Genomic DNA, 54,848 nt, shown 5'->3' with positions numbered 1-54,848 from the left:
GGTCGCCGGCAATGCCGCCGCCAGCGCCGCTGTCGGTGCCGCCGGGCGCTGGCGCAGCGCCATGCCGGCGCGCGCCGAGCGCGACATGGAAGCCGAGGCCGCTCCGCCGCCCCGCCCGCCCCGTCCCGGCCTGTTTCGCCGCGGCATGAGCGCCCTCCTCGGCCGTCGCAGTGGCGAGAGCGAGGTAACGCTCGGCGAGATGCTGCGCAATGCCGATGCCGCCGCCCACGCCGTCCCCCCCTCCGCACAGGAGCCGCCGGCGCCACCGCCCATGCAGCGTAGCGCCGCACCGGACGTGACACAGCCGCCCGCCCGGCGCGAGAGCCTCGCCCCCGAGCCGCCGCCGACCGCACGCCCCCGCGTGACCGTGCCGGTGCCGCAGAAGAGCCGCGCGCCGCAGCCGGCCCTCGACCTCGGCGACCAGGGTTTTCGGCTGCCGCCGATCGATCTGCTGGTCGAGGCACCGCCGCGCCGCGCGACGGGTCCCTCGGAGGAAAGCCTCCAGGCCAATGCGCGGCTGCTGGAAAGCGTGCTCGACGATTACGGCGTGCGCGGCCGCATCGCGGAAATCCGCCCCGGCCCGGTGGTCACGCTCTATGAGCTGGAACCCGCGCCCGGCACCAAATCCGCCCGCGTCATTGGACTCGCCGACGACATCGCGCGCTCCATGTGCGTCGTCGCCGTGCGCATCGCCGTGGTCCCCGGGCGCAACGTCATCGGCATCGAGATGCCCAACGCCAAGCGCGAGATGGTCTACCTGTCGGAGATGTTCCTCGCCGAGGATTGGATGCGCGGGCCGGGCAAGCTGAACCTCGCGCTCGGCAAGGATATCGGCGGCGGGCCGGTGGTCGCCGACCTCGCGCGCATGCCGCATCTGCTGATCGCGGGCACCACTGGCTCGGGCAAGTCGGTCGCGGTGAACACCATGATCCTGAGCCTGCTCTACCGCCTGACGCCGGAAGAGTGCCGGTTCATCATGATCGACCCCAAGATGCTGGAGCTCAGCGTCTACGACCGCATCCCGCATCTGCTCGCGCCCGTCGTCACCGAGCCGGCCAAGGCGATCGGCGCGCTCAAATGGACGGTGCGCGAGATGGAACGCCGCTACCGGCTGATGAGCCAGCTCGGCGTGCGCAACATCGGAGGCTTCAACGAGAAGGTCGTCGCCGCGCGCGCCAAGGGCGACCAGCTCACCCGCCGCGTCCAGGTCGGCTTCGACCCCGAGACCGGCAAGCCCGTCTTCGAGGACCAGCCCCTGGCCCTGGAACCCCTGCCCATGATCGTCGTCATCATCGACGAGGTCGCCGACCTGATGATGGTCGCCGGCAAGGAGATCGAGGCCGCCGTCCAGCGCCTGGCTCAGATGGCGCGAGCCGCCGGCATCCACGTCGTCATGGCCACCCAACGCCCCTCCGTCGACGTCATCACCGGCACCATCAAGGCGAACTTCCCCACCCGCATCAGCTTCCAGGTCACGTCGAAAATCGACAGCCGCACCATCCTGGGCGAGCAAGGTGCGGAACAACTGCTCGGCCAGGGCGACATGCTGCACATGCAGGGCGGCGGCCGCGTCACCCGCGTCCATGGCCCCTTCGTCTCTGACAACGAAGTCGAACGCGTCGTCGCTTACCTGCGCGAACAGGGAGAGCCCACCTACGTCGACGAAGTCACCGAGGTCGACGAGGACGAAGCCGAAGGCTTGGAATCCGGCATTCTCGGCGGCAACACCGACGCCGAAGCCTCGCTCTACGACCGCGCCGTCATGATCGTCTCCCGCGAAGGCAAGGCCAGCACCTCCTTCCTCCAACGCCACCTGGCCATCGGCTACAACAAGGCCGCGAAACTCATCGAACAGATGGAAAAGCAAGGCGTGGTGAGCGCCGCCAACCACGTGGGCAAACGCGACGTGCTCGTCCGGCGTAGCGAGGAAGACTGACGAGGGAGGAAGCAAGCTTGGAGGCTCTGCCTCCAAACCTCCGCCGGGGATCGCGCCGATCCCCGGGCCCCTGCGTGTGTTGGCCCTGCGTTTGGAAGCAATTGGCGCGCGATTGCGGAATGGCTTCGCGCCTTGCTGACGGCATTTTGGATGAAACCGCTCGGACCGGGGGCAGAACGCCATGATTCTGCGACTCGCGCTGATCGCATTGGTCTTAGTGATATCAGCTTGTAGCCGCAGAGATGCAATTTTTATGCAGAATGATAACAGTGGTCAGCAAGCTCATTGCTTCAGCCCGACTTATTTTATTATGCCTGGATTGCTGCACGTAGAAGCAATGGACCGTTGCACAAGGGCGTGCTTGGAGCGGGGATTTCGAGTCGTGCCACTGCCATCTGGATCGTATTTAAATGTACGATACCCTAAAAATGGCGAAGACGTATCAATACCTGACGCCTGCTTAAGATATCAGAAGGATGTATAGTTGCTACGGTGAGCCGTCCCTCCCCAGCTAAGGAACCAGCAGATGGAGGTCCAGGATCGACACGATCCTGGCGGGGTCCAGGGGCAGAGCCCCTGGCCTTGCTTCGCCTACCGCGCCACTCTCCGCCCTGCCAGGCGGCGCAGGTCGGCCAGCAGCCGCAGGTCGGTGATGACTTTGGCGGCTGCGACCAGCACCAGCGCGCAGAGTGCTGCTTTCGATCCCAGGCCCATCGTTCCGTCGATGAGCAGGGCGTGGACGACGCTGCCGACCACGATCGTCGCGGCCAGGACGACGTGGCACAGCCGCCAGAGGATCAGCCGGATGCGGCTGCGGAATGCGGCGAGGAGGGCGGTGGCGAAGACGGCCCACATCGCGACGACGCCCCAGGCGGAGAAGTCGGTGGCGGAGTCGAACAGCAGAGCGTCGAGGACGTCGGGCGGGCTCGTGATCCACAATGCGCCGACGTGGACGAGGACGGCCGCGACGATCGCGCCGCCGACCCAGGCGTGCAGTCGCCGCCCGAGCCGCAGGCGCAGGCCCGGAAGGTAGGATCCGGAGAGCAGGGGCTGGAGGAGGAGCAGGGCGAGTGCGACCACGCCTGCGAAGCCCGCGGCGATATAGACGGCGTTGCGCCAGGCGAGCAGCGGGCTGCCCGCGGCGATCGCGATCGGGATGATCATCGCGGCGGCCAGGGCTGCCCAGACCAGCAGCGGCCGCAGGCGGGTCACGCCCGGCGCAGCACGAAATCCGCGCTCAGGCTGGTCTCGCGCGCGCTGCGCATCACCGGGCGCAGGAAGACGGTCTCGAAGCCGTTGCTATCGTGTGCCGCGTCGTAGGCGAGGTGGGCGTGGGCCTGGCCGAAGGCGGGGATGATCTGCGGCATCTCGATCCGGAACGCGCCGTTCGCGTCGGTGAGGATGGCGCCGTGGCTGCGTTCGTCGCGCTCATGGCCTTCGGTGGTGTGCGCCCAGACCTGGATGCGGGCGCGGGGGACCGGGGCGCCGTCGCCGGCGCGGCGGACGGTGCCGGTCAGCCAGAAGCCGCCGCCGCCGATGCGGGTCACGACCGGCGCGCCGGGGAGATAGTTGTTGTCGCCGCCGCGCATGGTGGGCGTGGGGGCGAGCGACTGCGCCCGCAGCGGTGCGAGCAGGCCGGATGCGCCCATCGCCAGGGCGGCGCCGGCGCCGGCGATGAGGAGGGTGCGGCGGGTCTGAGGCGCTTGGGTCATGGTGATCTCTCCTGTCAGGCGCGGTCGCGGGTGAGTGCGCGACGGTGCCGCGCCCGTCGCCGAGATGTGGGGCGAGGAGGCCGCCGGTAAACCTCCGCGCGGCGCTTTTCGCCGGTCACGCAAATGCCAGTCGCGCTCTGCCGCGCGCGCGGCGCCTAGGGCGCGAACTTCATCTGCGGCGGCAGAACCCGCAGCGCGTAGCCGGATTTGAAGTTGAAGTTCAGCACCTTCATGTAGCTGCGCATCAGCGTGTCGAAGGACCATTTCAGCTCCTCCGGGTCGGCGAAGTGCAACTGCCCGACATTGGGGTCGAAGAACTCGCAGGGGCTGTCGGTCGCCTTGGAGGTGACGTTGAGACCCAGCGCGTGGCTGCCCTGATCGCAGGCGATGCCGATGTAGTAGAAGCCGCCGCCGAGTACCGCGACCTCGTGGATGAAGGTGCGGCCGTCGCCGCCGGACCAGCGCACGGGCTCGAGCGAGGCGTCGATGCTCATCTTCACGTCGCCGAGCACCGCGTTGAGCGCGCCCTTGAGCTGCATCACGTCGAGGCCTTCGATGCCGCCCAGTCCACCGAAGATGCCCCGGCCGACCACGGCGACGGCCGAGCTGTCGCTCAGCGCCTTCGCGTGGCCGCCGAGGTATTTGGCGTAGGTGGCCGCGGCGGCCTTGGAGAGTGCCACCGCTTCGGGGCTGGTCTGCTTCGCCGGCCAGTTCCTGCCGCCGGGGCGCAGCGCGAGCCAGTGCACGGTGAGCCCGGCGCAGTAGCCGCCCGGGTAGGTCGCGGCCTCGGCCGTGCTGGACTGGTCGAATTCGGCGATGGCGCGGTTGGTGCGCCGGAAACTCGGCAGGTAGTCGTCCTGAAGCTTGCTCATCGGTCCCTCCGTGACGCGCTTGACGATGTGCGATCGGAAAAAATCCGGCCGCGCCGCGGTCGGATGTCCTGATGGGCAGTGCGGGACCCCGGGAGGTCCCGTGGCAGGTGTCGCCGGAGGCGATGCCCCGGCGAGTATGTTCAGGCTATTGCGGGAAGGCCAGGTTGGTGATGTCGCACAGGTTCAGGTTGCGCCGTTCCATCGCCTGGTTGTTGTCCAGCACGATGCGCACATCGTAGATGCAGGGGCCTTCGGGCAGCCGGATGGGGTAGTTGCGCCCGATGGCGACGGTGTCGGCGCCGAGCCGGTCCTCGCCCCAGTTGGTCTCGGTCGAGAGCGACGCATAGGCCTCGCGGATGATGCGGCCGGTGTTGTTCACGAGGTTGAAGGAGGGGTTGCCCTGGGCGCTGCCGCCGGGCGCAGCGACGGCCGGGCCGGGCGGGCGCGCGGCGCCGGGGCCGGCGGGCGCGGCCTGGGTCGACTGGCCGCGGAATTCCACGTCGGTCAGGCTGCAGGTGTTGAGGTTGCGGCGCTCCTCGGCGCGGCGGTCCTGGTAGACCACGCGGATGTCGTTCACGCATTGCCCGGCGGGCAGGCGGATGGCGTAGCTCTGCCCGTTGGGCACCACGTCGCGGCCGAGGCGATCGACGCCCCAGTTGGTGTCGGTGGAGGGCGAGACATAGGCCTCGAGGATGGTCTGGCCGCTGCGGTTGACCAGGTTGAAGGAGGGGTCGGTCGATTGTGCCTGGCCGGTGCCGGCGAAGGGCGGGCCGGCGAGGCCCATGGCAAGTGCGGCGAGGAACAGGACGCGGCGCAGGGTCATGTCGGGATCTCTCCTCCGGAAGGGCGGCGCGGAGCCTAGCGTGGGCGCAACGAAGACGCCACCGGCGGTGTCGCGATACACTGGATCATCATGGCGCGAGGGACGGCGCCTCGTCAGGCGAAGGGGGCGAGGCGCGCCTCGAGCTGGCCCAGCGCATTGGCCAGTGCGGCGGTCATCGCGGCCGCCCCGGCTTCGGGCGTCGCGGCGGCGAGCGGGGCCTCGGCCTCGATCGCGAACTGGGTCAGCAGGCGGGTGCCCGCGCCGCCATCGGAGAGCAGCACGCCGGCGATGCCGGCCCGGGCGCGGCCGAGGCTGGGTTCGGCGCGCAGCTGGTTCAGCTCGGCCTCCAGGATCAGGTCGGCGGTGGCGCGCGTGCCGGGGGTGAGGATGGCCGAGAACAGCCGCGCCTCGGTGAGCCAGCGGCGCAGCGCCTCCTCGGCCAGGTCCGAGGGCGGCGCGGTCCATTCATTGTAGTAGTCGCTGGTCTCGTTGCCCTCGGCGGTCAGGCTGCGCAACCCGCGGGCGTCGAGCCCCGGCGCCCAGCGCATCAGGCGCACGAGCAGGCTGCGCCGCGCGGCACCGCGCCTGCCGCCAGGTGGCCGCGCGGGGGCGAGCGGGTAGCGTCGCTGGTCGACGGCGGGGCGGTCGGGCAGCACCGAGCAGGCGGCGAGCAGGGCTCCGGCCAGGGGCAGGAGAGCAAGGCTGCGGCGGATCATCGGCGCTCCGGCGGCCCGCCGAAGATCGCCTGGGCCGGGGAACGGCGCAGCGATTCGGTGGTTTCCCGCAGATTGGCGGTGGTGGCGCGGAGGTCGCGCAGGATCGGCGAGAGGTCGGCCTGGGTGTCGCCGCTGACGTTGCGCGCGGTGCGCGCGGTCGCCTCCAGCGTCTGGATCAGCGCGGGCAGGCGCTGCAGCGAGGCGCGCAGGTCGGCGGCGGCCTGGCTCGCGCTGGTCAGCGTGGCGCGCAGCTCGGGCGATTGCGCGATGCCCTGCAGCGCGCTCGCGGTCTCGCGCAGGGTGCGCAGAGTGGCGGAGCCCTCGCGCACCAGCTGGGCGACGTCGCCTTCACCGAGCTGGGTGCGCAGGTCGGTCACCAGCAGGGTCGCGCCATTGATCAGGCCCTCGATATCCAGCCGTCCGAGGCGTTCGACCAGCGCCTCCGCCGCGCTGGTCACCGCGACGATGGTCGACGGCGTGGAGGGGATGAAGCTGTAGCGCGGCGTCCAGGGCAGTTCGGGGACCGGCTGGCCGCGCGCGGAATCGATGAAGTCGAGCTCGAGGTAGCTCAGGCCGGTCAGCCCCTGCGAGGCGATGCGGGTGCGCAGGCCCATATCCATCGCCACCGCGTATTCCGGCACCGGGCCGACCTTTGTCATGTCCACCGCGTAGCGGACGACGACGAGCTGGTAGGCGCCGGTATAGGCGGTGGCCTGGCCCTGGCCGTATTCGGCGGCGGCGAGGCCGATCTCGGTGATGCGCCCGATCGCGACGCCGCGGTAGCGCACGCCCGAGCCGACCTCGAGGCCCTGGACGGATTCGCGTAGGTAGGTCTCGAAGATCACACCCTGGTCGCGGAAGCGCCCGGCGGTGAGGAACAGCACGAAGCCCACCGTGAGCGCGCCGCCGGCCACGATCAGGGTGCCGACGCGGAGATAGAGCCGGGAGGGACGCGCCATCAGGCGCCGACCTTGGTGTCGGCCGGCCTGGCCTCCGGCGCGTCGGAGGGTGCCTCGCGGTTGAAGAAGGCGCGCACGGTGGGGTTCTCCGAATGGTCGCGCAGTTCCTTGGGGTCGCCCTCGGCGATCATCCCGCGCGCGGCTTTGTCGAGCATGATGCAGCGGTCGCCGATCGCGAGGATCGACTGCAGCTCATGCGTGACGACGACGAAGGTCGTCCCCGTGCCACGCGCGATGTCGGTGATCAGCTTGTCGAGCCCGGCCGAGGTCACCGGGTCCAGGCCCGCGGAGGGTTCGTCGAGGAACAGGATCGGCGGGTCGAGCGCCATGGCGCGCGCGATCCCCGCCCGCTTGGCCATGCCGCCCGAAATCTCCGAAGGCAGCTTGCCCTGAGCGTCGCCGAGGCCCACCAGCCCGAGCTTGGCACGCGCCACCGCCTGGCGGGCCGGCCGCGACAGGCGCGTGTGTTCCTCGAGGGGCAATTCGACATTCTCCGCCAGCGTCATGGACCCGAACAGCGCACCGGACTGCCACATGACCCCAAGCCGGCGCAACAACGCGCGCCGATCTTCCCCGGTTGCATTCACGAGTTGTTCGCCCAGCAGCGTGATGGTGCCCTGGCTGGGCTCGATCAGCCCGATCATCGCCTTGAGCAGCGAGGACTTGCCGCAGCCCGACCCGCCGAGGATGACGAAGACCTCGCCGCGCCGCACCTCGAAGGAGACGTGGCGGAACAGCGGCGGCCCGCCGAAGCCGACGGTGAGGTCGTCGACCGTGATCACGGTCTCGGCGGTCATGAGGAATGACCGCTGCGTTGTTCGGCGAACTGGAGCGCGGGTCGGCTTCGCGGCGTGCGAGGGCGCGCCGGAGGCTGGACGTCCGCCCATCCGGGCTCGCGGCGCGCCGTCACAGGCCGAGCCGGTAGAACAGGATGGCGAAGACGCCGTCGAGGATGATGATGGCGACGATGCCGCCCACCACGGCGCCGGTGGCGGCGTCACCCACCGCGCGCGGCCCGCGTGCTGCGGAGAGGCCGGCCCGGCAGCCGATCAGGCCGATGGCCGCGCCGAAAACGGCGGCCTTGAACAGCCCGCCGAGCAGGTCCTTCAGCGACAGCCACTGCTTGAGCTGGGAGGTGACGGCGACGAAGGGAAAGCCGAGCGCGGCCATCACCCCGGTCATCCCGATCAGCCCGGTGAGGTCCATCACCAGCGCGAGGACCGGCATCGCCAGGCACGCGGCCATGATGCGCGGCAGCACCAGCATCGCGATGGCGTCCACGCCCATGATGCGCAGCGCGTCCACCTCCTCGTTCACCACCATGGTGCCGAGTTCGGCGGCGTAGGCGGAGCCGGTCCGGCCGGACATGATGATGGCCGCCATCAGCGGGCCGAGTTCGCGCAGCAGCGAGATGCCGACCAGGTTGGGCACGAAGATCTCCGCCCCGAACCGCTTGAGCGGGATGGAGGATTGGAAGGCCAGGATCACGCCGATCAGCGTGCCGAGCAGGATGGTGAGCGGGAAGGCGCGCAGCCCGGCCTCGTCGAGGTGGCGCATGAGTTCGGCGGGCCGGATGCCGCCGCGCTGGAAGGGGGCGCGCAGCGTGGTCATGGTGACCTCGCCGATATAGGCCAGCGTTCCGGCGAAGGTCCGCGCCTTGCGGATGGCGCCGGCGCCGAGCGCCTGGATGGCGGGGAGTTCCTTCTCCGGCTTCACGGGCGGTGCCGATTCCAAGGCGCGGCGGTTGCGTTCCAGCACCTCGGCGATGTTGGGGGGCGCGCCGTCGAGCGGCTTGTCGAGCCCGAGCAGCATCACCGCCCCGATCGAGTCGAGTTCGGTGACCTTGTCGAGGGTGATGGTCTTGGCCTTGGCGGCGCCGGTGGTGGCCTCGCTCCAGAGCCGTTCGGCGGCGCGGGCATCGATGGCGCCCGTGAAGCGCAGCGTCTCTCCATCCAGGCTCAGTGCAGCTGTCGAGTTGTCCATCGTACCCTTGAATGACCCGGCGCTGCCTGCCTTGCCAGCACCAAAAAGGCAAAAATAAAAGAAGAGGGTGCGGGAGAATTCCTTCTCCCGGCTCTTATACTCATTTGGCCAGCGCGTGGATGAGTATGGCCGCCGCCGTCGACACGTTCAGGCTCTCGACCGCCCCAGACCCTTTTAAGGAGACGCGCCCGGTGCAGGCGGCGAGCGTGGCCTCCGGTATGCCATGTTCCTCGTTGCCCAACACCAGCGCAACCGGCCGGTTGCCTCCGGACTCGCCGGGTGCCGTCCCGCCGCTGGGCACCGCCGCCAGGATCGGCATGTGGGCGGCGAGCGCGCGGAGCAGCCCGGGCAGGTCCGGCACCTTGAACACCTCGAGCGATTCGAGCGCGCCTTCGGAGGTGCGCCAGGCGGAATCGGCGATGGTGGCCTGGCGCGGATCGGCCGAGAGCAGCATGGCCCGGCACCCCAGGAAGGCCGCGGTGCGGGCGATGGCGCCCAGGTTGTGCGGGTTGCCGATGCCGTCGAGGATGGGCAGCACCGGCGCCTCGAACAGGATCTTGGGGAAGGGCAGGTTGTTCAGCAGCGGGAGCGGCCGCGGGTGGACGACGGCGACGAGGCCGCCATGGTGGGGCGTGCCGGCGATGCGCTCCAGCTCCTCAGGCGGCACCTCGCGGTAGGGCTTCTTCGCACGGGCGAGGATGGCGCAGAGCCGCCCGGCTTCGGGGCGGCGCTGGGGCGTGTAGAACAGCCGCAGGACGGCGGCCGGGCGCGCGCGGAAGGTGGCGGCGACGGCGGCGGTGCCGCAGATGCGGTCGGGGTCGTGGGGCTTCATGGGGCAGGAGGAGGCATGGCCGGGGGTGGCGCGCAAGTGCTCTACCAGGATGACGCGGTGATCGTGCTCGACAAGCCGGCCGGGGTGGCGGTCAGCCGGGGCCGCGCGGGCCTGCCATCGGTCGAGGATTGGCTGGAGGGCTTGCGGCAGGGCAAGCGGCATCTGCCGCAGCCGGCGCATCGGCTGGATGCGGAGACGGCGGGGTGCCTGGCGCTGGGGCGGACGAGGCCGGCGATGGCCGCACTCGGCGCGCTGTTCGCGGATCGGGCCGTGGAGAAGACCTACTGGGCGGTGGTGGTGGGCGGCCCCGCCGAGGATGCCGGGGTGGTCGAGGCGCCGCTGCTGAAGGTGAGCAGCAAGGCGGCGGGGTGGCGGATGGTGGTGGACCCCAAGGGCCAGCCGGCGCTGACGCGGTGGCGGGTGCTGGGCCGCGGGGACGGCCTGGCCTGGCTGGAGCTGGCGCCGGAGACCGGGCGGACGCACCAGCTGCGGGTGCATTGCGCGGCACGCGGCTGGCCGATCCTGGGGGATGCGATGTACGGGGCGGCGGCCGAGGGCGGGCTGCACCTGCTGGCGCGGCGGCTGGCCTTCACGCTGGGGGTTCGGGTGGCGGTGGAGGCCTCCGTGCCGGTCGCGATGCAGGCGGCGCTGCGCCGTTGCGGGTGGTGAGCAAAGCGTCATCGCACCGTGCTTGACGTTCACGTCCCGTAAAGCACAGGATTCGCACATGAAGATTCGCGCCCTCGCTTGACAGCGTTCTTGACCCTGGCCCGGGGTCTGCGCATCTGCCCCGCTTCCGCCCACGCCCCCTCCGGCGCGGGCCGAGCGGAGCCTGCCCCCGAATGACAGCCAAAACCCCCAAGCGCCTGCTGATCCGCACCTGGGGCTGCCAGATGAACGTGTACGACAGCAACCGCATGGCGGATGTGCTGGCCCCGCTCGGCTACGCGCCGACGGAGGTGGCCGACGAGGCCGACATGGTCATCCTCAACACCTGCCACATCCGCGAGAAGGCCGCCGACAAGGTATTCTCGGACCTGGGGCGGCTGCGCGGGGTCAAGGAAGCGCGCGCCGAACGGGGCGACAGGATGATCATCGCGGTCGCGGGGTGCGTGGCGCAGGCGGAGGGCGCGGAGATCAGCCGCCGCGCGCCCTATGTCGATATCGTGCTCGGCCCGCAGACCTATCACCGCCTGCCGGAGATGGTGGCGCGCGCGAGCCGGGCGGCGGGCGCGCAGATCGAGACCGACTTCCCGGCCGAGGCGAAGTTCGACCATCTGCCGCATGCGGCGGGGACGTCCGAGCCGGTGGGCTTCCTCACCGTGCAGGAAGGCTGCGACAAATTCTGCTCCTTCTGCGTGGTGCCCTACACGCGCGGTGCGGAGTTTTCGCGACCGCTGGACCAGGTGGTGGCGGAGGCGCGCAGCATGGTGGTGCGCGGGGCGCGGGAGATCGTGCTGCTCGGGCAGAACGTGAACGCCTACCACGGCGCTCCGGGCGGCCTCGCGGCGTTGCTGCATGCGGTGGCCGCGATCCCCGGCGTGGCGCGGCTGCGCTACACCACCAGCCACCCGCGCGACATGGATGATGCTTTGATCGCCGCGCACCGCGAGCTGCCGACGCTGCTGCCGCTGCTGCATTTGCCGGTGCAGTCGGGGTCCGACCGCATGCTGGCCGCGATGAACCGCGGCCACACCGCCGCTGACTTCCGCCGCGTCGTGGACCGGCTGCGCACGGCGCGGCCGGAGATCGCCTTCTCCTCGGATTTCATCGCCGGCCATCCAGGCGAGAGCGATGCGGATCATGCGGCGACGCTGCGGCTGATCCGCGACGTCGGCTTCTCGCAATCCTTCAGCTTCATGTATTCGCCGCGCCCGGGCACGCCCGCCGCCGGCGCCGGCTCGCAGGTGCCCGAGGACGTCAAGCAGGCCCGCCTGGCCGAGATCCAGGACCTGCTGCGCATCCAGGCCGAGGCGTTCAACATCTCCCGCGAAGGGATGGTGATGGATGTGCTGGTCACCGGCCCCGCCAAGCGCCCCGGGCAGATGGCCGGGCGCTCGCCCTGGCTGCAGCCGGTGCATTTCGATGCCCCGGACACCCTTGCCGGGCAGGTCGCGCGCGTGCGTGTGACCGCCGGGCGCAAGAACTCCCTCGCCGCCGCGTTGTTGAGCGAGGAGAGCGCCGCCACATGGCATGGCGGCGAGGTTGGTGCCTTCACCCCTGCCCAGGAGAACCAGGCCGCTTGACCCAGACCCACGCGATTGCCCTCCGCCACGGCGAAGCCCGCGGCATCCGTCCCGTCCCCCCCTCCGAGCAGCGATCGGTCACGCTGCAATTCGACGACAACGCGCTCCTCGCCGTGCTGATCGGCGAACACGACCGCAACATCGCCCGCGTGCAGCAGGTGCTCGGCGTCAAGCTGACGGCACGCGGCAACCGCATCGCGATCGCGGGCAATTCGGAACGGACGGAGATGGCGGAAGCGGCGCTGATGGCGCTGTGGAAGCGGCTGGAGCGTGGGCAGCATGTGGGCACCGCCGAAGTCGAGGCCGCACTCCGCCTCGCCGAGGGCGGCGCCGAGCAGGGCGAGCCGCGGCTGCCGCTGCGCGACCTCCCCGCGATCCGCACGCGCAAGGGCGCCATCGCGCCCCGGTCGGCCGCGCAATCCGCCTATATCGAGATGCTCGAACGCCACGAGATGTGCTTCGGCGTCGGCCCCGCCGGCACCGGCAAGACCTACCTCGCGGTGGCACAGGGCGTGGCGCTGCTGCAGGCCGGGCGCGTCGATCGCATCATCCTCTCCCGCCCTGCGGTGGAGGCCGGCGAGCGGCTGGGCTTCCTGCCCGGCGACATGAAGGAGAAGGTCGATCCCTATCTCCGCCCGCTCTACGACGCGCTGCACGACATGCTGCCGGTCGACCAGGTCGCCAAGCGCATCGCCTCGGGCGAGATCGAGATCGCGCCGCTCGCCTTCATGCGCGGCCGCACGCTCGCCCACTCCTACTGCATCCTCGACGAAGCGCAGAACACCACCGGGGCCCAGATAAAGATGTTCCTCACCCGCATGGGCGAGGGCAGCAGGATGGTCATCACCGGCGACCCGACGCAGGTGGACCTGCCGAGCCACACCCCCTCCGGCCTGGTCGAGGCGCTGCGCATCCTCGATGGCGTTCCGGGCATCGGCGTCGCGCGCTTTTCGGAAAAGGATGTGGTAAGGCACCCCCTGGTTGCCCGGATTGTCGCCGCCTATGATCGTTCCGACGATTCCTCGGGGCGCGACAAGAAGCGCCGGGGAAAGAAGGAGAGTGATGGAACCGGAAAGTAGCCGACCTGGCCGAGGACGCAGTACGCGTCCGGTGGCCGGGGTCCGGCAGGCGGCCTCGCCCAGCGAGGTCGCGGTGATGATCGAAGCCCCCGGATGGCACGCGGCCGTGCCCCGGGTGGAACGCGTCGCGCGCCGCGCCGCCCAGGCAGCGCTGGCCGAGGCCGGGCGTACCGGCGCGATGACCGTGCTGCTGTCCGATGACCGTGCGCTCAAGCGCCTCAATGGCGGCTTCCGCGGCAAGGTGAAGCCCACCAACGTGCTGTCCTTTCCGGCCGAGCACCCCGCCACGCTGGGCGGCATGGCACTCGCCCTCGGCGTGGTGCGGCGCGAGGCGCGGATCGCCGGCAGGCGCGCGCACCTGCACCTGGCGCACCTGGTCGCCCATGGCGCGCTGCACCTGGTAGGGCACGACCACATCGACGCCGGCGATGCGCGCCGCATGGAGCGCGCAGAAGCGCGCGTGATGCGCCGCCTCGGCCTGCCCAACCCGTGGCGAGGTGTATTGTGAAGCCCCCACCCGCACAGCGGAGGGGCGGATCATGAGCTCGTCCGACGAGAATGCCCGCAACGGCCTGTTCTGGCGGCTGCAGGGGCTGATGCGGAAGCGAGAGGCGGAAAGCGTGCGCGACCGCGTCGAGGAACTCATCGAAAGCCGCGAACACGCCCATCGCGACGGCGAGGACCAGCCCCCCGACACCGGCCTCGACCCGCACGAGCGCGCGCTGCTGCGCAACGTCCTCACGCTCCGCGGCAAGAACGCCTACGACGTGATGGTGCCGCGCGCCGACATCATGGCGATGCCCATCGACCTCACGCTCGACCAGGCCATCACCTTCATCCAGCATGACGGGCACAGCCGCTACCCGGTCTATCGCGACAACCTCGACGACATCCTGGGCATGGTGCACATCAAGGACGTCTTCGCCGCGGTCGGGCGCGACGGGCCGTTCAGCCTGCAGGCCATGCTGCGCCGGCCGCTTCTCGTCGTCCCGACCGTCCCCGTGCTCGACCTGCTGCTGCAGATGCGCCAGGCCCGCGTCCACCTCGCCCTCGTCGTCGACGAATACGGCGGCATCGACGGCCTGGTCACCATCGAGGACCTGGTCGAAACCATCACCGGCGACATCGCCGACGAACACGACGAGATCGCCGCGCCCCAGATCATCGAACGCCCCGACGGCACGATTGAGATGGACGCGCGCACACCGGTCGAGGATTTCGAGGAGAAGTTCGGCCCGGTGCTGACCGATGAGGAACGCGGCGCGGATATCGACACCGTGGCGGGGCTGGTGACCACGCTGGCGGGGCGCGTGCCGGCGAAGGGGGAGCTGGTCTCCCACCCCTCGGGGCTGGAGTTCCGCGTGCTGGAGGCGGATGTAAGGCGGGTGCGACGGGTGCGGGTGAAGCGACCGGGGATGCAGGCGCAGGCGGCGGAGTAGAAAGGCTGGGGAAAGGAATTTCCCCAGACCCCATTCTTTTATTCTTATCTATTGGTGCGTGATGTGGTGGCAGCGCCGAGCTTCGGCGACCGGCGCGGCGTGAACGCAGGCATTATTGCCTGCGGCGCTTACTGCGCCGCGAGGCCGGCCCTGCTACTCCAGCGTCAGCCGCGACTCCCGCACCACCCGCCCCAGCACCGCCGCCTCCCGCGCCACCCGCGCGGCGCGCTGCGCGGCACTCATCGGCGCCAACACCTCCACCCCGTTCTGCGCCAGGATCGCCTGGGCGCCAGGGTCGCGCAGCCCGGCGGTGCATTCGATGGCGATGCGCTCGACGATCGCGTCGGGCGTGCCGGCCGGCGCCCAGACCGCATAGGTCACGCCCATCTCGAAATCCGGCAGCCCCGCCGCCTCCGCCACCGTGGGCACGTCGGGCAGGATGGAGGAGCGCTCCGCCCCCGTGACCGCGAGCGGCACCACCAGCCCGCCGCGCAGCGCCGAAGCCGCCGTGTTGATGCCCGAGAAATTCATCGGAATCGCCCCCGAGATCGTATCCGCCAACGCCGGCCCACCGCCCCGATACGGCACGTGCACGATGTCGAGGCCCAGCCGCTGCTTGAACAACTCCCCGGCCAGGTGCCCCGCGCTGGCATTGCCGAAGGAGGCGTAGTTGAACCGGCCTGGCTGGGCGCGGATACGCGCGATCAGCTCCGGCAGCGTGCGGATGCCAAGCCCCGGATTGACGATGATCGCGAGCGCCGAATACCCCAGGATGGAAGCCGCGATGAAGTCGCGCTCCGTGTCATAGGGCAGCCGTGGATACACCACGGGATTGACCACGTGCGAGGTCACCGAATGGAACATCAGCGTGTAGCCGTCAGGGCGGGATTTCGCGACGACCTCGGCGCCGATGACGCCGTTGGAGCCGCCGCGATTCTCGACCACCACGGGGCGGCTGAGAGCGTGGGCGAGACGCTCGGAGACGATGCGGCCGACGATGTCGTTGCCGCCTCCGGGGGGCCAGGGAATGATCATGCGCACGGGGCGGTCGGGCCAGGTGTCCGCATGCGCTGCGGTGGCCAGGAACGGGGTGGCGAGGAGTGCCCTGCGGTGCATCTTTTCCTCCGAGGAAGACTGGGGGAAAAGAATTTCCCCCAGACCCCCATTCTTTTATTTTTATCTATTGGTGCTGGCTGGGGGGCAGCGCTCGTTCGGTTTATTCGCGCTGGCTGTGCAGCCAGCACCAGGTAATCAAAAAAGAAAGAATGGGGCGAAAACGTATACGTTTTCGGGGGGAAATTCATTTCCCCCATGCTTTCTTACTCCGCCGCCATCTGCCCATACCTGGCAGGCACCTCAAGATTGAACAGCCGCGCCGCATTGTACCCCAGGATATTCCGTCGACCCGTATCGCTCAGGAAGGGCAGGTCGAAGATCGTGGACGGCACGTCAAAATCCCAATGCGGCCAGTCGGACGCATAGAGCAGCTGCGTCTCGGCGTTGATCGCCTCGAAGGTGCCTTCCAGCAGCTTCATGTTCTGCGCCTCCATCGGCTGCGAGGTGTAGAACATCTCGCGCATGTATTCGCTGGGCAGGCGCTTGAGCAGCGGCGCTTCGGAGCGGCGCATCAGGTATTCGTGGTCCAGGCGCTGCATCAGGAAGGGCACCCAGGCGAGGCCGCTTTCGATCCAGATGGTCTTCAGCTTCGGGAAGCGCTCGGGCAGCCCGTTGATGACCCAGTTGGTCAGGTGCACAAGGTTCGACAGCACGAAGGACAGCGCGTGCATCGAGATGAAGCGGTTGAGCTGCTTGGTGTATTCGTTGTGCCAGTTGTGGTGGGCGTGGAAGCCGATCGGCATGCCCGCTTCTTCGAGCATGGCGTAGGTGCGCATGTACTCGTTGGCGTGGACGGCCTGGTAGCGCGTGGAGGTGACGAGGAAGCCCACCACGCCGGGCGCGCCGATGAAGCGCTTGACCATGGCCTCGGCCGCGTCGGGGACGTTGAAGGGGAGGTAGAGCATCGCCTTCATGCGCGGCTCGTGGGGCAGGACTTCCTCGACGATCCAGCGGTTGTAGGCGGTGGCGAGTTCCACCTCCATTTCGCGCACCGGATGCATGCCCAGGAACAGCAGCCCGTTGGGGAAGAACACCTGGTAGTCGAGCGACAGCGCATCCATCGCGCGGCGGGCGAGGGAGACTGGTTTCGGCAAGCCGTCGGGCGCGGGTTCCTTGAGGCCGGAGCCGTGCGGGATTCGGCCATGCGCGCTCTGCCATTGCAGGCCGGGGATGTCGTTGAGGAAGGCGCCCTGGCCGGTGCCGCCGCCGAAGGTGAAGGCGGCTTCGCGCGTCGCGTCGTTCTCGATGTATTTCAGCACCTCGGGCCAGTTGCCGCTCTCGCCGATATGGCTGTCGACATCGACGATGAAGGTGCGGTCGAAGCCGCGCCGCGCGGCCTGCGCCTTTCCATGCGCGAGGATGTCGAGCGAGTTGGTGCGCGGGCCGATCTCGGGCAGTTCGGGCGGGGGCGTGCGGGCGTCCATCGCGGAGGGGTCCTTTACGGAATGCCGGTGTCGTCGGCGCTGTAGCGCGGACGATCGGCCCACATGGAGAGGTCGAACAGGTTGAGGTTCACGGCGCGCAGAAGTTCGGTGACGGTGACGGCGACGTCGGTGGGGGTGACGGCATTCCGCGTGGTGATGGGCAGGAAGTGGCGCTGCTGCTGCTCCACCTTCCAGGCGTAGAGGCGCAGGCCAGCGGTGAGCAGCGCCTGGATCGTCTCGTCGGAGACGGCGTCGGGCGGGCCGGCGAGCGCGGCCTGCGCGAAGGCGGCGAGGTCCTCAGCCACGGATGCCCACGAAGACTTCGCCGTTGCGCACGCTGACGGGGTGTGGGGCCAGGCGGATGGAGGACAGCCCCTCATGCGCGCCGGTGTGGATGTCGAACTCGTAGCCGTGCCAGGGGCAGACGACGACGAGCGAGCCGGCCTTGTAGTGGATGCCCAGGCTCTTGCGCTCCCCGTCGAGGCGTTCCTCGACGCCGGGCATGATGCGGCCCTGGCAGACCGGGCCGCCCTGGTGCGGGCACTCGTTGCGCCAGGCCAGCAGGCCGCCATCGACGCGGAAGACCCCGATCTCGACACCCTCGGCGACGACGACCTTGCGGCCGCCTTCGGGGATTTCGGCATCGAGGCCGACGAACACATCCTTCACGCAGTATCCTCCGCAGCGCCGCGTCTTCGGCGCGGCGGGCGAAGCCTGCGTCGGTCGCGGCGGCTTGGCAAGAAGGCGGCAGGGCCGGATTTGTCTTTGTCGCGCCGCGACGCCGGTGCAGCATCGCCACGCCGCGCGCCGGCCTGCGCGCGGCAAGCCCATCCGGAGACGCGCCCATGACCCTCTCCCCGCGGCTGTTCTCCACGTCGCTGACCCAGGGCGCCAGCCAGACGCTGGCCTCGCGCCCGCTGACGCAGACCGCGACCGTCGCGGCGCCGATCCTGGTTGTCGGGCCGCAGGAGGAGCCATTCGCGGGCACCCGGCAGGCCGTCATCCTCCTCACGCCCGGAGCGCGCGCGGCGCTGCGCAGCCAGGCTTCGGCCGGTGCCGCGCAGGGCGTCACGCGGCCTGTCCTCGACGGCGCCGTCGCCTTCGCCACCCGACTCGTGTCGGGATCGGCGCAGTTGGCCGACCCGGCGAGCAAGTACGCCGTCGCCTATGCGCTGCTCTACGGCCTCGGCGCCCGCGCACGGGGCGACACCATGATGGAGATGAGCGAGGTCTCGATGATCCAGCTGCAAAGCCTGATGAGCCAACGCGCCGGCGTGATCGCGATGGTGAACGGCCTCATGAGCGCGCTGTCCGAGAGCATCCGCAAAGTGGCTGGCAATATCCGCTGAGCTCTGCGGCAATCGCTGGCCGCGGCTGGGTCAGGGGCGCCAGCGGCTCAGCAGCAGGGCGTTGCCGAGCACGGTGACCGAGGACAGCGCCATCGCCCCGCCGGCCACGACCGGCGAGAGAAAGCCGAACGCCGCGAGTGGAATCCCCAGCGCGTTGAAGGCGAAGGCCCAGCCCAGGTTCTGACGGATTTTTGCCAGTGTGCGCCGGGTGATGGCGAGCGTGGCCGGCACCAGCGCGGGGTCGCCGCGCAGCAGGGTGACGCCGGCGGCCGCGATGGCGATGTCGGTCCCCGTGCCCATCGCGATGCCGAGGTCGGCGGCGGCCAGCGCGGGGGCGTCGTTGACGCCGTCGCCCACCATGGCGACGTGCGCGCCGGTGGCGCGCCAGGCCGCGATGGCCTCGGATTTCTGCGCCGGCAGCAGCTCGGCGGCGACCTCGGCGATGCCGAGCGGCGCGGCCGCGGCGCGCGCGGCGGCGTCGCGGTCGCCGCTGAGCATGGCGACGCGCACGCCCATGGAACGCAGCGCCGCGATGGCGCCGGCCGAACCCGGCTTCACCGCATCCTCGAAGGCAAAGAGGGCCAGCGCTCGGTCGCCCTCGATCAGCCAGGCCAGCGTCCGGCCCTGGGCTTCCTCGGCATCGGCGAGGGCCGCAAGCGGGCCCGCGGAGGCACCGGCTTCCGTCAGGAGCCGCGGGCTGCCCAAGGCCAGGCGCCGGCCCTCGACCACGCCCTCCACCCCGCGCCCCGGCAGCGCGCGGAAATCGGTGACGGGCGGCGGCGCGGCGCCGAGCGCGGCGAGCAGGGCGTGCGCCAGGGGATGCTCGCTGCCGGCATTCAACGCCGCCGCCAGGCGCAGCCCGTCCGCATCGCCATGGCGGGCGGCGAGGCGCGGACGGCCTTCGGTCAGCGTGCCGGTCTTGTCGAAGGCAACGAGCGTGATCCCCCCCGCGCGCTCGATCGCCTCCGCGTCGCGGATCAGGATGCCCGCCCGCGCCGCCGCGCCGGTGCCGGCCATGATCGCGGCGGGTGTCGCGAGCCCCAGCGCGCAGGGGCAGGCGATGACCAGCACGGCGACCGCGTGCAGCACCGCGGTCCCGGCCGCCGCGCCGGCCAGCAGCCAGCCAAGCAGCGTGAGGGCCGCGATGCCCAGCACCGCGGGCACGAAGACCGCGCTCACCCGGTCCACCAGCTTCTGCACCGGGGCGCGGCTCGCCTGCGCGGCTTCGACCAGGGACGCCACGCGGGCGAGCATGGTGGTGGCGCCGATCGCGGTGACGCTCACCAGCAGCCGGCCATCCAGCACGATGGCACCCTGGTGCACGGCCTCGCCCACCGCCCGCGCGACGGGGCGGCTTTCGCCGGTCAGCGCGCTCTCGTCGATATTGGCCAAGCCCTCGGCGATGGCGCCGTCGGCGGCGATGCGCTCGCCGGGGCGCACCGCCAGCACGTCGCCGGGCTGCAGCATCTCGGTTGCGAGCTCGCGCTCGGTCCCGTCTGCGATCACCCGCGCGGTGGCGGGCCGCAGCGCGAGCAGCGCCGCGATGGCCGAGCCCGTGGCGCGCTTGGCCCGGCCCTCCAGCCACTTGCCGACCAGGACGAACAGGATGACGCGGCCGAGGCCTCGAAATACAGCCCATGCGCGTGCCCCGCGCCGTCGCGCAGCAGCGTCCAGACCGAGAGCGCATAGGCGGCGCCGGTGCCGAGTGCGACCAGCACGTCCATGTTCGCGGCACCCGCGCGCACCGCGCGCCAGCCGGCGCTGTAGAAGCGCGCGCCGAGGATGAACTGCACGGGCGTGGCCAGCGCGAATTGCAGCCAGGGGTGCGGCATCCAGTCGCGGCCCAGCGCCATGCCTGCCATCCCGAGCAGCAGCGGCGCGGTGAGCAGCGCGGCCAGCAGCGGCGCGACCCAGCCGCGATCCGCCGGCGCGGCATGATCCTCCTGCGTCACCCCATAGCCGGCGCGCAGCACCGCCGCCTCCAGCGCCCCCGCCGTGGTGCCGGCGAGCATGCGCACCGCGGCGACCCCGCTCGCCGGGTTCACGCTCGCGCTCATCACGCCGGGCACGGATTCGAGCGCCGCAGCCACCCGCGTGGCGCAGGCCGCGCAGCTCATGCCGCTGATCGCAAGCCGGGCATCGATGCTGGCGACGTCATAGCCGGCGCCACGCACCGCCGCGATCAGCGCCGGCAGCGGCGCGCTGCCGGTCACCTCGGCACGCTCGGAGGCGAGGTTCACGCTCGCCGCGGTGACGCCCGGCACCGAGCCGAGCGCCCGGCTCGCGCCACGCGCGCAACCGGCGCAGGTCATGCCCGTGATCGGAAGCGTGACGCGGTTTGGCGGGGTCTGGGTGTCCGGCATGCGATGCATATGGTCAGGGCAGGGTCCGATTGCAGCGAAGATGCGATTGACGCAGCCGCCCCGCGCCATGACATGCTGCGCGCCATGCCCCGTCCCCTGCGCCTCGCCCTCGCTGCCCTGGCCGCCCTGCCGCTGCTCGCCCAGGCGCCGGCCCCATCCCCGACGCTCGCGCAACCGGCCTCGCCCGAGGCGTTCCGCATCGTGAACGGCACCGGCGCCGACGCGGTGGCGCTGCACGCGGTGCGCAGCGGGCGGCCGGACTGGGGCTCCAACCTGCTCAGCCGCGGGCTGCTCGCCCCCGATGCCAGGTTCGCGCTGCGCCCGGCGCCGAGCGCCGGCTGCCGCTTCGACCTGCGCCTGGTGCTGGAGGATGGGCGCGAGGCAGTGCTGCGCGAGCAGGATATCTGCGCCAACCGCGAGGTGCGGCTGGCGAACGCGGCCGTCGTCACGCCGCGCCCGGACGCTCCGCCGCGCACCCCGCAGCCACCCCCACCCGCGGCCGGCGGCGGGCCGCAGCCCAATACCGGCGCGCGCGTCGCATCCGGCACCGGCTTCGTCGTGGCGCGCGACGTGGTGCTCACCAACCAGCACGTGGTGGAGGGCTGCAACCGCATCCTGGTGCGCACCGCCGATGGCCGCACGCTGGCCGCCACGCCGCCGGCGCGCGTCGACCAGCGCCGCGACCTCGCACTGCTCACCGTGCCGGGCGACCCAGGGCCGCCGCTCACCTTTCGCACCAACGAGGTGCGCCGCGGCGAGGCCGTGGTGACCTACGGGTTTCCGCTCTCGGGCGTGCTCTCCTCCGGTCCGACCCTCACCACCGGGGAGGTGAGCGCGCTGGCGGGCATGCAGGACAACCCGGTGCAGTTCCAGATCAGCGCGCCGGTGCAGCCGGGCAATTCGGGCGGTCCGCTGCTCGACCGGCAGGGCCATGTGGTGGGCATCGTCGTGTCCAAGCTCAACGCGCAGCGCATCGCGGCACGCACCGGCGACATCCCGCAGAACGTGAATTTCGCGGTCAAGGGCACCGAGGCGATGGATTTCCTCCGCCGTGCCGGGCTCACGCCGCTCGCCGCCGAAAGCCTCGGCGTCGACCGCAGCGCCGCCGAAGTGGGCGAAACCGCGCATCGGAGCACGCTTTTCATCCGCTGCGAGCGCTGACCGCCCGACACGCCACCCCAATGCGGCCCCAAGGCGTGCCCATGGCGCGCCCGCGCATCCTCGCGTTAGAACGAGGCAACCCTCGGGAGAGACTTCATGCCTTTGCGAATCCTGCTGCTCGGCTTTCTGGCGGGCGCGATATCGGTGCCGATCTTCCATCAGCTCACCGTGCTCGCGCTCTCCACCGCCGGGCTGGTGCCGAGCCGACCCTGGTCCTTCGCTCCCGTGCCGCCCTACGGCGTGCCCACCATCCTGAACCAGGCCTTCTGGGGCGGCATGTGGGGCATCCTGTTCGGCGCCATCATGCTGGCGCGGCCGCGGCTGTCCGCCATCATCGTGGGCATCCTGGTGGGGATGCTGGGGGCGGCCATGGTGAACCTCACCCTGCTGCCGTATCTGCGCGGCCAGCCGATGCCGGTGGGCGACATCAACCGTTGGTGGCGGCCGATGCTGATCAACGGCGTCTGGGGCCTGGGCATGGGCATCATCTTCACCGCACTCCGCGGCCGGGCCGTGGCACGCTAGCCATGACCGACGCGCTGCTCGTCCGCCCCGACCCCACCGACCCGCGCCTCACCCGCCGCGTCACGGGCCTCGACCAGGATGGCCAGCGCATCGAGACCAGCGTGACGGTCGAACGGCCGCTCACGCTCTACCTCAACGGCCAGGAGATCGTCACGATGATGACGATCCTGGACCGCCCCGAAGACCTGGCGATCGGCTACCTGCTCAACCAGGGCATGCTGAAGACCACCGACACCATCACCGCCATCGACTACGACGACGACCTGCAGGTCGTCGTGGTCCGCACCGAAGGCGCGACCAACTTCGAAACCAAGCTGAAGAAGAAAACCCTCACCTCCGGCTGCGCCCAGGGCACCGCCTTCGGCGACCTCATGGAAGGCTTCGCCGCTGTGAAGCTCGCCCCCGAGGCACGCCTGCGCACCTCCTGGCTCTACGGCCTGCTCAAGGCCATCAACACCCTGCCCACCCTCTACCTCGAGGCCGGCGCCATCCATGGCTGCGCGCTGTGCGCCCAGGACCAGCCCATCGCCTACATGGAAGACGTCGGGCGGCACAACGCCGTCGACAAGATCGCCGGCTGGATGTGGCGCGAACAGATCCCGACCCAGGACAAGATCTTCTACACCACGGGCCGGCTGACCTCCGAAATGGTCATCAAGACCGTGCGCATGAACATACCCATCCTGATCTCGCGATCAGGCTTCACAGCCTGGGGCGTGGAACTCGCGCGCGAAGCCAACCTGACACTCATCGGCCGCTGTAAAGGGCGCCGCTTCATCGCCCTGGCCGGCGAATCCCGCATCATCCTCGACGCCGACCCCAACGCCGGCGACGCTGAGCACCCCCGTCACTGGCGCAAGAACACGCGCGATGAATGACAGCAAGCAAGGCCAGGGGCTCTGCCCCTGGACCCCGCCAGGAGCATGCATGCCCCTGGACCCGGATTATTTGGTACCGGGTCTGGGGAGGTTCGGTGCTGGGTCGGTTGGCGGTAACGCCTGTCATCGGGAGAGGGTGGCCGGAGGTGTGCTCCCAACCGATGAGCGCTCACCGGCCACCCTCTCCCGATGACAGGCCCTGCTAAAAGTCCAGAGCCCACCCTTCCAAGCTCAGGACCAAATAAAGCGGGTCCAGGGGCCTCCAGGCTCCTGGCGGGGGTCGAGGGGGCGGAGCCCCCCGCCTTGCTTGGCGTCATCCTCGCGGGTGGTCTGGCGCGCCGGATGGGCGGGGGGGACAAGCCGCTGCGGGTGTTGGGCGGGCGGCCGATGCTGGCGCATGTGATCGAGCGGTTGGGGCCGCAGGTGGGGCGCATGGTGATCAATGCGAATGGGGATGGGGGGCGGTTCGCCGCGTTTGGTCTTGAGGTGGTCGGGGATGATGTGCCGGGCCATCCGGGGCCGTTGGCGGGGATTCTGGCGGGGTTGGCGTGGGCGGGGCGTGAGGGGTTTGCGGGGGTGGTGACGGTGCCGGGGGATTCTCCGTTTTTGCCGTTGGATCTGGTGGGGCGCCTGGTGGTGGCCGGGCAGTTGGCGTGTGCGCGCTCGGGCGGGTTTGCGCATCCGCCGGTGGGGGTATGGCCGGTGGCGTTGGAGGGGGATTTGCGGGCGGCGGTGCTGGCGGGAGAGCGGAAGATCGACCGCTGGACGGCGCGGCATGGGGTTGTGGAGGTGGAGTGGGACGTCGCGGGCGGTGATCCGTTCTTCAACGCGAATACGCCCGAGGAACTGGCGGAGGCGGAAAGCCTCTTGTTGCGGCGGCCGGGGACGATCATATCGCCGTGAACAATGGAGCATGCGCGATGAGGGCCGTTCTGACCGGGGTGGTGGTGGCCGTGGTGCTGGGGCTGGGTGCTGCCTTCGTGATGGACACCCAGATGCAGCGCACGGCGCAGGTGGCGTTTCAGACCGGGGGCGTGCGCCTCTAGCCTCGCGGCGTCCGCAAGCCTTCGCGAGGCGCGCAACAAAGCGTTGCGGCCTTTGCGCGGGGCCGTCCGCGGCACCATCTGGATGGCATGTCTGTCGGCTTGGCGCCCGGTGTGCGGGCGGCGTGGTCGCCGGCGGCGGAAGGTGGTGCCATGACGAACTTCGGCAGGTTGAGCGTGGTTCTTCTCCCGGTGGCGCTGGGCGCCTGCGCCGTGGTGCGGCCCGAAGGCCCGAGCGTGCTGGCGCTGCCGGCGCAGGGCCGTGACCTCGCGACGTTCAACGCGCAGGAAGTGAATTGCCGCGGCTACGCGGATGCGCAGATCGGCCCGGCCGACGCGGCGCGCGGCACGGATGCGGCGGTGGGCACGGCGGTGGTCGGCACAGCGATCGGCGCCGCCGCCGGCGCGCTGATCGGCTCGGCGAGCGGCAATGTCGGCGCGGGCGCGGCGATCGGCGCGGGCACGGGTCTCGCGGCCGGTTCCGTGGTCGGCGCGAGTGGCGCCCAGGCCTCCTCGTCGGAGCTGCAGGGGCGCTATGACGCGGCCTACATCCAGTGCATCACGAGCTCGGGCAACCAGGTGGCTTTTCCGCAGGGCCCTGCCTACCCGTATGCGTATCCGTACAGCTACCCCTATGCGGTCGGGCCGTATGCGTATTACGGCGCGATCGCGCCCTACCCTTTCTATTTCCGATTCGGCGGACCGCGGTATTACGGCCCGCGCTACGGCTACGGGCGGGGTGGCTATGGCTATGCCCGCGGCGGTTACGGCTATGCCCGCGGCGGCTACGGGCACTACCGCGGCGGCGGCGGCCGGCGGCGCTGAGCTAGCCGAACAACGCCGCGAAGGGCAGCACGCGCAGGCGGTCACCGGGCGTGACCTCCGTCACCGGCTCGGGCAATTCGGCGAAGGCGTCGGACCGGGTGAGGGATGAGAGCAGGCCGGCGCCCTCGCGCGGGAATTTCCGCGCAACAGGCAGGCCGTCCTCGGTGTCGGCCAGGGTGACGCGGACGTATTCGCGGCGTCCGGCCTTTTTGCGGTAGCTGAAATCGGCGGTGGCGGCGAAGCGCGGCAGCGGGCGCGGCGTCGCCCCCGCGAGGCGCAGGATCATCGGCCGCGCCAGGTGCAGGAAGGTGATGACGGCGGCCACCGGGTTGCCGGGCAGCCCGATGATGGGCGTGCCGGCGATGACGCCCATGGCGGCGGGGCGACCGGGCTTTATGGCCAGGCGCCAGAGCACCAGCGCGCCGGTGGCCTCGATCGCGGCGCGCACATGGTCTTCCTCGCCCGTCGAGACGCCGCCGGTGGTGAGAAGCAGGTCGTGCGTGGCGGCGGCGTCGCGCAGTGCGCGGCCGGTGGTGGCGGCGTCGTCGGGCAGGATGCCGAGGTCGGTCGCCGCGACCGGCAGCGTCGCGAGCAGCGCGAGCAAGGTGAAGCGGTTGGAGTCGTAGGTCTGCGCGGCGCGGAGCGGCGTGCCGGGCTGGGCGAGCTCGTCCCCGGTGGAAAAGACGCCGATGCGCGGCCGCGGCGCCACGCCGAGATGGGTGAGGCCGAGCGCGGCCGCGAGGCCGATGGCCGGCGCGTCCAGGCGCCGGCCGGCGGGCAGGGCCACGCTGCCTTGCGCGACGTCCTCGCCGGCGGGCCGTGCATTGGCGCCGGGCTTCAGCCCGGTGGGGATCAGGACGGCGCCGGCGGTGATCTCCGCGTCTTCCTGCATGATGACGGTGTCGCTGGCTTCGGGCATCGGCGCGCCGGTGAAGATGCGCGCGGCGGTGCCGGGCGCGAGGGGCACGGCCTTGCCGCCGGCGGCGACGCGGCCGGCGACGAGGAGCGGGGTTGCGGTGCCGGGCACCAGGTCCGCGTGGCGGAAGGCGTAGCCGTCCACGGCGCTGTTGTGGAAGGGCGGCAACGGCAGGGGTGCGACCAGCTCCTGCGCCAGGATGCGGCCGAGGGCGGCTTCGAGTGGCGCCTGTTCCTCGCCCGGCAGGGCCGGGATGCGGCTGGCGATGAGGGCCTCGGCCTCGTCGATGCCCATCAGCGTGCCGCCAAAGGCGAAGCAGTCATCGGTGAGTTGCGCCATCAGGCGGGTGGCTCCGCGAAGCGGAGGCAAAGATCGGCGATCCCGTCGATGTCGTCGAGCGTGGTGTGCGGCAGGTCGTAGGGCGGCGGGGTGTCAGAGGCGACGGCGCGGATGCCGGGGGTCTCGGGGTGCATCCAGGGTTTGGCGTTGCCGGCGCGGTGGATTTCGATCTTCGGGTGCGGCTCGCGCTTGAAGCCTTCGATGACCACGAGGTCCACGGGTTCGAGGTGGCCGAGCAGGGTGGCAAGGCTGGGCTCGGCCGCGCCGCGCAGCTCGGTCATCAGGGCCCACCGATTTTCCGAGGCGACGAGCACCTGGCGCGCCCCCGCCTCGCGGTGGGTGTGGCTGTCCTTCCCCGGCGTGTCGATGTCGAAGCGGTGATGCGCGTGCTTGAGCGTGGAGACGGAGGTTCCGCGCGCGATGAGGTTCGGGATCACCCGGGCGAGGAGTGTCGTCTTCCCGGCCCCGCTCCATCCTGCCAGCCCGATGATGCGCATCATGTCGGCGCTGCCCGTGTGTTTGGCCCCAAGTCGCCAAAAACGAAAGAATGGGGTCCGGGGAAATTCCTTTCCCCGGCCTTCTTCAAACGTGCTTCGCCCCTGCCGGCGTCTTGCCCATCTCTTCCTCGACCCAGAGCGAGTGGTGTTCCTTGGCCCACTTCACATCCACCTGCCCGCTGCTCATCGCGTCGATCGCGCCTTCCATGCCGAGGCTGCCGATGTAGATGTGCGCCAGCATCGCCGCGATCATCAGCACCGCGAGCAGCGAGTGCACGATGTGCGACAGCTGCATCCCGGCGATGTCGGTGGCGGCAAACGGGAAGATCAGAAAGTAGCCCGAGGCCGCGACGGCGCCGCCGCCGAGGATGGTGATCCAGAACACCACTTTCTGCCCGGCGTTGAAGCGTTCGGCGGCCGGGTGTCCCTTGCCGATGAAGCCGCCGCCCATCTTGAACCAGGTGATGTCGCGCCGGTTGGGGATGTTGTCGCGCACCCAGAGCAGGAACATCACCACCAGCCCCAAGGCAAAGGGGAAGGAGAGGAAGTTGTGCGCGTATTTCCCCCACTGGCTGACGGCGGTGAAGGCTTCCGGCCCGACCATGGGCAGCAGCAGGTGCCGCCCGAAGGTGAGGTTCAGCCCCGAGAGCCCGAGGATGATGAAGCAGCTCGCGACCATCCAGTGATTGGCGCGCTCGAGGATGTTGAAGCGCTGGATGGTCTGCCCGGACGGCCCGCCCTCGATGCGGATGCGGCCGCGGCTGAAGAAGAAGATCGCGAGCAGGGCGAGCATGCCGACCACGGCGACGCCGCCGACCCAGGCCAGCGTGCGGTTGTGGAAGGCGCGCCATTCGCGGCCGGCGGGTTGGATCAGCGTCGCGGCCTGCTGGTTCGGGATGGTGATGCGGCCTTCGATGCGGCCGCCCTGCAGGGTGCGCTGGAGCTCCAGCTCCTCCGCGGAGGATTGATCGCGGTCGCTGAGCGGCGCGGGTGCCGTCTGCGCCTGGGCGGTGAGGCCGGCGCAGGCGAGCAGCAGGGCGAGGAGAAGCGCGCGCATCAGACGGCCACCGTTTCGCGATAGGCGGTGCGCCAGCCCCAGGCGCCGGCGCCGTAGCCGCGGCGCTGGACGCGCTCGCGGTAGATCTGGGCGATCATGTCGCCATCGCCGGCGAGCAGTGCCTTGGTGGAGCACATCTCGGCGCAGAGCGGCAGCTTGCCCTCGGCGATGCGGTTCGCGCCGTACTGGGTGTATTCGGCCGGGGAATTGTCGGCCTGCGGGCCGCCGGCGCAGTAGGTGCATTTGTCCATCTTGCCGCGCGAGCCGAAGTTCCCGACGCGGGGGTATTGCGGCGCGCCGAAGGGGCAGGCGTAGAAGCAATACCCGCAGCCGATGCACAGGTCCTTGTCGTGCAGCACGATCGCATCGGCCGTCGTGTAGAAGCAGGACACGGGGCAGACCGCGGCGCAGGGCGCGTCGGTGCAGTGCATGCAGGCCATGGAGATGGAGCGCTCGCCGGGGCGGCCGTCATTGAGCGTGACGACGCGGCGGCGGTTGATGCCCCAGGGCACCTCGTGCTCGTTCTTGCAGGCGGTGACGCAGGCGTTGCACTCGATGCAGCGATCGCTGTCGAGGAGGAATTTCATGCGGGCCATGATGATGTTCCTCCTTACGCCGCGGCGATCTGGCAGAGCGTGACCTTGGTTTCCTGCATGAAGGTCACCGGGTCGTAGCCGTAGGTCGTCACCGTGTTCACGCTCTCGCCGAGCACGATGGGGTCGGTGCCGGGCGGGTATTTGGAGCGCCGGTCCTCGCCGCCGATCCAGCCGGCGAAGTGGAAGGGCATCCAGGCGACGCCGGCGCCGACGCGCTCGGTCACCAGGGCCTTCACGCGAACCTTGGAGTCGCTCTCCGGCCCGCGCACCCAGACCCAGCCGCCGTCGCGGATGTTGCGCGCGGCGGCGTCGGCCGGGTTGATCTCGACGAACATGTCCTGCTGCAGCTCCGCGAGCCACTTGTTCGACCGTGTCTCCTCGCCGCCGCCCTCGTACTCGACCAGGCGGCCGGAGGTGAGGATGATCGGGAAGTTGGGTGCCACCTGGTGCGAGCGCGCCTGCACCGATTGGCCGAGATGCGGCAGGCGGAAGGCGCGGCGATCGGGCAGCGTCGGGTATTGCGCGATCAGGTCGGTGCGGGGCGTGTAGATCGGCTCGCGGTGGACGGGGATCGGGTCGGGCAGGTTCCAGGCATCCGCCCGCGCCTTGGCGTTGCCGTAGGGCACGCAGCCATGCTCCATCGCCACGCGCTGGATGCCGCAGGAGATGTCGGTGGCCCAGGAGGCGAGGTCGATGTTGTTGGGGAAGTGGCGCTGGATGGAGGCCTTCTCGGCCGCCGTCAGCTCATCGAACCAGCCCAGGCGCTTCAGCACGGCCACGGTGAATTCCGGATAGCCGTCCTGGATCTCGGAGCCGGCGCTGTAGGAGCCCTCGGCGAGCAAGGTCTTGCCCTCACGCTCCACGCCGAAGCGGGCGCGGAACACGCCGCCGCCCTGCTTCACGTGCAGCGACGTGTTGTACAGGATGTGCGAACCGGGGTGGCGCATCTCGGGCGTGCCGAAGCACGGCCAGGGCAGGCCGTAGAAATCGCCGGCGATCTCGGCCGGCGCGCCGGGCTTGGCGCGCAGCGTCACCAGGTCGAACTGGTCCTGGTGTTGCATGTGAAGCTTCAGGCGCTCGGGCGAGATGCCGGAATAGCCGATGGACAGCGCGCCCCGGTTGATCTCGCGCAGGATGGATTCCGCGGTCGGCGCGTTGTCGCGGACCTCGAACCCCTTGAACATCTCGCCCTGGAAGCGGACGGTCATGTTGCGGCGTTGGGCGGCGGCGTCGAGCGCGCCGGCGAGGCGATAGACGATCTCGTAGTCGTTCTTCGATTCGAAGATCGGGTTGACGACCTTGCTTCCCCATTGCGCGGAACGGTTGGAGGAGTTGCGCGAGCCGTCGCATTCGAACTGGGTGCAGGCGGGCAGCATGTAGGTGCCGTCGCGCCGGTCGGACTGCATGGCAAACGAGGTCGGGTGCGGGTCGACGATGACCAGCAGGTCCAGCGCCTCGAGGCCCTTCTTGGCCTCGGGCATGCGGGTGACGGTGTTGCCGCCATGGCCGAAGACGAGCATCGCCTTGAGGTTGTCGCGCTGCTGCACCTGGTCGCGCGGCAGGGTCACGGCGTCGAAGTAGCGGGTGGTGGGGATGCCGGGCATCTCCATCATCGCCTTGCTGTCGAAGCGCGCGATCATGGATTCGTAGGAGACGTCCCACACGCGGCACCAGTGGCGCCAGGCGGCTTCGTCGAGGCCGTAATAGGCCGGCAGCGTCGTGACATCGAGGCCGAAATCGGTCGCCCCCTGCACGTTGCAGTGGCCGCGGAAGATGTTCGCACCGGTGCCGGCCTTGCCGACATTGCCGGTGGCCAGCAGCAGGATGGAATAGGCGCGCACGTTCGCCGTGCCGACGGTCTTCTGCGTGGCACCCATGCACCAGATCAGGGTGGACGGCTTCTGCGTGGCGAAGATCTCGGCGACCTTGCGCATCTGCGCGGCCGGCACGCCGGTGACGCGCTCGCATTCGGCCGGGTTCCACTTGGCGACCTCGGCGCGCACCTTCTCCATGCCGAAGACGCGCTGGGCGATGAAATCCTTGTCCTCCCAGCCGTTTTCAAAGATGTGCCAGAGCAGGCCCCAGATGATGGGGATGTCGGTGCCCGGGCGGATGCGCATGTATTCGGTCGCGTGCGCCGCGGTGCGGGTGAAGCGCGGATCGATGACGATCAGGTTCGCCCGGTTCATCTCCTTGCCCGACAGGATGTGCTGCAGCGAGACCGGATGCGCCTCGGCCGGGTTGCCGCCCATAATGATCATGGTCTTGGCGTTGCGGATGTCGTTGTAGCTGTTCGTCATCGCGCCATAGCCCCAGGTGTTGGCGACACCCGCGACGGTGGTGGAGTGGCAGATGCGCGCCTGGTGGTCGACGCTGTTGGTGCCCCAGAAGGCCGCGAACTTGCGGAACAGATACGCACCCTCGTTGGAGAATTTGGCGGACCCGAGCAGGAAGACGGAATCCGGGCCCGAGGCCTGGCGGATCGCCATCATCTTCTCGGCGATCTCACCCAGGGCCGCGTCCCACGTCATGCGCTGCCACTGGCCGCCCACGAGCTTCATCGGATATTTCAGCCGGCGGTCGCCATGGGCGATCTCGCGCACCGAGGCGCCCTTGGCGCAGTGCGTGCCGCGGTTGATCGGCGATTCCCAGGACGGCTCCTGGCCGACCCAGACGCCGTTCTGCACCTCGGCGGTGACGGTGCAGCCGACCGAGCAGTGGGTGCAGATGTTCTTCACCCGCGTGATGGGCTGGGAATGATCGGCGGTGCCGGTGGCGGCCCCCGTCCGCTCGGCGCGGCCGGCGCTGACCACGCCGAGGCCGGCGAGCCCCACGCCGGTGAGGCCGGCATTGCGGAGGAAGGCGCGGCGGTCGAGCCCGCCGGCGGAGAGGCCCTGGTAGGCGGAGGCGAGGCGTTGTTTTGCGGCGCGGCCGTCGGAGCGCTTGATCAGCATGGGGTGCGGCTCACTGTTCGTAGCGGTTGGTGCGGTAGAAGGCCGCGACATGCGGCGTCTCGCGGTAGCGGGTCTTCACGCGGTCGGCCGCGTTTTCCTTGCGCGCCTCGCCGGCCGGCACGGAATCGGCGCGCTGGGCGAGGGCCGGCGTCGCGGCCGCGGCGGCCGCGCCGATGCCCAAGGTGCGGAGAAAGCCGCGGCGTTTGGCGGTGGTGTCCTGGTCGCTCATGGCTGGCTCCTCAGTTCGGTAGCGCGGCGGCGGCCGCTTCGATGTCGATCGCGGTACGCGCCAGGGCGCCGACCGCACGGTAGAAATTCGCACCCTCGGCAGCTTCGAGGTCGGCGGCGAGGCGGCCGGCCCAGGGCTTCAGGTGGCGCGCGAAGAATTCGGCAGGGTCGCCCGCGGTGGTTCCGTCGATCAGCCCGGCATAGACCTCGCAGATGAACGCGATGTGGTCCTCCGGCTCGGGAACGCCAGGGGCGCGGCGGATGCCCAGGGCCGCGAGCGTGCCGCGCAGCTCGGCCAGCGGGCGCTCGTGGAGGAAGCCGGTGAGATAGTAGCTGGCGTAGGGAAGGATCTCGCCGCGCCCGACGCCGATGAACAGCGTGAAGAACTCGCGCTCGATCGCATCGGGGGTGGCGCGTTGCGCGGCGCTGGCGAGGAGGCCACAGGCGCGGCCGAGCGGGGAGGCGTCGCCGGTGAGGCGGGAGAGCCCGTCGAGCAGCGCGGCGTCCGGCGCGGCGGACAGCAATCGTCCGATAAGCGCGAAGAGGCGCGCGCGCTCTGCATCCAGGCGATCGAGAGTATCTGCTTCGCTCACCGAATATCCCAGCCGTGGGCAGGGTAAGATCCCCGCACCCTTGATGTCCGCACGCTCAAATCGCGCCCGAATTCGGGCTTGCTATTCGCATCTTCCCGATGCCCGCTCAAGGGAATGATGGCGTGCGCGGCTTGTTGAGAGACGTTCTCAAATGGGCGTCGCGGCGCCGTGGCGGTGCGGGCGCGGCGAGGCCTCCGGTGCCGAGGCTTCGGCCGGTGCGACGGGCTCGGGCGTCGCGAAGGACAGGCGCACGGGTTCGGGCGGCGGCGCCTCCGCGGCGGGGTCCTCCGCCATCTGCGCGATCTCCGGTTCCGGCGCCGGCTCCTCCGGGTCTGGCGGATCGCCGATGGCCTGGGCGAGCAGCCTCCGAACATCCCCGAACATCTCCATCGACGACCCCGGCACGCCGTCGACCGCATTGTAGTCCCAGGCGTAGTCGGCGGGCCCGACATAGTCGCGGATGCCGATGTCGAGCGACCACATTCTTCGAAGTGCCGCGCGCTTGAGCAGCGCCGGCACGTTGCGCGCGAGGAAGGGGAGGAAGTCGCTCTCCGCCGTCAGGGTTTCGATCGGGGGCAGGGAGGCGGGGTCGAAGGGCGCCTCCTCGGGGACTGCGGGCGGCACGGGATCGGGCGCGACGACGAGGGGGGCTTCCGCCTCCGGCTCCGGCGGCGCCTCGCCGCGCAGCGTGGCGCGCTTGCGCTGCGACCAGCGGCTGAGGAAGCCCTCCTCACTCATCGTCGTCGTCCCGGGGGCGGTGGGCCAGGCTCTCGGTGTCCTGGCGGTCGCGGCGGCGCTTGTGGAAAGCGCGCTCGACATGGTGCTCGGCGATGAAGTCGGCGATGCGGGCGTGCAACTCGGCCGGCAGCGGCAGCGCCTCGACCAGATCGTTGCCGCTGTCGGTGTAGAGATGCGCCTCGCCGGCATCCGCGGTCACCGCGTGCAGCGCGAGGCCGGGCGCGGCGTCGGATGTGCGCAGGATCACCCACAGGCGCGGCGCCTCGGCATCGAGGTTGTGCTTGTAGTTCAGCGTGTCGGTGGGAAACAGCGAGACATCGGCGACGCCGGCGTGGAACAGGGCGCGGGTGCCGTCATCGTGCAACTGGGTCCAGGGCGGCAGGTCGAGCGTGTCCACCTGCACGCCGGTCGGGCGCCAGACATGCTCCTGCCATTGCGTCACGCCGCGCCGGCGCTCGACCAGGACGGAGACGGGAATGGACACGGTGCCGGGGATGAGCAGGCTCATGCGGCGTCTTCCTTGGCGATGAGCGGCAGGCCGGTGACCAGGTTCTGCGGCTTGGTGCGCAGCACATTGGCGGCATCCATCGCGAAGGCGAGGGTGACCTTCTGCCCGGCCACGCGCGGCAGCACGCGGGAACGGTCGGAAAATTCCATCGCGCCGAGCCACAGGATGCGGGCGAGCCGCGCCTGCTTCACCGGCTTGCCGCGATAGAGGTCGTTGGCGATCGCGGTGGCCTCCGCATCCAGCCCGATATGCCAGGTCCAGTCGCGGATGGTGGGGATGGGGGTGATGGTCACCGCCTCGGAAAACACATGCGCGATGAAGATCTCCAGCGCGCGGGCCAGGCCGTGCTGGCCGGGGCGGTTCTCGGCGATGTCGAGGGCGAAGTCGTGTGCGTCGGAGCGTTCGGCGTAGGCCGCTGCATTTTCCTCCGACAGAACGTCGAGCTCGACCTCGCGCGGCGTGCCGCCGGCCTCCACGATCAGGCGGCCGAGCGCGCCGAAGCCGGCATCGGCGCTGCGCGCGGCGACGGTTTCCTCATCGGCGAGCAGCATCGCGCCGGCGGTGATGGCGACGCGCTGGGGGCGGAAGAACAGCTCCGCCGCGCGGATGGTGAAGGCGTCGGTGGTGTTGTCCAGTGCGGCGCGGGTGACGAGCTGCGTGAGCATCTGAAGGAAGATGGGCGGGATGCCGGCGACACCCTCGCGGTACAGCGCGATCCAGGCGGCCTCCAGCGTCGGGTGCGCCGCGACGCGGTCGCGGAAGGCGAGGAAGTGGCGCCAGTTTTCCTGGGCGTCGGGGTCCGCAAGGCGCGAGGGGTCGGCGGCGCGCAGTGGTTCCTCGCGCAATATCGCGTAGAGCGCCCGCTCGGCGGGGCAGGCTTCGTCGGGCGGCACCAGCTCGGGGCGGGCGAGGAAAGCGCGCCAGAGGTCGGGTGTGGCGATGATCCGGCCATCGGGCGCCTGGTCGCAGAGGTGGTGGCCGCAGGCGAGCCAGAAATCGATCATGGCCGTTCGCCCAGGCGGGTGAGGTCAGGACGTTCCGGCGCGTCCTCGCCCTCGACGGTGACGATGTTGAAGACGGGGAGCGCGCCGAAATCGCGATGCTCGCGGGCGCGGAGATGGAGCGTGCGGAAGCGCTCGCGCAGAGCGCCATCCTCGAGCGTGCGTTCGAGCGCGAGGACGGTGCCGACGGGGTGGTCGCAGAGCGAGGCGGCGAAGGCGAGTTCTTCCGCGGCCGCGGCTTCGGCCTCGGCGCGGGAGGGCGCGCCGTAGGTGGTTTCCAGATGCGTCGCGAGGGCCGCCAGGGCGGTGGTGCGGTCGGCGGGTGTTGCCTCGGCGACCTCGACGAGCGTGGACCAGCCGAAGCTCGTGAGGCCCAGAAACCCCGCGCGGAAGGCTTGGCGGCGCTTGCCGGCGAGCGTGTCCTCGGTGTCGTCGGCGAAGGCGAAGCCGCCGGGGATCGCCCATTCGCCGGGCTCGGCGGCGGGCGCGTACATCAGCGCGTCCGAGGCATCGAGCCGGAGGGTGCGGGGCAGCTTCATGCGAGCGCGTGGCGCTGGCGCGCGCCGTCGCGGTCCAGGATCAGGTCCCCGGTCACCGGGTCCAACCCGCGCCGCGCGCTGCCCTGCCAGGGCGCTGTCTCCAGCCGGGCGAAGTATTTTTCCGGCAGTCGCGTGGGCCGTTCCTCCCACTCGTTCATGTTGGCGAGCAGATGCCGCGCCCAGGCGCCGACGATGGCCTCTGCGGTGATGTCGTCCAGCCCCTCGGTCGCGAGCGAGGTGTGGTTGGGCGTGAGGCCGGGCTCCTGGTGTGCGGGGGCCGACAGGCGGAGGGAAAAGCCCACGACCAGCCAGGCCGGCACCTCCGCATCCGTGGCGTCCGGCGGCGTCGCGAGCGTCACCTGCCCGATCTCCCCGCCATTGAGCAGCAGCGTCGCGGGCCAGCGCAGCGTCACCGGCAGTTCGGGTGCGGCGAGTGCGGTCAGGGCATCGGCCAACGCGTTTGCCGCCACGAGGAAGGCGGGGCGGCTTGCGGCCAGGATGCGCTCCGGCTCCAGCACGATGGCGGCCTCCACGCGGTGCAGCGCGCTCGACCAGACCAGCGTGCCGGCGCCCTTTTCGGGGGCCAGGGCGATGGCGCGGCGCAGCGCATCCTTGCCCTCCCGCAGGTGCAGGATCGGGGTGAAGACGGGCGGAAGCGGTTCGAGGCGGCTGGTTCGCATGGGTCAGGGCGCATATATGGCGCCGGGACGATGAGGGAAAGCGGCATGGCCGATCGCGTGGTGTTCGTGTGCAGTTGCGAGGAGACGATGCCGATCGATGCGGCGGCGATCGCGCGCGGCTGCGGCGGGCGCGTGCGCGAGGCCGAGCAACTGTGCGCGGCGCAGCTGGACCGTTTCAAGGCGGCGCTGGGCGAGGGCGTGCCGGTGACGGTGGGCTGCACCGCCATGGCGCCTGTCTTCGCCGAAGCCGCGGAGGATGCCGGCGCCGAGGTGCCACTGACCTTCGTCGATATCCGCGAGCTCGCCGGCTGGTCGCGCGAGGCGAAGCGCACGGGACCCAAGATGGCGGGGATGCTCGCCGCCGCGGCGGAACCGATGCCCCCGGTCGCACTCGTGCCGATGAAGAGCGCGGGTGTCGCGCTGGTGCTGGGGCGGGATGTGGTGGCGATCGATGCGGCGGCCGTGCTGGCCGAAAAGCTGGACGTGACGGTGTTGCTCGACGGGCGCGAGGCGGTGGAGCCGCGCACGGGCGTGGCGTTTCCCGTCCTGGCCGGGCGGGTGCGCGCCGCCACCGGCTGGCTCGGCGCCTTCGAGCTGATGGTGGATGGCTATGCGCGGCCACGCCCCTCCTCGCGCACCGCCTATGAATGGGGACCGCCGCGCGACGGCGCGAAAAGCACCTGCGACGTGGTTGTGGATCTGCGTGGTGGCCCCGCGCTGTTCCATGAGACGCGGCAGGGCTATCTCCGGGCCGATCCGGCCGATGCCGCCGCCGTCGAGCGCGTGGTGCGCCAGGCCGGCGAGCTGGTGGGGGAATTCGACCAGCCGCGCTTCGTGGCCTTCGAGGCCGGGCTTTGCGCGCATGGGCGCAACCGCAAGACCGGCTGCACGCGCTGCCTCGATCTGTGCCCGACCGGCGCGATCACGCCGGGCAAGGACAGCGTGATCCTGAGTGCGGAGATCTGCGCCGGCTGCGGCGCCTGTGCCGCCGTGTGCCCGACCGGAGCGGCGCAATACGCGCTACCCCCGGCCGAGGCGATGGCGCGGCGCGTGCGTACGATGCTGCTGGGCTATGCCGAGGCCGGCGGGCGCGACGCGGTGGTGCTGTTCCATGATGCCGAGCACGGGCTGCCGCTGCTGACAGCGCTCGGCCGGTTCGGTGACGGGCTGCCGGCCAATGTGCTGCCGGTAAAGGTGAATGCGGTGTCCTCGCTCGACCTCGGGCTGCTGGTCGCACCGCTCGCCTGGGGTGCCGGGGCGGTGCGCGTGCTGATGCCGGCACGCCGGGCGGAGGGCGCCGAGGGCTTGCTGCGTAATTTCGGCTATGCGGCGGAGATCTGCGCCGGCCTTGGCCTGGGCGCAGATCGCGTGGCCGGGATCGAGCGCGACGATCCCTTCGCGCTGGGCGCCGACCTTTATGGCGCGACGCTGCTGCGCTGCGTGGCGAACCCCTCCCGCTTCCTCGCCCTCGGCGCACCGCGCGAGTTGCTGGCCGCGGCGCTGTCGGAGCTGCACCGCGCGGTGGCAAGTGATGTGTCCGTGGTGCCGCTCGGCACGCTGGCGCCGCTGGGGGCCGCGGTGGTGGATGCGGCGGGGTGCACGCTGTGCCTGGCCTGCACCAGCGCCTGCCCGGTCGGCGCCTTCACGGCGAACCCCGCGACCCCGGAGCTGCGCTTTCAGGAAGATGCCTGCGTGCAATGCGGGCTGTGCGTCGCGACCTGTCCGGAGAAGGTGATCTCGCTCGCGCCGCGGGTGAATTTCGCGCCCGAGGCGAAGACGCCGGTGGTGGTGAAGGCAGAGGCACCGGCGGTGTGCACGCGTTGTGCCAAGCCCTTCGGCACGGCGTCCTCCATCGCGCGGGTGAAGCAGAAGCTCGCGGGTCATTGGATGTTCGCCGACCCCGCGCGGCTCGCGGTGCTGGAGCTGTGCGAGGAATGCCGCATGGTGACCGCGAGCGAGGGTGGCATCGACCCCTATGCCGGACCGACGCGCCCGGTCACCAAGACCACCGAGGACTGGATGCGCGAGGCGGAGCGCGCGAAGCGGCGCGAGGAGGAGTAGCCTTCCCCGCGCCTCGGCGGCGGCGCAGAATGGCGCCAACGAACAGGGAGTTTTCGCCATGGCCGAGATGAACACGCGCGTGCTGCTGAAGCGCCGCCCGGTGGGCGCACCGGTGCCCGAGGATTTCGAGATCGCGACCGCGCCGCTGCCGGTGCCCGAGGACGGCCAGGTGCTGGTCCGCCACCGCTTCGTCTCGCTCGACCCCTACATGCGCGGGCGCATGTCGGACGCGAAATCCTACTCCGCACCCGTCGCGATCGGCGGCGTGATGGAGGCGGCCGCCGTGGGCGAGGTGGTGGAATCGCGCGACCCGCGCTTCCAGCCCGGTGATTCCGTGATGAACTCCATGGGCTGGCAGCAATGGGCGGCGGTGCCGGCGGGCAAGCTCATCAAGGTGGACCCGACGGAGGCGCCGCTCTCCGCCAATCTCGGCGTGCTCGGCATGCCCGGACTGACGGCCTGGGTGGGGCTTGAGGATATCGGCCAGCCCAAGGCCGGCGAGACGGTGGTGATCTCCGCGGCCTCGGGCGCGGTCGGCCAGGTGGCGGGACAGATCGCAAAACTGCGCGGGGCGCGCGTGGTGGGCATCGCCGGCGGGGTGCAGAAATGCGCCTTCATCATGGAGGCGCTGGGCTTCGACGCCGCGGTGGACCACCGCGCCGACCTCAACGCGCAGCTCGACGCCGCCTGCCCCGATGGCATCGACGTCTATTGGGAGAATGTCGGCGGCGCGGTGCAGGAAGCGGTCTTCCCGCGCTTCCGCGATTTCGGCCGCATGGTGATGTGCGGGATGATCTCGCAGTACAACATCGCGCCTGGTGCGGATGCCGCGGGCGCGCCGGCGGGGCCGAATCTGGGGCCGGTGGTGCGCAAGCGCCTGCGCATCCAGGGCTTCATCGTGTTCGACAGCGGCTGGCAGCGCTATGGCCAGTTCCGCGCGGAAATGCTGGGCTGGATGAACGCGGGCAAGCTGCATTGGCGGGAGGATGTGGTGGACGGGATCGAGAAGATGCCCCAGGCCTTCATCGGGCTGCTCAAGGGGGAGAATTTCGGCAAGCTGGTCGTCAAGGTGGGGTGATGCGGGGGGTCGTCTTCGCGATCCTGCTGGGGCTGGCAGCGCCGGCCCTCGCGCAGGGCAAGCCCGAGGCGCTGCCTCCTGCCGGCGCGGCGCCCGCGCCTGCACCTTCGGGCCCGCGCTGCGCGCCGCCGCTGGCCAATGGCTGCCTGGGGATGCAGTCCTCCTGCCAGATGGCCTGTCCGGGGATCTGGAGCACGAACCCCTCCGCGCCGGCCTTCACGCCGACCGACCGAGCCGGGTGCATGCAGCGCTGCCTGATGCAGTACAATCGCTGCATGACCCAGTACGGCTGTTACTGAGCCGGCTTCAGCTCGCGCCGCCGGAACAGCCCCACCGCCTTGCTGATCAGCGGGTACCCCGCGATGCCGATCGCCAGGGTCATGATCCCGCCGCACAGCCAGTTCTGGAAGAACACCCCCGTCGACCCCTGGCTGAGCAGCAGCGACTGGCGGAAGCTTTCCTCCGTGCGGTCGCCCAGCACCAGCGCGAGCACCAGCGGCGCCAGGGGATAGTCCAGCTTCTTCATCACGTAGCCGATGACGCCGAAGATCAGCATCAGCACGATGTCGAATTCCGCGGTGTTCACCGTGTAGGCACCGATCGCGCAGACCATCAGGATGATTGCCGCGATGATGCTGAACGGCACGCGCAGGATGGCCGCGAACCACGGCACGCAGGCGAGCACGATGATCAAGCCCACCACATTGCCCAGATACATCGAGGCGATGAGGCCCCAGACGAAATCCTTTTGCTCGACGAACAGCATCGGCCCCGGCTGCAGGCCCCACATGATGAGACCGCCGAGCAGCACGGCCGCGGTGGGCGAGCCCGGTACGCCGAGGGCCAGCATGGGCAGCAGCGCCGACGTCCCCGCCGCATGCGCCGCGGTCTCAGGAGCGATGACGCCCTCGATGCGGCCCTTCCCAAAACTCTCCGGGTCGCGCGCGGTGCGCCGCGCGACGCCGTAGCTCATGAAGCTCGCCGGCGTCGCGCCGGCCGGGGTGATGCCCATCCAGCAGCCGATGACCGAGCTGCGCAGCGCCAGCGCCCAGTGCTTCGGCAGCTGCTTCCAGGTCTGCAGCACGATGCCCATGGAGAGCTTCGCGCGCGCTCCCTTGAAGCTCAGCCCTTCCTCGATGCTGACGAGGATTTCCGACAGCCCGAACAGCCCGATGACCACGACCAGGAAGTCGATCCCCCGCATCAGCTCCATCGAGCCGTAAGTCATGCGCAGCGTCCCCGTGACGCCATCCATCCCCACGGCGGCGAGCAGGAAGCCCGCCATCATCGCCGCCAGCGCCTTCAGCGGCGATCCCTTCGACAACCCGATGAAGCTTGCAAACGACAGCACCATCACCGCGAAGAATTCCGGCGGCCCGAACCGCAACGCGAACTGCGCGACCAGCGGCGCGAGGAAGGTGATCAGGATCACCGCGAACAGAGCGCCGACGAAGCTCGACGTGAAGGCCGCCGTCAGTGCCTCCCCGGCGCGGCCCTGCTGCGCCATCGGATAGCCGTCGAAGGTGGTGGCCACCGACCATGGCTCGCCGGGGATGTTGAACAGGATCGAGGTGATCGCACCCCCGAACAGCGCGCCCCAGTAGATACAGGACAGCATGATGATCGCCGAAACGGGCGGCATCGCGAAGGTCAGCGGCAGCAGGATGGCGATGCCGTTGGCGCCCCCCAATCCCGGCAGCACGCCGATGATCACGCCCAGCACGATGCCGGCCACCATGAGCAACAAATTCTGCGGCTGCAGGACGACCCCGAAGCCCTGCATCAGCAGGCCGATCTCTTCCATAGGCGCTAAAACCCCAAGGCGTCTTCGAGCGGGCCCTTGGGGAGCGCGACGAGGAACCAGATTTCGAAAATGATGAAGGTCACCACCGCGGCCGCCACGCCCGAGGCCAGCGACGTGACCCATCGGAAGCCGCCGAACCGCGCCATGAAGAAGCCGATCAGCAGCGCGGAGGGCAAGTAGATGCCGGCGAAGGGAATGACCGCCACATAGATGGTGGTGGGCAGAAGCACAGAGCCTACCAGGCGCAGCTGCGCCCAGGTGGCGAAGGGCGCCGCGTCGCGCGTGGCGAGCGCGCTGACCAGGTTGCCCACGCTCGCGAGGATCAGGATCACGCCGAGGATCAGCGGGAAATAGCCCGAGCGTGGGCCGTCGGAGGACCATCCGGCGCCGATGCGCAGGCTGTCCTGAATCGCGAGGGCGCCCATGGCGATGAGCACCAGGGCGAAGGCGATTTCCATGGAGCGGCGGGTGATCACGGACGACAGCATGGGGGAATGAAGTCCCCCAAACCCCCTACTTTTATTTTTGATGTATTGGTGCTCGTGGCGTGGCCAGTACCAAATGATAAAAATGAAAGATTGGGGGTCTGCGGGAAATTCTTTTCCCCCATGCTTGCTTGCCGCCGCATCACCCCCCGGCCCCGATGAACCCGGCCTCCTGCATCAGCGAGCGATGCCGCACTTCTTCCTCCGTCAGCCAGGCGCGGAAGGCCTCGCCGGCGAGCATCGTCGTGTTGAACGCGCCGGTCGCCATCAGCTCCCGCCACTCCGGCGTCGCCACCACGCGGCCCAGCAGGTCGCTGTAGAAGGCAAGCTGCGGCGGCGTCAGACCCGGCGCGGCGAAGATGCCGCGCAGCATCAGGTACTCGACGTCCAGACCGGCTTCCTTCGCGGTGGGGATGTCCTGCCAGCCCATCGTCTCGGTGATGCGGCCCTCGCCGGGCAGGCGCGTGCGGTCGAACACGCACAGCGGCCGCAGCGTGCCGGAGCGCCAGTGCGTGACGGCCTCGATCGGGTTGTTCACCGTGCAATCGATGTGGTTGCCGACCAGTTGGGTCGCCACCTCGCCACCGCCGCGGAACGGGACGTAGGTGAAGGTGCTGCCGGTCGCGCGCTGGATCGCGACGGTGATGATCTGGTCTTCCTGTCGCGACCCGGTGCCCCCCATGCGCATGCGCTGGGTGCCGCTCGCGGCGACGAACTCGGCCAGGGTGGTCCAGGGCGAGGCGGCGTTCACCCACAGGCAGAACTCGTCGAGTGCGAGCATCGCGACCGGCGTCAGGTCGCGCCAGGAAAACGGGATGCCGGTGGACAGCGGCGTGGTGAACAGGTTGGACAGGGTGATGACGAGCACATGAGGGTTGGCGCGCGCGTTGCGGGCTTCGAGGAAGCCCTCGGCGCCGGCGCCGCCGGGCTTGTTCACCACCATCATCGGCTGCCGCATCAGGGAATGGCGCGTGATGATGCCCTGGATGATGCGCGCCATCTGGTCGGCCCCACCCCCCGTGCCCGCCGGCACGATAAGCTGCACGGGGCGCTGGGGTTCCCAGGCGCGCTGGGCCTGGACCGCGGGCGCGGCCAGAAGCCCGGCGGCGAGGGCCGGAAGATGTCGACGCAGCAGCATGCGGGCGGACCTTTCGTATTCAGGCGTCACCGGAATAACGCTCGCGTGCGCGACGGGTAAGCCGCACGCCGCGTAAAGCCGTGCAGCGGTTGTAAAGCCGTGTAAATCGTGTGCAGTGGCCGTGCCCGGCTTCACCCAAAATTATTCCGCGCCGGCGACACTCGCGCTTCACTCCTCAACGGGGCAGCGCCGTGGACTTCATCAGCGACATCCTGACCGAGCATCCGGTCGAACGCAGCAATATCGGCCACGCCTTGTCGTCGCTGCGCAAGCATCTGGGCATGGCGGTCGCCTATGTTTCTGAATTCCAGGGCGACGAGACGGTGTTCCGCGACGTCGACGCGCCGGGGCTGGAGGCGGTGATCAAGCCCGGCGACCGGCGCTCGCTCGACGATGTCTATTGCCGGCACATCCTGGCAGGCCGCCTGCCCGAACTGATCCCCGACACGGGCGCGAACGCCTTTGCGCAGAAGCTGCCGATCACGCATGACAGCCAGATCGGCGCCCATATGAGCGTGCCGGTGCGCCTCGAGGATGGCAGCGTCTACGGCATGTTCTGCTGCCTGAATTTTTCGCCCGACCCCAGCCTCAACGACCGCGACCTGCAGATGATGCGCGTCTTCGCCGACCTCACCGCGCGCCAGCTGGGCGAGGAGGCGGCGGGAAAGCGCGTGGCGACGGACAAGCGCGACCGGGTGGCCGCGGTGCTGCGCGACCAGGCCTTCCGCATGGTGTTCCAGCCGATCTGGGATTTTGCGGAGGACCGTCCCCTCGGCTTCGAGGCGCTGTGCCGGTTCAGCGCGGAGCCCTACCGCACCCCCGACATCTGGTTCGCCGAGGCCGACGAGGTCGGGCTGGGACGGGAGATGGAGCTGGCCGCGATCGAGGTGGCGCTGGCCGCGGGCGCGGTGCTGCCGCGCGGCTGCTACATCTCGGTCAATGCCTCGCCGGCGCTGATCCTGAGCGGGCGCCTGGCTGCCGCCCTGCGCCGGCATCCCGGACGCCGCGTCGTCGTGGAGGTGACCGAGCACGCGCCGGTCGCGGATTACGCAAAACTGCTGTGGGAATGCGCGCGGCTGCGCGAGACCGGCGCGCGGATCGCAGTGGATGACGCGGGTGCCGGCTATGCCGGGCTGCAGCACATCCTTCAGCTGCGCCCCGACATGATCAAGCTGGACATCGCGCTCGTGCGTGCGATCGACACCGATCCGGCGCGGCGCGCGCTGGTCTCCGCGCTGATGTTCTTCGCCGAGGAGACCGGCTGCCTAATGGTCGCCGAGGGGATCGAGACGCAGGCGGAGCTCGACATCCTGCGCAAGCTCGGCGTGCATTGCGGGCAGGGGTATCTGTTCAGCCGGCCGCTGCCGATCGAGGCGGCGGTGGCGATGGTGGAGGGTCCGAAGGCGATGCGCCGGGTGGGCTGAGCCTCAGGCGACGCGCTTGGCCTTCGGCGTGCGCGGGGTCTCGAAGCCCAAAAAGTCGAAGCTCGCCTTCATGTGCGGCGGCAAGGGCGCGGCGACCGAAATGGTGCCGCCCTCCGGGTGCGGCAGCACGATGGCCCGCGCGTGCAGATGCAGCTGCCCCGACAGGCCCTCGATCTGCGCGATGGCGCCGCCATACTTGCCGTCGCCGAGGATGGGGGTGCCGAGGGCGGCCGCCGTGTGCACGCGCAGCTGATGGGTGCGCCCGGTGTGCGGCTTCAATTCCAGCCAGGCGGCGCGGCGCTGCGCCGTGTCCATGACCTTGTAGTAGGTGATGGCGTGCACGCCCTCGCCATCGGCCACCGGCTCGGTGCGTTCGCCGCGGGGCCCGCCGATCTTGGCCAAGGGCAGGTCGATGCGGCCTTCGAGGATGTCGGGGCGGCCGATCGTGATGGCCCAGTAGGTCTTCTCCGCTTCGCGCGAGCGGAAGGCGCCGGCGAGTTTCGCGGCCGCCTTGGGGTGGCGGGCGAGCAGCAGCACCCCGGTGGTGTCGCGGTCCAGGCGATGAACCAGGTGAGGCCGGTGGTCGGAACCGAAGCGCAGCGCGTCCAGCATGCCGTCCAGGTGCCGCTTGATGCCCGGCCCGCCCTGCACCGGCAGGCCGAAGGGCTTGTTCAGCACGATCATGCTCTCGTCGCGGTACAGCACGGATTGCACCAGGTCCTTGGCGTCGTGCTCGGAGACGAAGCGCTCCCCCACCGCGCGCGGCGGCGGCGCGTCGGGCAGCGGTGGGATGCGGATGGTCTGCCCGGCGGTCAGGCGGGTGGAGGTCTCGGCGCGGGCGCCGTCGACACGGATCTGGCCCGTGCGCAGCATCTTCTGCAGCGCGCCCTGGGTCAGTTGCGGGTAGTGGCGGCGGAACCAGCGGTCGAGCCGGCTATCGGCCTCGTTCGGGTCCACGGGTCGGGTGATGACGCTCATGCGGGTGTGTAGGGCGAATTGATGCCCTGCTGCTACTCTGGGCCGACATGGCAGGGAGGAATGGCATGGCCGATGATATCGCACCGGTGCCGCATGACCGGGCGGCGCTGACGGTTTCGATCGTGGTCCCCGATGCCGTGGCCGCCATCGCCTTCTACGTCGCGGTGTTCGACGCGGTGGAGGATTTCCGCCTGGTCGAGCCCTCCGGGAAGGTCGGCCATGCCGAGCTGCTGATCGGCGGCACGCGTCTGATGGTCTCCGATCCCTATCCCGAGCATGGCGCGCCGGTGCCCAAGGGTGGGCCGCCCTCGATGCGGCTGCACCTCTATGTGCCCGACGTGGATGCGACCATGGAGCGCGCGATCGCCGCGGGGGGCGTGCTGCGCCAGCCGGTGCAGGACCAGTTCTATGGCGACCGCAGCGGCACCGTCTCCGACATCGCGGGACACGCGTGGAACATCGCGAGCCGGCGCGAGCATGTCAGCCCCGAGGAGATGCAGCGCCGCTGGGACGCGATGATGCAGGCACCGGAGCAGGCGCCGCAGCTGTGACCGGTCAGCGCCGCGCCAGCCCGAAGCAGATGGCGAAGGCGGCCAGCGCGAAGACCAGGCTTGCCGCGACATAGGCGGCCGCAAGCGCCGGCGAGCGTTCCCACAGCAGCCCGGTCTCCAGCGAGAAGGCGGAGAAGGTGGTGAAGCCGCCGAGCACGCCGGTGACCAGGAACAGCCGCCACTCGCCGCCGATGCCGAGCCCCGCCACCACGCCGATCAGCGCGCTGCCGAGCACGTTGATCGCCAGCGTCCCCCAGGGAAACGCGACCCCGAACTGCGCGATGGACGCGAGCGTCAGCAGGTAGCGCGCCACCGAGCCCAGCGCGCCGCCGAGCGCGACGCACAGCACGCCAGTGAGCGTCATCGCCCCAGGAAGCGCGCGATCCGCGCCGGCGCCTCGGCGATCAGCGCGGCGTCGCCGCAATAGGACAGGCGCATGAAATGCGCGCCGCGCCCGGGGTCGAAGTCGAGCCCCGTGGTGGCCGCGATCCCGGCCTCGGCGAGCAGCCGCGCGGTGAAGGCCACGCTGTCGTTGCTCAGCGCGGAGATGTCGCACCACAAATAGAAGGCGCCATCGGCGGCGGCGATGCGGTCGATGCCGGCGCGCGGCAGCCCGTCGAGCAGCAGCGCGCGGCTGGTCGCATAGGCGGCTTTGCGGCCTTCCAGCTCCGCCACGCAATCCATCGCCGCCTCGGCCGCGACCTGGGCGATGTGCGGGGCCGAGATGAACATGTTCTGCGCGAGGCGCTCGACCGGGCGGGCGAGGTCCTCGGGCAGCACCAGCCAGCCCACGCGCCAGCCGGTCATCGACCAGTATTTCGAGAAGGAATTCACCACGATGGCCGAGGGGCTCAGCGCGGCAGCGGTGCTCTCCGCCACCGTGCCCCAGGTGAGGCCGTGGTAGATCTCGTCGGAGATCAGCCGCACGCCCGCGGCGTGGCACCAGGCGGCGATGGCGGCCAGGGCCTCGGGCGCCAGCATGGTGCCGGCGGGGTTGCACGGCGAGGCGATGATCAGCCCCGCCGGGCGCGGGTGCAGCGCCTCGAGCATGGCGAGCGTGGGCTGGAAGCGCGTGGCCGCATCGCAGGGCAGGATCTGCGGGCGCATGCCAAGCGCGGTCAGGATGTTCGCGTAGGGCGGGTAGAAGGGCGCGGCCATGGCGATGGCGTCACCCGCCTCGAAGGCGGCGAGGAAGGCGAGCGGGAAGGCGCCCGAGGCACCCACCGTCACCGCGATGCGCGCGGGCGGCACCGACGCGCCGTAGTGTTCGGCATAGTGGCGCGCGATGCGCGCACGCAGCGAGGGCAGGCCGAGCGCCTCGGTGTAGCCCATCGGGGCATTCGCCTGCAGCGCTCGCATCGCCGCATCCACGGCGCCCTGCGGTGCGCCGAGGCCGGGCTGGCCGACCTCCATGCGCAGGATGCCCGGCGCGCCGGCCGGCTGTGCCGCCGCCCGCGCATTGGCGGCGGCGATCACGTCCATCACCAGGAAGGGCGGGGTTGCGGCCCCGCGCCCGACCTTCAGGGGCATGTCAGCGGGGCGCGGCGCCGGCGGCGAGGCCGCTGCCGCGCGGATCGGCCGCGATCACGCACTCATCGGGCCTCCCCGGAAGGTAGCGCGGGCAGGACGCCACCACGGCGCGGGCATAGGCGGGCACGCCGCCCGGGATCGCATCCTGCGCGGCCGCCCCGCGCAGCAGCCGGCTGGTCGCGAGTGCCGCCGCGTATGGCGCCGCCTCCTGCCCCGACGCCGCGACCGCGAGGCGGAAGGCGCGCAGCGGCTGGTTGTGGCTGAGGGTCACCGCCAGCGGTGCGGGCAGGATCGCCCCGACATTCGGCGCGGCGGCGAGGATGATGCCGGTGCCCGGCGCCACGCGCCCGGTGCCGAACAGGTTGTTCATCGAGAAGGCACAGGCGACCGCATTGCCGTCGCGGTCGAAGGTGACCAGGCCCGTCGAGGCACCCCCGCCAGGCGGCCCGCCATCGGCATTGGCGCCGCCGGCGGCGAGCGCTTCAAAGCTGCGCGCCGTATAGGCGTCGCTGCCGGTCGGCAGGAAGGAAATGGTGTCGTTGCCCTGGCGCGCGGTCACCGGGGGAACCAGCCGCGCGATGCCGGCGCGCATGTCGTCGACGGTGAGCCCGCCGCCGGCGCTGAGGCTCGCCTCGGCGAGGCGCCGCGCCAGCGTGCCCTGGTGGATGTCGCCCGGGCCGGTGGTGCGGATCGCCGAGAGCGAAAGCGCGAGGTCGCGTTGGATGAGCTGCGCGCCCTCGCCGACCGGCTCGCCATTCGCGCCGGCGAAGATGGCGCGCGCCTGCGGGTCGGCGAACAGCGGTGCGGCGACCGCGGCGAGGTCGGCGGCGAAGGCGCGCGAGACCGGGTTGCCTTCGCGCGCCAGGTCCTCGGCCGGGCGGATGAGTTCCTCGAAGCGCAGGCGGCCGCCGCGCGTGTGCAGTGCGAACAGACCGCGCGCCAACATCGGAACGGCGGCCGGGCGGTCGGCGCCCGACGCCATGCTCCTCCGGGCGCCGGCCTCGAACAGGATGGCCTGGGTCTCGCCGCGCGACTGCTCGAAGACCAGGCAGGCGCCGCCGCCGCCGAGCCCGGCGCGGGAGGGCAGGGTGACGCTGAGCGCGAAGCCGGCCGCGACTGCCGCATCCATCGCCGAGCCGCCGGCCGAGAGGGTGTCGCGCGCGATCAGCGCCGCGCGCGGCTCCTCCGCCGCGGCGCCGCCGAGGAAGCCGCGCACGAAGCCGGCCTGCCCACGTTCGACCGTCGGGCCCGAGAAAACGCTGCAGCCGCCGAGGAGAAGCGTGGCGGCGCCGAAAAGGAGAGTGCGCAGCGTTTCGTTCCCTATGTTGCCAAGGATTGACGGTGGGGATTAGACGCCTTCTCGGTGCCGGGCAACCGGACCTTCGTGCCAACGTTTCCCGATGCTCGCACAATGTCGCAAAAATAAAAGAGTGGGTTCGGGGAAATTCCTTTCCCCGACCTGTGGTCAAAGGATCCTTCGATGCTCCGCCTTCTGCCGCTGCTGCTGCTCCTCGCATCCCCCCTCGCGGCGCAGGAGACGTTCACCGCGGAGCAGCGCGGGGCGGTCGTGGACATCCTCCGCCGCGCGCTGCGCGAGGACCCCTCCATCCTGCGCGAGGCGCTGGCATCCCTGGAGGCCGCCGAGACCCGCGACCGCGCCCTGGCCGCCGCCCAGGCGCTGGCCGCCGAGTCCGACGCGCTGGCGCGCAACCCGGCCGACGTGGTGCGCGGCAACCCGCGCGGCGACGTGACGGTGGTGGAGTTCTTCGACGTGCGCTGCGGCTATTGCCGGCAGCTCACCCCCGCGATCGCCGAGCTGATCCGGCGCGACCCGCAGGTGCGCTTGGTGCTGAAGGACCTGCCGATCCTGGGGCCGAATTCGGTCGTGGCGGCCCGCGCGCTAATCGCGGCGCAGCGCCAGGGCAAGTATGGCGAGCTGCACGACGCGCTCATGGCGCTCACCGGCGAGGTGGCGGAGCCGCAAATCCGGCGCGAGGCGGAGCGGCTGGGCCTCGACTGGGCACGCCTGCGCCGCGACATGGATGACGCGGCCGTGACCGCGCGGATCGACGCGAACCTGGCGCTGGCCCGGCGGATCGGGGTGGAGGGCACGCCGGCCATGGTCATCGGGGACCGCCTTGTGGGCGGCGCCGTCCCGGTTGCGGCGCTGGTGCAGCTGGTGAGCGATGCGCGCGCGGCACGCCGGCCGTGATGCTGTCCCTGGTGATCGCACCCGGTTACGCCGCGTGATAGCATACATTCCATGAGCCCGAATGAGCTGCGGCCTGAGGGGCCGCTCGACCCGTACCGTGCCCGCCAGGCATCGGCGGCCGAGCCGCCGCGCCCCAAGGCGAAGCCGCCGCGCAAGCCGCGCCGCGGCTGGGGCCTGCTGCGGATCATGGTGGTGCTTGGCGCCGGGCTGCTCGTGGCCGGGAGCGTCGGCGGCTACGGCTTCTACCGGGTGATCGTGCAGGACCTGCCCGACTACCGCTGGCTCGCCGATTACGAGCCGCCGCAGATGAGCCGCATCTACGCCGCCGACAGCCGGCTGATGGCGGAGCTGGCCACGGAACGGCGGGTGTTCATCCCGATCGAGGCCATCCCGCGCCGCCTGCAGCAGGCTTTCGTCAGTGCCGAGGACCAGCGCTTCTGGGAACACCACGGCGTCGACCCCATCGGCATCCTGCGTGCCGGGCTGACGGCCGTGGAGCAGATGGGATCCGGCCGGCGCATGGGGGGTGCGTCCACCATCACCCAGCAGGTCGCGAAGAACATGCTGGTGGGCGCGGACCGCACCTTCGCGCGCAAGATCCGCGAGGCCATCCTCGCCGTGCGCATCGAGCAGACGCTGAGCAAGGAGCGCATTCTCGAGATCTACCTCAACGAGATCTTTCTCGGCCAGCAGGCCTATGGCGTGGCGGCGGCGGCGCAGAACTACTTCGGCAAGTCGCTCGACGAGCTGACGCTGGCCGAGATGGCGTTCCTCGCGGTGCTGCCCAAGGCGCCCAACAACTACAACCCGCAGCGCTTCGCTGAGGCCGCGCGCGTGCGCCGTGACTGGGTGCTGGACCGCATGGTCGAGGATGGCGCGATCACCGCCGCCGAGGCCACGGCCGCGAAGGCCGAACCCATCCTCGCCCGCCCGCAGCGGCGCCCCGACATGGTGACCGCCGGCCAGCATTTCTCCGAGGATGTGCGGCGCGAGCTGGTGCAGCGCTTCGGCGCCGAGCAGACCACCATGGGCGGCCTGGTCGTGCGCACCAGCCTCGAACCCCCACTGCAGGCTGCGGCCGAGCGCGCGCTGCGCGACGGGCTCACCGCCTATGACCGCCGCCGCGGTGGCTGGCGCGGTGGCGTGGCGCGGATCGCCGCCGGGGCCACCGAATGGATGCCGGCGCTGGAAGCCGTGACCCGCCCGCCCGGGATGGCCGCGGAATGGCGCCTCGCCGTCACGCTCGAGGTGCGCGACCGCGAGGCGCGGCTGGGCTGGCTCGAACGGCCCGACCCGCGCGCGCCCGCGGTGGCGCGCACCGGCACGCTGGGCCTCGAGGAACTGGGCTGGGCGCGCGCGGTGATCCCGCCGCCGCCGGGGCAGGCGGGCGTGTTTCAGCTCGCCACCCAGGGCACGCGGCTGGGTGCGGCGCCGCGCCGCATGGGCGACGTGCTGGAAGTGGGCGACGTGGTGATGGTGGAGCCCGCGCCGGTGCCGGCGGCGCAGGCCGCACTCGCCAATCGCGGGGTCCGGGTGAACCTGCGCCAGATGCCCGCGGCGGAGGGTGCGATCGTCGCACTCGATCCCAACACCGGGCGCGTGCTGGCGATGGTGGGCGGCTACAGCTTCGAGCGCAGCTGGTTCAACCGCGCGACCCAGGCGATGCGCCAGCCCGGCTCCTCCTTCAAGCCCTTCGTCTACATCTCCGCGCTGAGCATGGGCATCCCACCGAACCAGATGCTGCTCGACGAGCCGATCGAGATCGCGACGCCGCAGGGGCTGTGGCGGCCAGCCAATTATTCGGGCGGGGCGCGCGGCTGGGTCACCATGCGCCAGGCGATGGAAGCCAGCCTCAACATGGTGACGGTGCGCCTTGCGCAGCACGTGGGCATGGAGCGGATCAGCCAGACGGTGGCGGATTTCGGGGTGATCCCGAACATGCCGCGCTACCTGGCCATGGCGCTGGGCGCGGGCGAGACCACGCCGATGCGCATGGCGACCGGCTATGCGAGCTTCGTCAATGGCGGCCGAGCGGTGACGCCGACGCTCATCGATTCCGTGCAGGACCGTCGCGGCCGGGTGATCTGGCGCGCCGATGCGCGGCAATGCGAACCGGCCTGCGACGCCGGGCCCGATGCCGGCCCCCCGACGCTCGCCGGCGAGCGTCGCCAGGTGGTCGATCCCATCGCCGCCTACCAGATGGTCTCGCTGCTGCAGGGCGTGGTGCAGCGCGGCACCGGCACGCGCGCGGCGACCGGGATGACGCGCCCGATCGCGGGCAAGACGGGCACGACCGATGATTATCGCGACAATTGGTTCGTGGGCTTCACCCCGGACATCGTGATCGCCGTCTGGCTCGGCTACGACGACAGCCGCAGCCTCGGGCCCAACGAGGCGGGCGGTTCCAACGCGGCGCCGATCTTCCGCGAGGTGCTGCAGGCTGCCCTGACGGATAGCCCCGCAGTGCCGTTCCGCGCCCCGCCCGGCGTGGCGCTGGTGCGCATCGCGGTCGGCAACGGCACCATCCTCGAAGCCTTCCGTCCGGGCACCGACACCACCGGGCAGCGTCGCCTGGGCGAAGGTGCCGGCGGGGGCGGCAGCGGAGGTGGCCTCGACTCCGCGCTGGGCGGGCTCTATTGAGCGCGCCATCATGAGAGCAGACGCCACGAACTTGCAGGAGCAGATCGCCGCATCGGTGACGCTGCTGAGGAGGCATCTTTGACTGGGATGCCGCACTCCGACGCCTGGATGAGCTGAACGCGAAATCCGAAGACCCCGAGCTCTGGACCAAGGCCGCCGAGGCGCAGGCCCTGATGCAGGAACGCAACCGCCTCGCCGACCAGGTGGATGGCGTGAAGCGACTCGAGCAGGCGGTGGCCGATGCCATCGAGCTGATCGAGATGGCCGAGGCGGAAGCCGATGCCGGCACCGCCGACGAGGCGGTGCGCGAGCTTGAATCGCTCGCCGAGGAAGCCAAGCGGCGCGAGATCGAGAGCCTGCTCTCGGGCGAGGCCGACCAGAACGACGCCTATATCGAGATCAATGCGGGGGCCGGCGGCACCGAGGCGCAGGACTGGGCGCAGATGCTGATGCGCATGTACACGCGCTGGGCGGAACGGCGCGGCTTCAAGGTGCAGCTCACCGAGGAGAGCGAGGGAGAGCAGGCCGGCATCAAGTCGGCGACGCTGCTGGTCACGGGGCCGAGCGCCTATGGCTGGCTGAAGACGGAATCGGGCGTGCATCGGCTGGTGCGCATCAGCCCCTTCGACGCCGCCGCGCGCCGCCAGACCAGTTTTGCCTCCGTCTACGTCTTCCCGGTAATCGACGACAAGATCGTCATCGAGATCAACCCTGCCGACATCCGCACCGACACCTTCCGCGCCTCGGGTGCTGGCGGCCAGCACGTGAACAAGACGGATTCCGGGGTGCGCTTCACCCATATTCCGACGGGGATCGTCGCCGCTTCGACCCAGGACCGCAGCCAGCACAAGAACCGCGCGATCGCGATGGAGATGCTCAAGGCGCGGCTGTATGAACTCGAGCTGCGCAAGCGCGAGGCGGTGAGCGATGCGATCGAGGCCGGCAAGACCGATATCGGCTGGGGCCACCAGATCCGCAGCTACGTCCTCCAGCCCTACCAGATGGTGAAGGACCTGCGCACGGGCATCGAGAAGGGCAATCCGGCGGCGGTGCTGGATGGCGACCTGGATGCCTTCATGGCGGCCGCGCTGGCGAGCCGCGTGGGTGCCACGCGCAGCGAGGCGAGCGCGAGGGCGGAGTGATCGTCCAGCGTCCCTTCTACCGCCACATCGGCGTTGTCGTGATGGAGGCGGCGGACGGCGCGTCGCTGGTGCGGCTTGAGCCGATGGCGGAGACGGCGAACATCCGCGGCGACGTGCATGGCGGGGCGATGGCCACCATGCTCGATGCGGCGCTGGTGAATGCGGCGCGCTCCGTCCTGCCCGAAGGCAGCGGGGCGGCGACGGTCAGCCTCTCGATCAACTACCTCGCACCAGGACAGGGCACGCTGATGGCGCGCGGCCGCGTGGTGCGTGGCGGGCGTAGCCTGGTTTCGGCCGAGGCCACCATCACAGACGCTGACGGCGCGGTGGTGGCCCAGGCGATCGGCACGCTTCGCGCGATCGCGCCCAAGGCCTGAACCGCCCCCCTGGTCGCGCGCTGACCACGGGGCCATGATGCCGTGAAATCCGTGGGAGAGAGACAATGGCCGCACGCATCGCAATCATGGGCACCGGCGCGGTCGGAGCCTATGCCGGCGCGCACATGGCGCAGGCCGGCGAGGACGTCACCTTCATCGACATGTGGCCTGAGAATGTGGAGGCGATGCGCGCCAACGGCTTGCGCGTGACCCACCTGCGCGACGTGCCAGAATTCGTGACACCGGTGACGGCGCTGCACCTGACCGAGGTGCAGAAGATCAGCCGCGGCCAGCCCTTCGACATCGTCTTCATCTGCACGAAATCCTACGACACCGAATGGGCCGCGGTGATGATGCGGCAATACCTGGCCCCCGGCGGCTTCATGGTGTCCCTGCAGAACTGCATGAACGAGGCGACCATCGCGGGCGTGGTCGGCTGGGGCCGCACGCTGGGTGCGATCGCGAGCTCGATCACCGTCGATCTCGCCTTGCCCGGCCATGTGAAGCGCGCCTCGGGGAAGGGCGGTGCGGCGCACACCGTCTATCGCGTGGGCGAGGTGCATGGCCGTATCACGGACCGCGCAAAGGAAGTGGCACGCCTCTGCGCCTTGTCCGACAGCACGCTCGTCACGACGAATCTGTGGGGCGAGCGCTGGTCGAAGCTGGTGACCAACGCGATGGCCAACGGGTTGTCCGCCTGCACCGGCATGATCAGCCGCGACACGCTGATGAACGATGCGCTGCGCCGCTTCGGCGCGCGGCTGGGCTCGGAGGCGATCCGCACCGGCCAGGCGCTGGGCTATTCGCTGGAGGAGGTCCACCACATGGACCCCGAGACCATCGCCAAGGCCGGCGAGGGCGATCCCGAGGCACTGGCCGAATACGACGCCCACCGCCTGGCCGAAGCCGCCAAGGGCGGCGGCGCGCATCGCCCCTCGATGGGCCAGGACATGGTGAAGGGAAGGCGGACCGAGATCGCGTTCATCAATGGCTACATCGTGGACCGCGCGGCCGAGATCGGCATCGAAACGCCGGCCAACGCCGCGCTGACCCGCATCGTGCAGCAGGTCGAGCGCGGCGAGCTGCAGCCCGGCCCCGAGCACATCCTGAACCTGCGCCTCAATTAGGTCTCGCTTCCAGCAGGTGCCAAAAAGCCAAAAATAAAAGATGGGGGTCCGGGGGAATTCTTTCCCCCGGCCTTGCTTTCCGTGTGTACGGACCAGAGAGTCCATCCATGGACAAACCCCGCACGCGTGACGCGGTGCAGACCCGCCGCGCCATCCTGGACGCCGCCACCGCCGAGTTCAGCGAGAAGGGCTTCTCCGGTGGCCGTGTCGACGACATCGCCGCGCGGACCGCCACGACCAAGCGCATGATCTACTATTATTTTGGCGGCAAGGAGCAGCTCTACGCGGCCGTCCTGGAGGAGAAATACGGCGATATCCGCGATGCCGAGGCGGCCGGGAACCTCGACGCGCTGCCGCCGCTCGACGCGTTGCGG

The 54,848-nt window shown here is 70.4% G+C and carries 58 protein-coding genes (1 of these 58 only partly in view); 24 read left to right on the top strand and 34 right to left on the bottom strand.

Going from position 1 to position 54,848, the window contains the following annotated elements:
* The coding region (locus tag GXW79_RS04110) for a DNA translocase FtsK (RefSeq protein WP_408901538.1) at positions 1-1,936 on the top strand (1,936 nt) is incomplete at its 5' end.
* Between the two features lie 591 nt (positions 1,937-2,527).
* Here GXW79_RS04110 and GXW79_RS04105 read toward each other — a convergent pair.
* From GXW79_RS04105 to GXW79_RS04065, 9 genes are all read right to left on the bottom strand, one after another.
* Complete coding sequence (locus GXW79_RS04105; protein WP_211873053.1) at positions 2,528-3,148, bottom strand: ferric reductase-like transmembrane domain-containing protein; 621 nt, start codon at positions 3,146-3,148, stop codon at positions 2,528-2,530.
* The gene (locus GXW79_RS04100; RefSeq protein WP_211873052.1) at positions 3,145-3,648 is read right to left on the bottom strand and encodes a peptidase associated/transthyretin-like domain-containing protein; all 504 of its coding nucleotides are present in this window, start codon (positions 3,646-3,648) and stop codon (positions 3,145-3,147) included. The genes GXW79_RS04105 and GXW79_RS04100 overlap by 4 nt, the downstream gene beginning before the upstream one ends.
* Positions 3,649-3,803: 155 nt before the next feature.
* Positions 3,804-4,520 carry a hypothetical protein gene (locus tag GXW79_RS04095; protein WP_211873051.1) on the bottom strand — a complete coding sequence of 239 codons (717 nt, stop codon included), beginning with the start codon at positions 4,518-4,520 and terminating at the stop codon, positions 3,804-3,806.
* 145 nt (positions 4,521-4,665) lie between these two features.
* The gene (locus GXW79_RS04090; protein WP_211873050.1) at positions 4,666-5,343 is read right to left on the bottom strand and encodes a hypothetical protein; all 678 of its coding nucleotides are present in this window, start codon (positions 5,341-5,343) and stop codon (positions 4,666-4,668) included.
* 113 nt (positions 5,344-5,456) lie between these two features.
* The gene (locus GXW79_RS04085; RefSeq protein ID WP_211873049.1) at positions 5,457-6,059 is read right to left on the bottom strand and encodes an ABC-type transport auxiliary lipoprotein family protein; all 603 of its coding nucleotides are present in this window, start codon (positions 6,057-6,059) and stop codon (positions 5,457-5,459) included.
* Entirely contained in the window at positions 6,056-7,018 is a 963-nt protein-coding gene (locus tag GXW79_RS04080) for an MlaD family protein (protein WP_211873048.1), read from the bottom strand. The genes GXW79_RS04085 and GXW79_RS04080 overlap by 4 nt, the downstream gene beginning before the upstream one ends.
* On the bottom strand, positions 7,018-7,815 hold the full coding sequence (locus GXW79_RS04075; RefSeq protein WP_246503676.1) for an ABC transporter ATP-binding protein: 798 nt from the start codon (positions 7,813-7,815) through the stop codon (positions 7,018-7,020). Before GXW79_RS04075 ends, GXW79_RS04080 begins: the two co-directional genes overlap by 1 nt.
* A gap of 109 nt (positions 7,816-7,924) precedes the next feature.
* A complete protein-coding gene (locus GXW79_RS04070; protein WP_211873046.1) occupies positions 7,925-9,001 on the bottom strand; it encodes an MlaE family ABC transporter permease in 1,077 nt (358 codons plus the stop codon).
* Positions 9,002-9,101: 100 nt separating this feature from the next.
* A complete protein-coding gene (locus GXW79_RS04065) occupies positions 9,102-9,833 on the bottom strand; it encodes a TrmH family RNA methyltransferase (protein ID WP_211873045.1) in 732 nt (243 codons plus the stop codon).
* A gap of 15 nt (positions 9,834-9,848) precedes the next feature.
* On the opposite strand from GXW79_RS04065, the gene GXW79_RS04060 reads away from it, so the two are divergent.
* The 5 genes from GXW79_RS04060 (at position 9,849) to GXW79_RS04040 (ending at position 14,597) form a co-directional block, all read left to right on the top strand.
* Complete coding sequence (locus tag GXW79_RS04060; RefSeq protein ID WP_211873044.1) at positions 9,849-10,502, top strand: RluA family pseudouridine synthase; 654 nt, start codon at positions 9,849-9,851, stop codon at positions 10,500-10,502.
* Between the two features lie 173 nt (positions 10,503-10,675).
* Positions 10,676-12,079, top strand: a complete 1,404-nt coding sequence (gene miaB / locus GXW79_RS04055; protein ID WP_211873043.1) for a tRNA (N6-isopentenyl adenosine(37)-C2)-methylthiotransferase MiaB — start codon at positions 10,676-10,678, stop codon at positions 12,077-12,079.
* Entirely contained in the window at positions 12,076-13,158 is a 1,083-nt protein-coding gene (locus GXW79_RS04050) for a PhoH family protein (protein WP_408901537.1), read from the top strand. Before miaB ends, GXW79_RS04050 begins: the two co-directional genes overlap by 4 nt.
* Positions 13,159-13,189: 31 nt before the next feature.
* Positions 13,190-13,666: an rRNA maturation RNase YbeY gene (gene ybeY, locus GXW79_RS04045; protein WP_367614795.1), complete on the top strand. Its 477-nt coding sequence runs from the start codon at positions 13,190-13,192 to the stop codon at positions 13,664-13,666.
* 31 nt (positions 13,667-13,697) lie between these two features.
* Positions 13,698-14,597, top strand: a complete 900-nt coding sequence (locus GXW79_RS04040; protein ID WP_211873040.1) for a hemolysin family protein — start codon at positions 13,698-13,700, stop codon at positions 14,595-14,597.
* A 153-nt stretch (positions 14,598-14,750) separates the two neighbouring features.
* Here the strand turns inward: GXW79_RS04040 and GXW79_RS04035 are convergent, their stop codons facing one another.
* The 4 genes from GXW79_RS04035 to GXW79_RS04020 all read right to left on the bottom strand — a co-directional run bounded on the left by GXW79_RS04035 (position 14,751) and on the right by GXW79_RS04020 (position 17,806).
* Entirely contained in the window at positions 14,751-15,713 is a 963-nt protein-coding gene (locus tag GXW79_RS04035; RefSeq protein ID WP_211873039.1) for a Bug family tripartite tricarboxylate transporter substrate binding protein, read from the bottom strand.
* A gap of 203 nt (positions 15,714-15,916) precedes the next feature.
* A complete protein-coding gene (locus GXW79_RS04030; RefSeq protein ID WP_211873038.1) occupies positions 15,917-17,137 on the bottom strand; it encodes an amidohydrolase family protein in 1,221 nt (406 codons plus the stop codon).
* 14 nt (positions 17,138-17,151) lie between these two features.
* Positions 17,152-17,442, bottom strand: coding sequence for a hypothetical protein (locus GXW79_RS04025; RefSeq protein ID WP_211873037.1), 291 nt, complete (start codon positions 17,440-17,442; stop codon positions 17,152-17,154).
* Positions 17,435-17,806, bottom strand: coding sequence for a Rieske (2Fe-2S) protein (locus GXW79_RS04020; protein WP_211873036.1), 372 nt, complete (start codon positions 17,804-17,806; stop codon positions 17,435-17,437). The genes GXW79_RS04025 and GXW79_RS04020 overlap by 8 nt, the downstream gene beginning before the upstream one ends.
* A gap of 176 nt (positions 17,807-17,982) precedes the next feature.
* On the opposite strand from GXW79_RS04020, the gene GXW79_RS04015 reads away from it, so the two are divergent.
* Positions 17,983-18,486 carry a hypothetical protein gene (locus GXW79_RS04015; protein ID WP_211873035.1) on the top strand — a complete coding sequence of 168 codons (504 nt, stop codon included), beginning with the start codon at positions 17,983-17,985 and terminating at the stop codon, positions 18,484-18,486.
* 30 nt (positions 18,487-18,516) lie between these two features.
* On the opposite strand, the gene GXW79_RS04010 is transcribed toward GXW79_RS04015, so the two are convergent.
* Together GXW79_RS04010 and GXW79_RS21735 are read right to left on the bottom strand one after the other, a co-directional pair.
* Positions 18,517-20,082, bottom strand: a complete 1,566-nt coding sequence (locus tag GXW79_RS04010; protein WP_367614797.1) for a heavy metal translocating P-type ATPase — start codon at positions 20,080-20,082, stop codon at positions 18,517-18,519.
* Positions 19,989-20,849 (bottom strand): cation transporter, encoded by an 861-nt coding sequence (locus tag GXW79_RS21735; protein ID WP_367614794.1) that lies wholly within the window; start codon positions 20,847-20,849, stop codon positions 19,989-19,991. Before GXW79_RS21735 ends, GXW79_RS04010 begins: the two co-directional genes overlap by 94 nt.
* 84 nt (positions 20,850-20,933) lie before the next feature.
* On the opposite strand from GXW79_RS21735, the gene GXW79_RS04005 reads away from it, so the two are divergent.
* From GXW79_RS04005 to GXW79_RS03985, 6 genes are all read left to right on the top strand, one after another.
* Positions 20,934-22,010 (top strand): S1C family serine protease, encoded by a 1,077-nt coding sequence (locus tag GXW79_RS04005; protein ID WP_246503673.1) that lies wholly within the window; start codon positions 20,934-20,936, stop codon positions 22,008-22,010.
* Positions 22,011-22,106: 96 nt separating this feature from the next.
* Positions 22,107-22,535, top strand: coding sequence for a hypothetical protein (locus GXW79_RS04000; RefSeq protein ID WP_211873033.1), 429 nt, complete (start codon positions 22,107-22,109; stop codon positions 22,533-22,535).
* 2 nt (positions 22,536-22,537) lie between these two features.
* The gene (gene fdhD, locus GXW79_RS03995) at positions 22,538-23,413 is read left to right on the top strand and encodes a formate dehydrogenase accessory sulfurtransferase FdhD (RefSeq protein ID WP_211873032.1); all 876 of its coding nucleotides are present in this window, start codon (positions 22,538-22,540) and stop codon (positions 23,411-23,413) included.
* A 303-nt stretch (positions 23,414-23,716) separates the two neighbouring features.
* The gene (gene mobA / locus GXW79_RS03990) at positions 23,717-24,316 is read left to right on the top strand and encodes a molybdenum cofactor guanylyltransferase MobA (RefSeq protein WP_281414658.1); all 600 of its coding nucleotides are present in this window, start codon (positions 23,717-23,719) and stop codon (positions 24,314-24,316) included.
* A 17-nt stretch (positions 24,317-24,333) separates the two neighbouring features.
* A complete protein-coding gene (locus tag GXW79_RS21580; RefSeq protein WP_281414657.1) occupies positions 24,334-24,459 on the top strand; it encodes a hypothetical protein in 126 nt (41 codons plus the stop codon).
* A gap of 150 nt (positions 24,460-24,609) precedes the next feature.
* Entirely contained in the window at positions 24,610-25,281 is a 672-nt protein-coding gene (locus tag GXW79_RS03985) for a glycine zipper family protein (RefSeq protein ID WP_211873030.1), read from the top strand.
* Between the two features lies 1 nt (position 25,282).
* On the opposite strand, the gene GXW79_RS03980 is transcribed toward GXW79_RS03985, so the two are convergent.
* From GXW79_RS03980 to GXW79_RS03925, 12 genes are all read right to left on the bottom strand, one after another.
* On the bottom strand, positions 25,283-26,536 hold the full coding sequence (locus tag GXW79_RS03980) for a molybdopterin molybdotransferase MoeA (protein ID WP_211873029.1): 1,254 nt from the start codon (positions 26,534-26,536) through the stop codon (positions 25,283-25,285).
* Positions 26,536-27,036: a molybdopterin-guanine dinucleotide biosynthesis protein B gene (mobB, locus tag GXW79_RS03975; RefSeq protein WP_456315826.1), complete on the bottom strand. Its 501-nt coding sequence runs from the start codon at positions 27,034-27,036 to the stop codon at positions 26,536-26,538. The genes GXW79_RS03980 and mobB overlap by 1 nt, the downstream gene beginning before the upstream one ends.
* A gap of 82 nt (positions 27,037-27,118) precedes the next feature.
* Positions 27,119-28,090 carry a formate dehydrogenase subunit gamma gene (locus GXW79_RS03970; RefSeq protein ID WP_211873028.1) on the bottom strand — a complete coding sequence of 324 codons (972 nt, stop codon included), beginning with the start codon at positions 28,088-28,090 and terminating at the stop codon, positions 27,119-27,121.
* Positions 28,090-28,686, bottom strand: a complete 597-nt coding sequence (gene fdh3B, locus GXW79_RS03965; RefSeq protein ID WP_211873027.1) for a formate dehydrogenase FDH3 subunit beta — start codon at positions 28,684-28,686, stop codon at positions 28,090-28,092. The genes GXW79_RS03970 and fdh3B overlap by 1 nt, the downstream gene beginning before the upstream one ends.
* A gap of 14 nt (positions 28,687-28,700) precedes the next feature.
* Positions 28,701-31,640: a formate dehydrogenase subunit alpha gene (locus GXW79_RS03960; RefSeq protein WP_211873026.1), complete on the bottom strand. Its 2,940-nt coding sequence runs from the start codon at positions 31,638-31,640 to the stop codon at positions 28,701-28,703.
* Between the two features lie 10 nt (positions 31,641-31,650).
* A complete protein-coding gene (locus GXW79_RS03955) occupies positions 31,651-31,869 on the bottom strand; it encodes a twin-arginine translocation signal domain-containing protein (RefSeq protein ID WP_211873025.1) in 219 nt (72 codons plus the stop codon).
* A 10-nt stretch (positions 31,870-31,879) separates the two neighbouring features.
* The gene (locus tag GXW79_RS03950; RefSeq protein ID WP_367614793.1) at positions 31,880-32,461 is read right to left on the bottom strand and encodes a TorD/DmsD family molecular chaperone; all 582 of its coding nucleotides are present in this window, start codon (positions 32,459-32,461) and stop codon (positions 31,880-31,882) included.
* Positions 32,462-32,608: 147 nt separating this feature from the next.
* Entirely contained in the window at positions 32,609-33,199 is a 591-nt protein-coding gene (locus GXW79_RS03945; protein WP_211873024.1) for a DUF3306 domain-containing protein, read from the bottom strand.
* Positions 33,192-33,707: a DUF3305 domain-containing protein gene (locus tag GXW79_RS03940; RefSeq protein ID WP_211873023.1), complete on the bottom strand. Its 516-nt coding sequence runs from the start codon at positions 33,705-33,707 to the stop codon at positions 33,192-33,194. Before GXW79_RS03940 ends, GXW79_RS03945 begins: the two co-directional genes overlap by 8 nt.
* Positions 33,704-34,711 (bottom strand): DUF6352 family protein, encoded by a 1,008-nt coding sequence (locus GXW79_RS03935; protein ID WP_211873022.1) that lies wholly within the window; start codon positions 34,709-34,711, stop codon positions 33,704-33,706. Before GXW79_RS03935 ends, GXW79_RS03940 begins: the two co-directional genes overlap by 4 nt.
* On the bottom strand, positions 34,708-35,247 hold the full coding sequence (locus tag GXW79_RS03930) for a DUF6505 family protein (RefSeq protein ID WP_211873021.1): 540 nt from the start codon (positions 35,245-35,247) through the stop codon (positions 34,708-34,710). The genes GXW79_RS03935 and GXW79_RS03930 overlap by 4 nt, the downstream gene beginning before the upstream one ends.
* Positions 35,244-35,927, bottom strand: a complete 684-nt coding sequence (locus GXW79_RS03925; protein WP_211873020.1) for a biotin/lipoate--protein ligase family protein — start codon at positions 35,925-35,927, stop codon at positions 35,244-35,246. The genes GXW79_RS03930 and GXW79_RS03925 overlap by 4 nt, the downstream gene beginning before the upstream one ends.
* A 45-nt stretch (positions 35,928-35,972) precedes the next feature.
* Here GXW79_RS03925 and GXW79_RS03920 point away from each other — a divergent pair, with 45 nt between their 5' ends.
* From GXW79_RS03920 to GXW79_RS03910, 3 genes are read left to right on the top strand one after another with little or no spacing between them, the layout of a single operon-like run.
* On the top strand, positions 35,973-37,988 hold the full coding sequence (locus GXW79_RS03920) for a 4Fe-4S dicluster domain-containing protein (RefSeq protein WP_246503672.1): 2,016 nt from the start codon (positions 35,973-35,975) through the stop codon (positions 37,986-37,988).
* A 58-nt stretch (positions 37,989-38,046) separates the two neighbouring features.
* A complete protein-coding gene (locus GXW79_RS03915; protein ID WP_211873018.1) occupies positions 38,047-39,066 on the top strand; it encodes an NADP-dependent oxidoreductase in 1,020 nt (339 codons plus the stop codon).
* Positions 39,066-39,365, top strand: a complete 300-nt coding sequence (locus tag GXW79_RS03910) for a hypothetical protein (protein ID WP_211873017.1) — start codon at positions 39,066-39,068, stop codon at positions 39,363-39,365. The genes GXW79_RS03915 and GXW79_RS03910 overlap by 1 nt, the downstream gene beginning before the upstream one ends.
* Here the strand turns inward: GXW79_RS03910 and GXW79_RS03905 are convergent.
* From GXW79_RS03905 to GXW79_RS03895, 3 genes are all read right to left on the bottom strand, one after another.
* The gene (locus tag GXW79_RS03905; RefSeq protein WP_211873016.1) at positions 39,359-40,870 is read right to left on the bottom strand and encodes a tripartite tricarboxylate transporter permease; all 1,512 of its coding nucleotides are present in this window, start codon (positions 40,868-40,870) and stop codon (positions 39,359-39,361) included. The two genes, GXW79_RS03910 and GXW79_RS03905, sit on opposite strands and share 7 nt — an antisense overlap.
* 5 nt (positions 40,871-40,875) lie before the next feature.
* A complete protein-coding gene (locus GXW79_RS03900) occupies positions 40,876-41,358 on the bottom strand; it encodes a tripartite tricarboxylate transporter TctB family protein (protein WP_211873015.1) in 483 nt (160 codons plus the stop codon).
* Between the two features lie 139 nt (positions 41,359-41,497).
* Positions 41,498-42,493 carry a Bug family tripartite tricarboxylate transporter substrate binding protein gene (locus GXW79_RS03895; protein ID WP_211873014.1) on the bottom strand — a complete coding sequence of 332 codons (996 nt, stop codon included), beginning with the start codon at positions 42,491-42,493 and terminating at the stop codon, positions 41,498-41,500.
* A gap of 191 nt (positions 42,494-42,684) precedes the next feature.
* On the opposite strand from GXW79_RS03895, the gene GXW79_RS03890 reads away from it, so the two are divergent.
* Positions 42,685-43,917, top strand: a complete 1,233-nt coding sequence (locus tag GXW79_RS03890; RefSeq protein ID WP_211873013.1) for a sensor domain-containing phosphodiesterase — start codon at positions 42,685-42,687, stop codon at positions 43,915-43,917.
* A gap of 3 nt (positions 43,918-43,920) precedes the next feature.
* Here GXW79_RS03890 and GXW79_RS03885 read toward each other — a convergent pair whose 3' ends face one another.
* The gene (locus GXW79_RS03885; RefSeq protein WP_211873012.1) at positions 43,921-44,895 is read right to left on the bottom strand and encodes an RluA family pseudouridine synthase; all 975 of its coding nucleotides are present in this window, start codon (positions 44,893-44,895) and stop codon (positions 43,921-43,923) included.
* Positions 44,896-44,960: 65 nt separating this feature from the next.
* Between GXW79_RS03885 and GXW79_RS03880 the strand changes: the two genes are divergently transcribed.
* Positions 44,961-45,446, top strand: a complete 486-nt coding sequence (locus tag GXW79_RS03880) for a VOC family protein (RefSeq protein WP_211873011.1) — start codon at positions 44,961-44,963, stop codon at positions 45,444-45,446.
* Positions 45,447-45,450: 4 nt separating this feature from the next.
* Here the strand turns inward: GXW79_RS03880 and GXW79_RS03875 are convergent, their stop codons facing one another.
* The 3 genes from GXW79_RS03875 to GXW79_RS03865 are packed head-to-tail and all read right to left on the bottom strand — an operon-like array spanning position 45,451 to position 48,192.
* Positions 45,451-45,810 carry a CrcB family protein gene (locus GXW79_RS03875; protein WP_211873010.1) on the bottom strand — a complete coding sequence of 120 codons (360 nt, stop codon included), beginning with the start codon at positions 45,808-45,810 and terminating at the stop codon, positions 45,451-45,453.
* The gene (locus GXW79_RS03870; RefSeq protein ID WP_211873009.1) at positions 45,807-46,976 is read right to left on the bottom strand and encodes a pyridoxal phosphate-dependent aminotransferase; all 1,170 of its coding nucleotides are present in this window, start codon (positions 46,974-46,976) and stop codon (positions 45,807-45,809) included. The genes GXW79_RS03875 and GXW79_RS03870 overlap by 4 nt, the downstream gene beginning before the upstream one ends.
* Position 46,977: 1 nt before the next feature.
* Positions 46,978-48,192: a gamma-glutamyltransferase gene (locus GXW79_RS03865; protein ID WP_211873008.1), complete on the bottom strand. Its 1,215-nt coding sequence runs from the start codon at positions 48,190-48,192 to the stop codon at positions 46,978-46,980.
* Between the two features lie 264 nt (positions 48,193-48,456).
* On the opposite strand from GXW79_RS03865, the gene GXW79_RS03860 reads away from it, so the two are divergent.
* From GXW79_RS03860 to GXW79_RS03835, 6 genes are all read left to right on the top strand, one after another.
* Positions 48,457-49,188 (top strand): DsbA family protein, encoded by a 732-nt coding sequence (locus tag GXW79_RS03860; protein WP_211873007.1) that lies wholly within the window; start codon positions 48,457-48,459, stop codon positions 49,186-49,188.
* A gap of 51 nt (positions 49,189-49,239) precedes the next feature.
* Positions 49,240-51,828 carry a penicillin-binding protein 1A gene (locus tag GXW79_RS03855; RefSeq protein ID WP_246503671.1) on the top strand — a complete coding sequence of 863 codons (2,589 nt, stop codon included), beginning with the start codon at positions 49,240-49,242 and terminating at the stop codon, positions 51,826-51,828.
* A gap of 10 nt (positions 51,829-51,838) precedes the next feature.
* Positions 51,839-52,970, top strand: a protein-coding gene (gene prfB / locus GXW79_RS03850; RefSeq protein ID WP_211873006.1) for a peptide chain release factor 2 whose coding sequence is annotated in 2 segments (ribosomal slippage) — positions 51,839-51,907 and positions 51,909-52,970 — 1,131 coding nt in all. Because the reading frame shifts where the segments join, the coding sequence is not laid out codon by codon here.
* On the top strand, positions 52,967-53,347 hold the full coding sequence (locus GXW79_RS03845; RefSeq protein ID WP_211873005.1) for a PaaI family thioesterase: 381 nt from the start codon (positions 52,967-52,969) through the stop codon (positions 53,345-53,347). The genes prfB and GXW79_RS03845 overlap by 4 nt, the downstream gene beginning before the upstream one ends.
* 65 nt (positions 53,348-53,412) lie before the next feature.
* Positions 53,413-54,474: a ketopantoate reductase family protein gene (locus tag GXW79_RS03840; protein ID WP_211873004.1), complete on the top strand. Its 1,062-nt coding sequence runs from the start codon at positions 53,413-53,415 to the stop codon at positions 54,472-54,474.
* A gap of 107 nt (positions 54,475-54,581) precedes the next feature.
* Positions 54,582-54,848: the 5' portion of a TetR/AcrR family transcriptional regulator gene (locus GXW79_RS03835; protein ID WP_211873003.1), read on the top strand. 360 nt of this gene lie beyond the right edge of the window; the window shows 267 of its 627 coding nt (coding positions 1-267); its start codon is at positions 54,582-54,584; its stop codon lies off the right edge, out of view.

Origin of the sequence: Plastoroseomonas arctica, from assembly GCF_018128965.1 — a bacterium.
Taxonomy (GTDB): Bacteria; Pseudomonadota; Alphaproteobacteria; order Acetobacterales; family Acetobacteraceae; genus Plastoroseomonas; species Plastoroseomonas arctica.
Note: the sequence above shows the minus strand (reverse complement) of the source record. Positions and strands in the feature narration are given on the sequence as shown.

Bases quoted from the DNA above. Each gene is read 5' to 3' on its own strand.
- GXW79_RS03925 (WP_211873020.1), bottom strand. From the start codon at position 35,927: ATGCGAACCAGCCGCCTCGAACCGCTTCCGCCCGTCTTCACCCCGATC.
- GXW79_RS03900 (WP_211873015.1), bottom strand. From the start codon at position 41,358: ATGCTGTCGTCCGTGATCACCCGCCGCTCCATGGAAATCGCCTTCGCC.
- fdhD (WP_211873032.1), top strand. From the start codon at position 22,538: ATGACCGACGCGCTGCTCGTCCGCCCCGACCCCACCGACCCGCGCCTC.
- GXW79_RS04075 (WP_246503676.1), bottom strand. From the start codon at position 7,815: ATGACCGCCGAGACCGTGATCACGGTCGACGACCTCACCGTCGGCTTC.
- GXW79_RS03840 (WP_211873004.1), top strand. From the start codon at position 53,413: ATGGCCGCACGCATCGCAATCATGGGCACCGGCGCGGTCGGAGCCTAT.
- GXW79_RS04015 (WP_211873035.1), top strand. From the start codon at position 17,983: ATGACCCTCTCCCCGCGGCTGTTCTCCACGTCGCTGACCCAGGGCGCC.
- GXW79_RS03875 (WP_211873010.1), bottom strand. From the start codon at position 45,810: ATGACGCTCACTGGCGTGCTGTGCGTCGCGCTCGGCGGCGCGCTGGGC.
- GXW79_RS21735 (WP_367614794.1), bottom strand. From the start codon at position 20,849: ATGCCGGACACCCAGACCCCGCCAAACCGCGTCACGCTTCCGATCACG.
- GXW79_RS03880 (WP_211873011.1), top strand. From the start codon at position 44,961: ATGGCCGATGATATCGCACCGGTGCCGCATGACCGGGCGGCGCTGACG.
- GXW79_RS04090 (WP_211873050.1), bottom strand. From the start codon at position 5,343: ATGACCCTGCGCCGCGTCCTGTTCCTCGCCGCACTTGCCATGGGCCTC.
- GXW79_RS04085 (WP_211873049.1), bottom strand. From the start codon at position 6,059: ATGATCCGCCGCAGCCTTGCTCTCCTGCCCCTGGCCGGAGCCCTGCTC.
- GXW79_RS04030 (WP_211873038.1), bottom strand. From the start codon at position 17,137: ATGGACGCCCGCACGCCCCCGCCCGAACTGCCCGAGATCGGCCCGCGC.
- GXW79_RS03895 (WP_211873014.1), bottom strand. From the start codon at position 42,493: ATGCTGCTGCGTCGACATCTTCCGGCCCTCGCCGCCGGGCTTCTGGCC.
- GXW79_RS04080 (WP_211873048.1), bottom strand. From the start codon at position 7,018: ATGGCGCGTCCCTCCCGGCTCTATCTCCGCGTCGGCACCCTGATCGTG.
- GXW79_RS03935 (WP_211873022.1), bottom strand. From the start codon at position 34,711: ATGATCGATTTCTGGCTCGCCTGCGGCCACCACCTCTGCGACCAGGCG.
- GXW79_RS04040 (WP_211873040.1), top strand. From the start codon at position 13,698: ATGAGCTCGTCCGACGAGAATGCCCGCAACGGCCTGTTCTGGCGGCTG.
- GXW79_RS03955 (WP_211873025.1), bottom strand. From the start codon at position 31,869: ATGAGCGACCAGGACACCACCGCCAAACGCCGCGGCTTTCTCCGCACC.
- GXW79_RS04070 (WP_211873046.1), bottom strand. From the start codon at position 9,001: ATGGACAACTCGACAGCTGCACTGAGCCTGGATGGAGAGACGCTGCGC.
- GXW79_RS03920 (WP_246503672.1), top strand. From the start codon at position 35,973: ATGGCCGATCGCGTGGTGTTCGTGTGCAGTTGCGAGGAGACGATGCCG.
- GXW79_RS03960 (WP_211873026.1), bottom strand. From the start codon at position 31,640: ATGCTGATCAAGCGCTCCGACGGCCGCGCCGCAAAACAACGCCTCGCC.
- GXW79_RS03885 (WP_211873012.1), bottom strand. From the start codon at position 44,895: ATGAGCGTCATCACCCGACCCGTGGACCCGAACGAGGCCGATAGCCGG.
- GXW79_RS03855 (WP_246503671.1), top strand. From the start codon at position 49,240: ATGAGCCCGAATGAGCTGCGGCCTGAGGGGCCGCTCGACCCGTACCGT.
- GXW79_RS21580 (WP_281414657.1), top strand. From the start codon at position 24,334: ATGAGGGCCGTTCTGACCGGGGTGGTGGTGGCCGTGGTGCTGGGGCTG.
- GXW79_RS04100 (WP_211873052.1), bottom strand. From the start codon at position 3,648: ATGACCCAAGCGCCTCAGACCCGCCGCACCCTCCTCATCGCCGGCGCC.
- GXW79_RS04060 (WP_211873044.1), top strand. From the start codon at position 9,849: ATGGCCGGGGGTGGCGCGCAAGTGCTCTACCAGGATGACGCGGTGATC.
- GXW79_RS03970 (WP_211873028.1), bottom strand. From the start codon at position 28,090: ATGCGCGCGCTTCTCCTCGCCCTGCTGCTCGCCTGCGCCGGCCTCACC.
- miaB (WP_211873043.1), top strand. From the start codon at position 10,676: ATGACAGCCAAAACCCCCAAGCGCCTGCTGATCCGCACCTGGGGCTGC.
- fdh3B (WP_211873027.1), bottom strand. From the start codon at position 28,686: ATGGCCCGCATGAAATTCCTCCTCGACAGCGATCGCTGCATCGAGTGC.
- GXW79_RS03915 (WP_211873018.1), top strand. From the start codon at position 38,047: ATGGCCGAGATGAACACGCGCGTGCTGCTGAAGCGCCGCCCGGTGGGC.
- GXW79_RS03945 (WP_211873024.1), bottom strand. From the start codon at position 33,199: ATGAGTGAGGAGGGCTTCCTCAGCCGCTGGTCGCAGCGCAAGCGCGCC.
- GXW79_RS03980 (WP_211873029.1), bottom strand. From the start codon at position 26,536: ATGGCGCAACTCACCGATGACTGCTTCGCCTTTGGCGGCACGCTGATG.
- GXW79_RS04035 (WP_211873039.1), bottom strand. From the start codon at position 15,713: ATGCACCGCAGGGCACTCCTCGCCACCCCGTTCCTGGCCACCGCAGCG.
- mobB (WP_456315826.1), bottom strand. From the start codon at position 27,036: ATGATGCGCATCATCGGGCTGGCAGGATGGAGCGGGGCCGGGAAGACG.
- GXW79_RS04005 (WP_246503673.1), top strand. From the start codon at position 20,934: ATGCCCCGTCCCCTGCGCCTCGCCCTCGCTGCCCTGGCCGCCCTGCCG.
- GXW79_RS04065 (WP_211873045.1), bottom strand. From the start codon at position 9,833: ATGAAGCCCCACGACCCCGACCGCATCTGCGGCACCGCCGCCGTCGCC.
- GXW79_RS03860 (WP_211873007.1), top strand. From the start codon at position 48,457: ATGCTCCGCCTTCTGCCGCTGCTGCTGCTCCTCGCATCCCCCCTCGCG.
- GXW79_RS03870 (WP_211873009.1), bottom strand. From the start codon at position 46,976: ATGCCCCTGAAGGTCGGGCGCGGGGCCGCAACCCCGCCCTTCCTGGTG.
- GXW79_RS04000 (WP_211873033.1), top strand. From the start codon at position 22,107: ATGCCTTTGCGAATCCTGCTGCTCGGCTTTCTGGCGGGCGCGATATCG.
- GXW79_RS04095 (WP_211873051.1), bottom strand. From the start codon at position 4,520: ATGAGCAAGCTTCAGGACGACTACCTGCCGAGTTTCCGGCGCACCAAC.
- GXW79_RS03910 (WP_211873017.1), top strand. From the start codon at position 39,066: ATGCGGGGGGTCGTCTTCGCGATCCTGCTGGGGCTGGCAGCGCCGGCC.
- GXW79_RS03985 (WP_211873030.1), top strand. From the start codon at position 24,610: ATGACGAACTTCGGCAGGTTGAGCGTGGTTCTTCTCCCGGTGGCGCTG.
- GXW79_RS03940 (WP_211873023.1), bottom strand. From the start codon at position 33,707: ATGAGCCTGCTCATCCCCGGCACCGTGTCCATTCCCGTCTCCGTCCTG.
- GXW79_RS03930 (WP_211873021.1), bottom strand. From the start codon at position 35,247: ATGAAGCTGCCCCGCACCCTCCGGCTCGATGCCTCGGACGCGCTGATG.
- GXW79_RS03905 (WP_211873016.1), bottom strand. From the start codon at position 40,870: ATGGAAGAGATCGGCCTGCTGATGCAGGGCTTCGGGGTCGTCCTGCAG.